General features: G+C 57.7%; 60 protein-coding genes, 1 tRNA gene and 1 pseudogene (1 of these 62 running past the window's edge). 20 read left to right on the top strand and 42 right to left on the bottom strand.

Translation table 11 applies throughout. The features are described from left to right. The 3 genes from PEL8287_RS17430 to PEL8287_RS17420 all read right to left on the bottom strand — a co-directional run. Positions 1–256 carry the 5' portion of a hypothetical protein gene (locus tag PEL8287_RS17430; RefSeq protein ID WP_085893781.1) on the bottom strand. 137 nt of this gene lie to the left of the window's left edge, so only the first 256 of its 393 coding nucleotides appear in the window; it begins with the start codon at positions 254–256; the stop codon falls past the left edge of the window. Between the two features lie 46 nt (positions 257–302). Then, on the bottom strand, positions 303–1,208 hold the full coding sequence (locus PEL8287_RS17425) for a DMT family transporter (RefSeq protein ID WP_085893714.1): 906 nt from the start codon (positions 1,206–1,208) through the stop codon (positions 303–305). Positions 1,209–1,285: 77 nt separating this feature from the next. Continuing rightward, complete coding sequence (locus PEL8287_RS17420; RefSeq protein ID WP_139837851.1) at positions 1,286–1,969, bottom strand: leucine-rich repeat domain-containing protein; 684 nt, start codon at positions 1,967–1,969, stop codon at positions 1,286–1,288. A gap of 233 nt (positions 1,970–2,202) precedes the next feature. Here PEL8287_RS17420 and PEL8287_RS17415 point away from each other — a divergent pair, with 233 nt between their 5' ends. From PEL8287_RS17415 to argF, 3 genes are all read left to right on the top strand, one after another. After that, the gene (locus PEL8287_RS17415) at positions 2,203–3,459 is read left to right on the top strand and encodes an MFS transporter (protein ID WP_085893712.1); all 1,257 of its coding nucleotides are present in this window, start codon (positions 2,203–2,205) and stop codon (positions 3,457–3,459) included. Positions 3,460–3,699: 240 nt separating this feature from the next. After that, a complete protein-coding gene (locus tag PEL8287_RS17410; RefSeq protein WP_085893711.1) occupies positions 3,700–4,893 on the top strand; it encodes an aspartate aminotransferase family protein in 1,194 nt (397 codons plus the stop codon). Positions 4,894–4,928: 35 nt separating this feature from the next. Then, on the top strand, positions 4,929–5,855 hold the full coding sequence (argF, locus tag PEL8287_RS17405) for an ornithine carbamoyltransferase (protein ID WP_085893710.1): 927 nt from the start codon (positions 4,929–4,931) through the stop codon (positions 5,853–5,855). A gap of 67 nt (positions 5,856–5,922) precedes the next feature. On the opposite strand, the gene PEL8287_RS17400 is transcribed toward argF, so the two are convergent. Continuing rightward, on the bottom strand, positions 5,923–7,179 hold the full coding sequence (locus tag PEL8287_RS17400) for an NAD(P)/FAD-dependent oxidoreductase (RefSeq protein ID WP_085893709.1): 1,257 nt from the start codon (positions 7,177–7,179) through the stop codon (positions 5,923–5,925). 20 nt (positions 7,180–7,199) lie between these two features. Next, entirely contained in the window at positions 7,200–9,638 is a 2,439-nt protein-coding gene (locus PEL8287_RS17395; protein ID WP_176228686.1) for a GcvT family protein, read from the bottom strand. 405 nt (positions 9,639–10,043) lie between these two features. On the opposite strand from PEL8287_RS17395, the gene gnd reads away from it, so the two are divergent. Continuing rightward, positions 10,044–11,444: an NADP-dependent phosphogluconate dehydrogenase gene (gene gnd, locus PEL8287_RS17390; RefSeq protein ID WP_085893707.1), complete on the top strand. Its 1,401-nt coding sequence runs from the start codon at positions 10,044–10,046 to the stop codon at positions 11,442–11,444. 25 nt (positions 11,445–11,469) lie between these two features. Here gnd and PEL8287_RS17385 read toward each other — a convergent pair whose 3' ends face one another. From PEL8287_RS17385 to PEL8287_RS17350, 8 genes are all read right to left on the bottom strand, one after another. Next, positions 11,470–12,276 (bottom strand): ABC transporter permease, encoded by an 807-nt coding sequence (locus PEL8287_RS17385; protein ID WP_085893706.1) that lies wholly within the window; start codon positions 12,274–12,276, stop codon positions 11,470–11,472. Then, positions 12,273–13,157 carry an ABC transporter permease gene (locus PEL8287_RS17380; RefSeq protein WP_085893705.1) on the bottom strand — a complete coding sequence of 295 codons (885 nt, stop codon included), beginning with the start codon at positions 13,155–13,157 and terminating at the stop codon, positions 12,273–12,275. The genes PEL8287_RS17385 and PEL8287_RS17380 overlap by 4 nt, the downstream gene beginning before the upstream one ends. Positions 13,158–13,204: 47 nt before the next feature. Next, entirely contained in the window at positions 13,205–13,918 is a 714-nt protein-coding gene (locus PEL8287_RS17375; RefSeq protein WP_085893704.1) for a transporter substrate-binding domain-containing protein, read from the bottom strand. Positions 13,919–13,946: 28 nt separating this feature from the next. Beyond that, positions 13,947–14,723 carry an ABC transporter ATP-binding protein gene (locus tag PEL8287_RS17370; protein ID WP_085893703.1) on the bottom strand — a complete coding sequence of 259 codons (777 nt, stop codon included), beginning with the start codon at positions 14,721–14,723 and terminating at the stop codon, positions 13,947–13,949. Between the two features lie 133 nt (positions 14,724–14,856). After that, positions 14,857–15,597: a phosphate/phosphite/phosphonate ABC transporter substrate-binding protein gene (locus PEL8287_RS17365; RefSeq protein ID WP_085893702.1), complete on the bottom strand. Its 741-nt coding sequence runs from the start codon at positions 15,595–15,597 to the stop codon at positions 14,857–14,859. Continuing rightward, complete coding sequence (locus PEL8287_RS17360; protein ID WP_085893701.1) at positions 15,594–16,034, bottom strand: tellurite resistance TerB family protein; 441 nt, start codon at positions 16,032–16,034, stop codon at positions 15,594–15,596. Before PEL8287_RS17360 ends, PEL8287_RS17365 begins: the two co-directional genes overlap by 4 nt. A 95-nt stretch (positions 16,035–16,129) precedes the next feature. Beyond that, positions 16,130–16,567 (bottom strand): tellurite resistance TerB family protein, encoded by a 438-nt coding sequence (locus PEL8287_RS17355; RefSeq protein WP_085893700.1) that lies wholly within the window; start codon positions 16,565–16,567, stop codon positions 16,130–16,132. A gap of 53 nt (positions 16,568–16,620) precedes the next feature. Beyond that, positions 16,621–16,914, bottom strand: a complete 294-nt coding sequence (locus tag PEL8287_RS17350; protein WP_085893780.1) for a DUF1330 domain-containing protein — start codon at positions 16,912–16,914, stop codon at positions 16,621–16,623. Positions 16,915–17,076: 162 nt separating this feature from the next. Here PEL8287_RS17350 and PEL8287_RS17345 point away from each other — a divergent pair, with 162 nt between their 5' ends. Continuing rightward, on the top strand, positions 17,077–17,679 hold the full coding sequence (locus PEL8287_RS17345; RefSeq protein WP_139837850.1) for a hypothetical protein: 603 nt from the start codon (positions 17,077–17,079) through the stop codon (positions 17,677–17,679). On the opposite strand, the gene pyrG is transcribed toward PEL8287_RS17345, so the two are convergent. The 6 genes from pyrG to PEL8287_RS17315 all read right to left on the bottom strand — a co-directional run bounded on the left by pyrG (position 17,642) and on the right by PEL8287_RS17315 (position 22,995). Further along, complete coding sequence (gene pyrG, locus PEL8287_RS17340; protein ID WP_085893699.1) at positions 17,642–19,285, bottom strand: CTP synthase; 1,644 nt, start codon at positions 19,283–19,285, stop codon at positions 17,642–17,644. The genes PEL8287_RS17345 and pyrG overlap by 38 nt on opposite strands. 161 nt (positions 19,286–19,446) lie before the next feature. Next, positions 19,447–19,812: a preprotein translocase subunit SecG gene (gene secG / locus PEL8287_RS17335; RefSeq protein ID WP_085893698.1), complete on the bottom strand. Its 366-nt coding sequence runs from the start codon at positions 19,810–19,812 to the stop codon at positions 19,447–19,449. A gap of 171 nt (positions 19,813–19,983) precedes the next feature. Beyond that, a complete protein-coding gene (locus PEL8287_RS17330; protein ID WP_085893697.1) occupies positions 19,984–20,715 on the bottom strand; it encodes an amino acid ABC transporter ATP-binding protein in 732 nt (243 codons plus the stop codon). Then, positions 20,712–21,368 carry an amino acid ABC transporter permease gene (locus PEL8287_RS17325; protein ID WP_176228685.1) on the bottom strand — a complete coding sequence of 219 codons (657 nt, stop codon included), beginning with the start codon at positions 21,366–21,368 and terminating at the stop codon, positions 20,712–20,714. The genes PEL8287_RS17330 and PEL8287_RS17325 overlap by 4 nt, the downstream gene beginning before the upstream one ends. Then, positions 21,368–22,090, bottom strand: a complete 723-nt coding sequence (locus PEL8287_RS17320; protein ID WP_085893695.1) for an amino acid ABC transporter permease — start codon at positions 22,088–22,090, stop codon at positions 21,368–21,370. Before PEL8287_RS17320 ends, PEL8287_RS17325 begins: the two co-directional genes overlap by 1 nt. 68 nt (positions 22,091–22,158) lie before the next feature. Continuing rightward, complete coding sequence (locus tag PEL8287_RS17315; protein WP_235862332.1) at positions 22,159–22,995, bottom strand: amino acid ABC transporter substrate-binding protein; 837 nt, start codon at positions 22,993–22,995, stop codon at positions 22,159–22,161. Between PEL8287_RS17315 and PEL8287_RS20105 the strand changes: the two genes are divergently transcribed. Next, the gene (locus PEL8287_RS20105; RefSeq protein WP_176228682.1) at positions 22,994–23,317 is read left to right on the top strand and encodes a hypothetical protein; all 324 of its coding nucleotides are present in this window, start codon (positions 22,994–22,996) and stop codon (positions 23,315–23,317) included. The two genes, PEL8287_RS17315 and PEL8287_RS20105, sit on opposite strands and share 2 nt — an antisense overlap. A 144-nt stretch (positions 23,318–23,461) precedes the next feature. Here PEL8287_RS20105 and PEL8287_RS17310 read toward each other — a convergent pair whose 3' ends face one another. The 4 genes from PEL8287_RS17310 to pth all read right to left on the bottom strand — a co-directional run bounded on the left by PEL8287_RS17310 (position 23,462) and on the right by pth (position 26,221). Next, positions 23,462–23,857: a carboxymuconolactone decarboxylase family protein gene (locus PEL8287_RS17310; protein WP_085893693.1), complete on the bottom strand. Its 396-nt coding sequence runs from the start codon at positions 23,855–23,857 to the stop codon at positions 23,462–23,464. Positions 23,858–23,870: 13 nt separating this feature from the next. Next, positions 23,871–24,242: a DUF2237 family protein gene (locus PEL8287_RS17305; protein WP_085893692.1), complete on the bottom strand. Its 372-nt coding sequence runs from the start codon at positions 24,240–24,242 to the stop codon at positions 23,871–23,873. A 46-nt stretch (positions 24,243–24,288) separates the two neighbouring features. Then, the gene (locus tag PEL8287_RS17300; protein ID WP_085893691.1) at positions 24,289–25,452 is read right to left on the bottom strand and encodes a serine hydrolase domain-containing protein; all 1,164 of its coding nucleotides are present in this window, start codon (positions 25,450–25,452) and stop codon (positions 24,289–24,291) included. A gap of 82 nt (positions 25,453–25,534) precedes the next feature. Continuing rightward, a complete protein-coding gene (gene pth, locus PEL8287_RS17295; protein WP_085893690.1) occupies positions 25,535–26,221 on the bottom strand; it encodes an aminoacyl-tRNA hydrolase in 687 nt (228 codons plus the stop codon). Between the two features lie 76 nt (positions 26,222–26,297). On the opposite strand from pth, the gene PEL8287_RS17290 reads away from it, so the two are divergent. Next, complete coding sequence (locus PEL8287_RS17290; RefSeq protein WP_085893689.1) at positions 26,298–26,978, top strand: FkbM family methyltransferase; 681 nt, start codon at positions 26,298–26,300, stop codon at positions 26,976–26,978. A 52-nt stretch (positions 26,979–27,030) separates the two neighbouring features. Here PEL8287_RS17290 and PEL8287_RS17285 read toward each other — a convergent pair whose 3' ends face one another. From PEL8287_RS17285 to PEL8287_RS17275, 3 genes are all read right to left on the bottom strand, one after another. Next, on the bottom strand, positions 27,031–27,702 hold the full coding sequence (locus tag PEL8287_RS17285; protein WP_085893688.1) for a 50S ribosomal protein L25/general stress protein Ctc: 672 nt from the start codon (positions 27,700–27,702) through the stop codon (positions 27,031–27,033). Between the two features lie 130 nt (positions 27,703–27,832). Beyond that, complete coding sequence (locus PEL8287_RS17280; RefSeq protein ID WP_085893687.1) at positions 27,833–28,453, bottom strand: hypothetical protein; 621 nt, start codon at positions 28,451–28,453, stop codon at positions 27,833–27,835. Positions 28,454–28,558: 105 nt separating this feature from the next. Next, complete coding sequence (locus tag PEL8287_RS17275; protein WP_085893686.1) at positions 28,559–29,725, bottom strand: alpha-hydroxy acid oxidase; 1,167 nt, start codon at positions 29,723–29,725, stop codon at positions 28,559–28,561. Positions 29,726–29,898: 173 nt separating this feature from the next. Between PEL8287_RS17275 and PEL8287_RS20100 the strand changes: the two genes are divergently transcribed. The 3 genes and pseudogenes from PEL8287_RS20100 (at position 29,899) to PEL8287_RS17265 (ending at position 31,207) form a co-directional block, all read left to right on the top strand. Beyond that, positions 29,899–30,069: a hypothetical protein gene (locus PEL8287_RS20100; protein ID WP_176228684.1), complete on the top strand. Its 171-nt coding sequence runs from the start codon at positions 29,899–29,901 to the stop codon at positions 30,067–30,069. Continuing rightward, a pseudogene (locus tag PEL8287_RS17270) lies at positions 30,057–30,194 on the top strand (ZIP family metal transporter); the annotation flags it as partial. The gene PEL8287_RS20100 and the pseudogene PEL8287_RS17270, both read left to right, overlap by 13 nt. Positions 30,195–30,244: 50 nt before the next feature. Beyond that, the gene (locus PEL8287_RS17265) at positions 30,245–31,207 is read left to right on the top strand and encodes a hypothetical protein (RefSeq protein ID WP_139837849.1); all 963 of its coding nucleotides are present in this window, start codon (positions 30,245–30,247) and stop codon (positions 31,205–31,207) included. A gap of 16 nt (positions 31,208–31,223) precedes the next feature. Here PEL8287_RS17265 and trpA read toward each other — a convergent pair whose 3' ends face one another. Further along, complete coding sequence (trpA, locus tag PEL8287_RS17260) at positions 31,224–32,015, bottom strand: tryptophan synthase subunit alpha (protein ID WP_085893684.1); 792 nt, start codon at positions 32,013–32,015, stop codon at positions 31,224–31,226. A 123-nt stretch (positions 32,016–32,138) separates the two neighbouring features. Here trpA and ychF point away from each other — a divergent pair, with 123 nt between their 5' ends. Continuing rightward, complete coding sequence (gene ychF / locus PEL8287_RS17255; RefSeq protein WP_085893683.1) at positions 32,139–33,236, top strand: redox-regulated ATPase YchF; 1,098 nt, start codon at positions 32,139–32,141, stop codon at positions 33,234–33,236. Positions 33,237–33,980: 744 nt separating this feature from the next. Here ychF and ureG read toward each other — a convergent pair. From ureG to PEL8287_RS17215, 7 genes are read right to left on the bottom strand one after another with little or no spacing between them, the layout of a single operon-like run. Then, positions 33,981–34,613: an urease accessory protein UreG gene (gene ureG / locus PEL8287_RS17245; protein WP_085893682.1), complete on the bottom strand. Its 633-nt coding sequence runs from the start codon at positions 34,611–34,613 to the stop codon at positions 33,981–33,983. Next, positions 34,610–35,257, bottom strand: coding sequence for an urease accessory protein UreF (locus PEL8287_RS17240; RefSeq protein ID WP_235862331.1), 648 nt, complete (start codon positions 35,255–35,257; stop codon positions 34,610–34,612). The genes ureG and PEL8287_RS17240 overlap by 4 nt, the downstream gene beginning before the upstream one ends. After that, entirely contained in the window at positions 35,235–35,726 is a 492-nt protein-coding gene (gene ureE, locus PEL8287_RS17235; RefSeq protein ID WP_085893681.1) for an urease accessory protein UreE, read from the bottom strand. The genes PEL8287_RS17240 and ureE overlap by 23 nt, the downstream gene beginning before the upstream one ends. A gap of 9 nt (positions 35,727–35,735) precedes the next feature. Then, positions 35,736–37,496, bottom strand: a complete 1,761-nt coding sequence (gene ureC / locus PEL8287_RS17230) for an urease subunit alpha (protein ID WP_085893680.1) — start codon at positions 37,494–37,496, stop codon at positions 35,736–35,738. After that, positions 37,496–37,801: an urease subunit beta gene (locus PEL8287_RS17225; RefSeq protein ID WP_085893679.1), complete on the bottom strand. Its 306-nt coding sequence runs from the start codon at positions 37,799–37,801 to the stop codon at positions 37,496–37,498. Before PEL8287_RS17225 ends, ureC begins: the two co-directional genes overlap by 1 nt. Before the next feature lie 9 nt (positions 37,802–37,810). Further along, on the bottom strand, positions 37,811–38,113 hold the full coding sequence (locus PEL8287_RS17220; protein WP_085893678.1) for an urease subunit gamma: 303 nt from the start codon (positions 38,111–38,113) through the stop codon (positions 37,811–37,813). 1 nt (position 38,114) lies between these two features. Further along, positions 38,115–38,882 carry an urease accessory protein UreD gene (locus PEL8287_RS17215; protein ID WP_503167650.1) on the bottom strand — a complete coding sequence of 256 codons (768 nt, stop codon included), beginning with the start codon at positions 38,880–38,882 and terminating at the stop codon, positions 38,115–38,117. A 452-nt stretch (positions 38,883–39,334) separates the two neighbouring features. Between PEL8287_RS17215 and urtA the strand changes: the two genes are divergently transcribed. The 5 genes from urtA (at position 39,335) to urtE (ending at position 45,305) form a co-directional block, all read left to right on the top strand. Then, a complete protein-coding gene (urtA, locus tag PEL8287_RS17210) occupies positions 39,335–40,615 on the top strand; it encodes an urea ABC transporter substrate-binding protein (RefSeq protein ID WP_085893777.1) in 1,281 nt (426 codons plus the stop codon). A 64-nt stretch (positions 40,616–40,679) separates the two neighbouring features. Continuing rightward, positions 40,680–42,632, top strand: coding sequence for an urea ABC transporter permease subunit UrtB (gene urtB, locus PEL8287_RS17205; protein ID WP_085893677.1), 1,953 nt, complete (start codon positions 40,680–40,682; stop codon positions 42,630–42,632). 4 nt (positions 42,633–42,636) lie between these two features. Then, positions 42,637–43,869 (top strand): urea ABC transporter permease subunit UrtC, encoded by a 1,233-nt coding sequence (urtC, locus tag PEL8287_RS17200; protein WP_085893676.1) that lies wholly within the window; start codon positions 42,637–42,639, stop codon positions 43,867–43,869. After that, entirely contained in the window at positions 43,866–44,606 is a 741-nt protein-coding gene (gene urtD, locus PEL8287_RS17195; protein WP_085893675.1) for an urea ABC transporter ATP-binding protein UrtD, read from the top strand. The genes urtC and urtD overlap by 4 nt, the downstream gene beginning before the upstream one ends. A 3-nt stretch (positions 44,607–44,609) precedes the next feature. After that, a complete protein-coding gene (gene urtE, locus PEL8287_RS17190; protein ID WP_085893674.1) occupies positions 44,610–45,305 on the top strand; it encodes an urea ABC transporter ATP-binding subunit UrtE in 696 nt (231 codons plus the stop codon). On the opposite strand, the gene PEL8287_RS17185 is transcribed toward urtE, so the two are convergent. After that, a complete protein-coding gene (locus PEL8287_RS17185; RefSeq protein WP_085893673.1) occupies positions 45,276–45,617 on the bottom strand; it encodes a LysR substrate-binding domain-containing protein in 342 nt (113 codons plus the stop codon). The two genes, urtE and PEL8287_RS17185, sit on opposite strands and share 30 nt — an antisense overlap. A gap of 102 nt (positions 45,618–45,719) precedes the next feature. Further along, a complete protein-coding gene (locus tag PEL8287_RS17180) occupies positions 45,720–46,148 on the bottom strand; it encodes a hypothetical protein (protein ID WP_139837847.1) in 429 nt (142 codons plus the stop codon). Between the two features lie 868 nt (positions 46,149–47,016). On the opposite strand from PEL8287_RS17180, the gene PEL8287_RS20485 reads away from it, so the two are divergent. From PEL8287_RS20485 to PEL8287_RS17160, 3 genes are all read left to right on the top strand, one after another. Further along, positions 47,017–47,358: an acyltransferase family protein gene (locus PEL8287_RS20485; RefSeq protein WP_085893671.1), complete on the top strand. Its 342-nt coding sequence runs from the start codon at positions 47,017–47,019 to the stop codon at positions 47,356–47,358. Beyond that, the gene (locus PEL8287_RS17170; RefSeq protein ID WP_176228683.1) at positions 47,301–48,149 is read left to right on the top strand and encodes an acyltransferase family protein; all 849 of its coding nucleotides are present in this window, start codon (positions 47,301–47,303) and stop codon (positions 48,147–48,149) included. Before PEL8287_RS20485 ends, PEL8287_RS17170 begins: the two co-directional genes overlap by 58 nt. A 460-nt stretch (positions 48,150–48,609) precedes the next feature. Next, a tRNA-Ser gene (locus PEL8287_RS17160) sits at positions 48,610–48,699 on the top strand. A 351-nt stretch (positions 48,700–49,050) separates the two neighbouring features. Here the strand turns inward: PEL8287_RS17160 and PEL8287_RS17155 are convergent. From PEL8287_RS17155 to PEL8287_RS17130, 6 genes are all read right to left on the bottom strand, one after another. Then, complete coding sequence (locus PEL8287_RS17155) at positions 49,051–50,751, bottom strand: recombinase family protein (RefSeq protein ID WP_235862329.1); 1,701 nt, start codon at positions 50,749–50,751, stop codon at positions 49,051–49,053. Further along, positions 50,748–51,152, bottom strand: coding sequence for a DUF2924 domain-containing protein (locus tag PEL8287_RS17150; RefSeq protein ID WP_085893668.1), 405 nt, complete (start codon positions 51,150–51,152; stop codon positions 50,748–50,750). The genes PEL8287_RS17155 and PEL8287_RS17150 overlap by 4 nt, the downstream gene beginning before the upstream one ends. Beyond that, the gene (locus PEL8287_RS17145; RefSeq protein WP_085893667.1) at positions 51,149–51,394 is read right to left on the bottom strand and encodes a DUF3489 domain-containing protein; all 246 of its coding nucleotides are present in this window, start codon (positions 51,392–51,394) and stop codon (positions 51,149–51,151) included. The genes PEL8287_RS17150 and PEL8287_RS17145 overlap by 4 nt, the downstream gene beginning before the upstream one ends. A 124-nt stretch (positions 51,395–51,518) precedes the next feature. Beyond that, positions 51,519–51,908 carry a DUF5681 domain-containing protein gene (locus PEL8287_RS17140; RefSeq protein ID WP_085893666.1) on the bottom strand — a complete coding sequence of 130 codons (390 nt, stop codon included), beginning with the start codon at positions 51,906–51,908 and terminating at the stop codon, positions 51,519–51,521. Further along, positions 51,905–52,285: a DUF5681 domain-containing protein gene (locus tag PEL8287_RS17135; protein WP_085893665.1), complete on the bottom strand. Its 381-nt coding sequence runs from the start codon at positions 52,283–52,285 to the stop codon at positions 51,905–51,907. The genes PEL8287_RS17140 and PEL8287_RS17135 overlap by 4 nt, the downstream gene beginning before the upstream one ends. Beyond that, the gene (locus tag PEL8287_RS17130) at positions 52,282–53,661 is read right to left on the bottom strand and encodes a site-specific DNA-methyltransferase (RefSeq protein ID WP_139837846.1); all 1,380 of its coding nucleotides are present in this window, start codon (positions 53,659–53,661) and stop codon (positions 52,282–52,284) included. Before PEL8287_RS17130 ends, PEL8287_RS17135 begins: the two co-directional genes overlap by 4 nt. 25 nt (positions 53,662–53,686) lie before the next feature. Here PEL8287_RS17130 and PEL8287_RS17125 point away from each other — a divergent pair, with 25 nt between their 5' ends. Next, positions 53,687–53,866, top strand: coding sequence for a hypothetical protein (locus PEL8287_RS17125; RefSeq protein WP_085893664.1), 180 nt, complete (start codon positions 53,687–53,689; stop codon positions 53,864–53,866). Positions 53,867–54,002: the final 136 nt, after the last annotated feature.

The following is a 54,002-nucleotide window of genomic DNA, read 5'->3' as shown; positions in this document are numbered from 1 at the left end:
GATACCGCGCGGTGGTATCGGCACCCATGTGCCAGACGATTCCGGTGCCGCGCGCGGTTTCGATGAGTGCGGCGTGGTGATCATGGCTGAGGATGACGCGGGTGGCGGTATCGTCAGGAAACTCACGGGCCCAGGCAGCGCGGGCGTCAGCGTCACCGGTCAGCGTAGCGGGGTGCGACAGACCCAGAAGGTGCAAAAGCAGCACAAGCCCGGCGATGCCGATCACGACCATGGGTAACAGGATGCTGAGTGGCACGATTTCCCCTTTCACGCGCAATTAAGCGCAATCGGCGGGGGGATTGTCAAAGGGGGCGTTGCGTCACAACCGGGGTTTTAAGCCGCGCCTCGCGCCAAGCCAAAAGGCCCGCGCCTGCCAGAATGATGCTGGCCCCAAGCACCGAGGTGGCATCGGGACGCACGTCAAAAATCAGTGCGTCGTAAAGCGCGGCAAAAACCAGAGCGGCGTAAAAGAAGGGCGCGACAAAGCTGGCATCGGCGCGGGCCATGGCGTTGACAAAGCAGGTCTGCGCCAGCGCCATCAGAACGCCAATTCCGATCAGCGCCGCCCATTGTGCCAGCGTGGGCGCGATCCAGACCGGGATCATTGCCAAAGAGGCGATGACCACACCGATGGCGTTGTTGACCAGCAGGATCTGAAAAGGCCCTTCGCGTCCTGAAAGCCGTTTGATGAAAATCAACTCGGTTCCCAACAACAGGGCCGAGCCAAGCGCCAGCATTGCCCCGAAGGCGATGGTGCCCCCGCCCGGGCGGGTAAGGATGGCCGCGCCGACAAGGGCAATGATGGCCGCAGACCAGCGCACGGGCCCTACTTTTTCACCCAGCAGGGGAATGGCCAGCATCATGCCGAAAACCGGATTGAGAAAACTGATGGCGGTGGCATCCGACAGCGGAATGAAGCTGGCGGCGGCAAACATGCAGGTGACCCCGCCCCAGCCCAGGGCCGAACGTGCGGTGTGTAGTTTCAGATCGGGTCGGCTGAAGCCCGGGCGCATGATCAGCGCGGCCATGCCAATGGCGAGAAAAGCAAAGATGAACCTGCCCTGACTGATCTGCAGGGGATGCAGCGCGGGGCCAAGAGCGCCTGTGCCAATCGCCTTGGCCAGCAGTGTGGTGCCCGCAGCAAAAGCCGAGGCCGCCAGCGTCAGCAGGGCGGCAAGGCCGGGGTTATGGGCGCGGGGCGTGAACATGCGCCAAGGCTTGATATGCCCAGACGCCGCTTGCAAGCCAGAAACGGTGCTAACCTCATTTTCTTGGGTTGCCAGTTTCAGGGTCGCGGAAACGGTCGCGGCAGGTAGAGCCTGTCGGCCAGCCGGTTCAATTGTGTTTTGAGCAGATATAGCGGGGCAGGGACGTAGTTTTGTTTGAAGGCACTGCCGTTAAAGACCTCGGGCACAGTTTCAAACAGCCGGTCATAGTGCTTGCGTGATCCGTCATGGGCATAGCTGCGATGCAGGTTGATCCAAATCAGCCTGCGAATACGGGTGGCCGGTTCCAGTGTCAGGATTTCGGTGCTGCCGATATCGACCCGTTCAAGCGAGCGGATCTGTGTCAAAGGCTCCAGGTCCTGTACAAGGGTCTTGCCGATATCCAGAAACTCGAGGTTATCGTTCCCGACGAGCGGCGCAAGATCGTGAACTCGGGTATTTCTTAGGCTAAGATATTTAAGTTGGGGCAGTTGCGAGATTTTGCCCAAAGATGAAATTTCAGTTTCTGCCAGGTTCAGGTGCCACAGGTCGGGAAGTTGCCCGATCTCATCTGGCAATTGGCGCAGGCGGGGCAAGTCGCTGAAATCAAGCACGGTTTTTCCAGCCGCAATGGTGGCCTTTATGCGTTGGCTTGCCTCTTCAAAGTCCTTTTGCGCCTGCTGACGCGCCTGAAAATTCCTGGGCAGAATGGCTACGGCAGCGAGCAAAGCCAGAACCACAACGAAAAGAAACAGTTTGCGCATGTAATCCTCTATGCGGTTGAAACCTGCTGCATTGCTGGTTTCGCTACCCTCTGCTGGCCAGATTGATGGCAAAAAATGATGAAGTCCATTCCCCGCACCAAATGATCCGGGCACCGGCGGCAGGATTTAACATTTACGTGTCCGAAATGCCAAAAGCGACAGCGTGTCGTTTGGAGCCATGAAACGCTGCAAATCCTGTGTCAAGGCAGAGCTTTAGAGTGCGATAGGTTTGCATGCATCAGCGCCGAATTCCAGAATGGCTTCGCCATGCGCCTGCGCCCAGTGTGCGGGGGTTTGCCGTGCTTGCCGGAACCGAGGCAATCGCACGCGGCATCCTGATTTCGGTCTTTCCGCTGGAGATGTATAACGTCCTGCAGGATGCCAGCCTGGTGTCCGAGGCGTATTTTGCAGTGGGCTTGCTGTCGCTGATCGCGGGGCTGATGGTGCCCTTTCTGGGCCGGTTTGTGCCCCGGCGCTGGATCTATTCGGCAGGCGCCCTGATGTTTGCTTTTGGCGCGTTGCTGGCGCTTGAGGGCAGTGCGGCGGCGACTGTCACGGCGTTGATCATGATCACGGTGGCGACGGTTACCACCTTCGTCTGTTTTAACGCCTATGTGCTGGATTACATCGCCAAAACCCAGTTGGGCCAATGCGAAACCTCGCGCATGTTCTATAGCGCGCTGGGCTGGACGGTGGGCCCGGCACTGGGGGTTTTTCTGCTGGGCGTCTGGCGGCCGCTGCCGTTTCTGATTGCCGCCGTGGCAGCGGGAATCATGCTGGCCGTGTTTTTATATATGCGGCTGGGCAACGGCCGATTGATTACCAAAGCCCACCTTGCCCCGACAAACCCCTTGTCCTACATGCCCCGGTTTTTTGCTCAACCCCGGCTGGTCGCCGGATGGCTTTTTGCGGTGATCCGGTCATGTGGTTGGTGGATATACATCGTTTATCTGCCGATTTTCGCGGTCGAGCAGGGGTTGGGGGATCAGTTGGGCGGGACGGCCCTGTCGATCAGCAACGGCATGCTTTTCCTGACACCATTCATGCTGCGCTGGATGCAGCGAACATCGATCCGCTATGCGGTGCGTGTCGGGTTTTTGGTGTCTGGCGCGTTGTTTCTGGGGGGGAGTCTTATGGTGGACCTGCCCTGGATTACGGTGCTGTGTCTGGTGATGGCGTCGTTTTTCCTGATCCTGCTGGATGTTTCGGCGGGCCTGCCGTTTCTGCTGGCGGTCAAACCGTCCGAGCGCACCGAGATGTCGGCGATTTATGCCAGCTACCGCGATGTATCGGGAATTGTCACGCCGGGGGCGGCGTGGATGGTATTGCTTGTGGCGCCGCTGGCCGGTGTATTTGCGCTTGGCGGTGCGGGGCTGTGGGCCGCATATACGCTGGCCCGGGTGCTGCACCCGAGGTTGGGGAAAGACCGTGGTCAGCTTGCCCCGGTATCGCACGAATTTGACAATGCCGCGCCGCTTGAGACAGCGTAAGACGGGCGCGGATGCATTTTTGGGCTTCACGTAGGCCTTACAAGCGGCTATGCCGACGCCATGATCAAAAGCGCTACATATACTGCTGACCGACGCCGACGCCTTCGCGCCTGACGTCCCGCCCGTTTGATCCCGGCGTTTGAAACGCCAAAACTCTCTTCACATGATTGATCCCGCCCTTGTTGACTTGATCGGAGCATTCCGGCACTCAAAGGGCTTCTTGAACAAAGGATACCACTGATGATCCCGTCCGTCTTGCCGACCTATAACCGCGCGCCGATGACATTTGTCAAAGGCGAGGGCAGCTGGCTGATCGAGGCTGACGGTCGCCGATTTCTGGATCTGGGTGCGGGGATTGCGGTGAACGCTTTGGGCCATGCCAACCCGGCCCTGGTAGCAGCGCTGACGGATCAGGCAGGCAAGCTGTGGCATACCTCGAACCTGTACCAAATCCCGCAGCAGCAGGCGCTGGCCGACAAGCTGGTCGCGGCCACCTTTGCAGACACTGTCTTTTTCACCAACTCGGGCACCGAGGCCTGCGAGCTGGCGGTCAAGATGGTCCGCAAGCATTTCCATGACGCAGGTCAGACGGACCGGACCGATATCATTGCTTTTGAGGGGTCTTTTCATGGCCGGTCGGCGGCAGGGATTGCCGCTGCCGGATCCGAAAAAATGACCAAGGGATTTGGGCCTTTGCTGCCCGGTTTCAAACATGTGGCCTGGGCCGATCACGAAGGGCTGAGGGCGGCGATTGACGAAAATACCGCTGCCATCCTGATTGAACCGGTGCAGGGCGAGGGCGGTATTCGCCCGCTGCCTGATCAATGCCTGAAAGGCCTGCGCGATCTGTGTGACGAACATGGCATGCTGCTGATCCTGGACGAGGTCCAATGCGGCGTGGGCCGGACCGGTAAATTGTTTGCGCATGAATGGGCCGGGATTGAGCCCGATATCATGATGGTGGCCAAGGGCATCGGCGGTGGCTTTCCTCTGGGGGCGGTTCTGGCGACGGAAAATGCGGCATCGGCCATGGTGGCTGGTACCCATGGCAGCACCTATGGTGGCAATCCGCTGGCCTGTGCCGTGGGCTGTGCGGTGATGGATATTGTGGCCGAGCCTGCGTTCCTGGCGGACGTAAACCGCAAGGCAGGGCTTTTTCGGCAAAAGCTTGAGGGGCTGGTGGCCAGCCATCCTTCGGTCTTTGAAGGGGTGCGCGGCGCGGGCCTGATGCTGGGGCTGCAATGCAAGGCGCTGAATGCGGATGTGGTGAGTGCCGGTTATGACGCGCTGGTGGCCACGGTGCCAGCGGCCGACAATGTGGTGCGCCTGCTGCCGCCGCTGAACATCACCGACGACGAAATTGCCGAGGCTGTCACCCGTCTGGAGGCTGCCGCGACGCAACTTGAGCGCGCTGCAGAGTCGGCCCGGACCTGAACCTTATTACCTGACAAATTACAAAGCGATATGACATGACCCATTTTCTGGACATCCACAAAACCGACCCTGCCGATCTGCGCGGGATCATCGACAATGCGCTGACGATGAAAACCGCCCGTATGGGCCGTCCACGCGGGACACCGGATGACGATCAGCCCCTGGCGGGGCACATGGTGGCGCTGATATTTGAAAAACCGTCGACCCGGACGCGCGTGTCATTTGATGTGGGCGTGCGCCAGATGGGCGGGCAGACGATGGTGCTGTCTGGCGCCGATATGCAACTGGGCCATGGTGAGAGCATCGCCGACACCGCCCGGGTGCTAAGCCGCTACGTCGATCTGATCATGATCCGGACGTTTGACGAAGGTGTGCTGCTGGATATGGCAGAATATGCCGATGTACCGGTGATCAACGGGCTGACCGACCGTACCCATCCCTGTCAGATCATGGCCGATGTGATGACCTATGAAGAACATCGCGGCCCGATCAAAGGCAAAAAGGTGGTCTGGTCCGGGGATGGCAACAATGTCTGCGCCTCTTTTCTGCATGCGGCGGCACAATTCGGGTTTGACCTGACATTTACCGGCCCGATGCAACTGGACCCGGAACCCGAATTCATCGGCTTGGCGCGCAAGGCCGGCAGCACGGTCACGATCGAGCGCGACCCGATGAAAGCCGTTGAAGGCGCCGATCTGGTTGTCACCGACACATGGGTGTCGATGCATGACAGCCAGTCCACCAAGGAACGTCGCCATAATATGCTGCGCGGCTATCAGGTGAACGAACGGCTGATGGCAGGGGCCAAGCCTGACGCGCTGTTCATGCACTGCCTGCCTGCCCACCGCGAGGAAGAGGCGACATCGGCGGTCATGGATGGCCCCAATTCTGTGATCTTTGACGAGGCAGAAAATCGGTTGCATGCGCAAAAGGCAGTCATGCGCTGGTGCCTGGGGGTATAGAGCCGACAAGACCATACTCTGAATTGAGCGCCGATTTCATTGAACTCAGCGCCCTGACGCAGACAGTCTAATCCCGTCGGCCAAACCGCTGAGGGGCAAAATTGGTGATGTCGCATAGGGATGGCTGACCCCTGGCCAGATCCGTCACGATTCTGCCGGTCACGCCCCCCAGTGTCAGCCCGATATGCTGATGCCCAAAGGCAAGGATAATGCGGTCTGAGGCGGGTGAGTACCCGATCACCGGAAGCGCATCCGGCATCGTTGGGCGATGCCCCAGCCATGTGTCTTCGGGCGGGCCAAGCGGGCCGAACATTTCGTGCGATTTACGTTGCAGGTAGTTGGTGCACCTGGTGTTGAACGCGGCGTCGATGGCGTTGATTTCCACCGTGCCCGCGATGCGCAGCCCATGCGCCATGGGCGTTGCGTAAAAGCCCGCCTCGGCCCATCCAACGGGGCGCGATACCAGCCCGCCGTGATTGCGATAGAGGATATGATAGCCCCGCTCGGTTCCCAGAGGCAGGCGTTCTGCGCCGCTTCCGCTGATCTGGCAGGACCGGGCGCCAGCACACAACGCCAGTCGGCCCGCGCGGATCTGGGTGCCGTCGCTCATGTAGGCCGTCACGCCTGTGTCATCAGGCCGGCACCGGATAACACTGTGGGGCAGGTAGGTTCCGCCAAGCGCCTGAAAGCGTTTTTGCATCCGTGTAACCAGTTCCTGGGGGTTGGTTACATGCCGCGCGCCCTTGAAATGCAGGCCACGGTGTACAGGCAGTTGCAGGTCTGGTTCCAGCTGACGGACCTCATCGGGTGACAGCTCGTTGAAGTCAACGCCTTGTGCGCGTCTCATGGCGTTGCTTTCCAGCGCACCCTCGTAGCCAGACCGACTGGACCAGACATAAAGACAGTCATTGCTGACCATCAGATCTTCGGCGCGGGCTTCGGTAATCAGTGGGTTCAGCCCGGCATCCGCCTGGGCCAGGATCTGCCCAAGCGTCTGGCTGATGTGGCGCACATTGGCCGTGCGGCAATTCTTCAGGAATGACACCATCCAGCGCGGGTTTTTCAACCCGTGCCAGAGGTTGAAACTCAGCGGGCTTTCCCGGCTGGTCAGGAGATGCGGCAGCGACGTAAAAACTGACGGGCTGTTGACCGGGATGCAGGCATAGGTGGCGATGGTACAGGCCGAGCCATAGGTCGTGCCCGATCCCGGGGGGTTGGGGTCGCATATCAGGGTCTTCAACCCTTCCTTTTGCGCCCAAAGCGCGGCGGACATGCCGACAATGCCGGCCCCCACAACGATCAATTCAAAGTCATTTTGTGCCATTATCTTACCGTATAGGGATATCACCCACGCGGGCGCAGGTTTTGCGGGTCATGGGGGCTGTCTGCAATGACGATGGCATTGTACCGCGTATCAAGGATTTCAACACTCAGCTTTGTCCCTTCGGCGGCAAATTCCCGCGGAACGATGGCCATCGCCAGATGCTTGCCCAGATAGTGACCATAGGCCCCCGAAGTGGTCAGGGCGATCACCTTGTCGCCGGCGCGCACCGCCTGATTCATCGCAGGTTCGACATCGGCGTCACCCACCAGCACCTCCAGCGTGATCAGTTGCACCTGCTCTTTGCCGGCATGCGCGGCAACGCCCCTTGCCCCGATGTAATCGGTTTTATCCGTGCCGATGAAACGCTCAAGACCAACTTCGGCCAGCGTGTTTTGCGTGGTCAGTTCCTGTGTGACAGCGCGATAGGATTTCTCAATCCGCAAACTGTCCAGCGCGCGAAAGCCGACATGGCGCAGGCCCAGATCGGCCCCGGCCTTTTCCAGCTGATCCAGGATGTGATGCTGAAAAGCGATCGGGTGATGAAGTTCCCACCCCAGTTCGCCACAGTAATTTACCCGCATCACGCGCACACCGGTGGCCCAGCCCACCTCGTGTTCCTGCACGTCGAACCATTTGAAGCTGTCATTTTCCAGCGACCCGTCAACGATTTGCGATAACAGTTCGCGCGATTTGGGTCCGGCCACGGTGAAACAACCCCAACCCATGCTGACATTGGTGATGGTGGCGTTGTCATCCGGTGTCAGGCGGCTGCGCAACACATGCTCGTCGTGCACTTCGGAAAAGGCCGGGCCGCAGAGATAGAAACGATCCTCGGCCAGCCGCGCCACGGTGTATTCTGCACAAAACCGGCCGTTTTGATCAAGCGCATGCGCCAGCGTCACGCGGCCATCGCGTTTGGGCATGGTATTGGCCAGGGCGTGTTCCAGAAACGCCAGCGCGCCGGGGCCGGTGACCTCCCATTTGGCAAAGCTGGTAAAGTCGATCAGGCCCACGCCCTGCCGGATGGCGCGGCATTCTTCGCCGATCACCTCGAACGCATTCGAGCGGCGGAAGGTCGGCGTTTCAGGTGTGCGCGACCCGTCGGCGTCAAACCACCGGGCGCGTTCCCACCCACCGGCCACGCCCCAGACCGCACCTGCACGGGTCAGCCGGTCATGGCAGGGGCTGGTTTTGCCGGGCCGCGCGGCAGGCATTTCCAGATTTGGATAGTGGATGTCGAAAATATGGCCGTAGGTCTCTTCATTTTTTACCTTGGTGTGGATTTTTCCGGCGTGGGTATTGAACCGGCGCGGGTCAACCGACCACATGTCAATCGTTGGCGCCCCTTCGGTGATCCATTCAGCCAGATACCGGCCGTTGCCGCCCGCAAACATGATGCCCGAGACAAACCCTTCGGCCAGCCAGAAATTCTGCAGCCCCGGTGCCGGGCCGACAAGCGGATTGGCGTCAGGGGTGTGGGCGATGGGGCCATTCACAACGGTCTTGATGCCCGCATCACCAAACGACGCGACCCGTTCCATCGTGCCTTCAAGAAAGGGCTCAAGTATATCGTAATCAGGCGTTAGAAGTTCGGCGCCAAATCCGGGTGGCACGCCATTGACCGCCCAGCTTGCGGGGTTCGGCTCATAGGGTCCAAGGATCAGCCCGTCATTTTCCTGACGCAGGTAGAACCGGGTGCGGTCATCGCGCAGTACCGGCATTTCTGGAAGGCCGGCTTTGTTGTGGGCCTCGAATTCGGCAATGGTCTCGGTCACGACATATTGGTGCAGGACCGGGATTGATGGCACGTTCAATCCGACCATCGCGCCGGTCTGACGGGCATAGTTCCCGGTGGCGCAAACAACGTGCTCGGCCAGAATTTCGCCCGTGTTGGTTGCAAGCAGCCATTCGCCTGAGGCGGTCTGGTGTATTGCTGAAACTTCGGTGTTCAGGTGAATTTTTGCACCCATCTTTCGCGCGGCCAGGGCCATGGCCTGCGTCAGGTCGGCGGGCGCGATGTGGCCGTCGTCTGGATGGTAGAGCGCGGCAATGATGTCGTCCAGATTTGCAAGCGGCCAGAGTTTACGGGCCTCGTCGCGTGAAATGATATCGCATTCGATGCCAAAAGCACGGGCATAGCTCAGATAAGCGCGATACTCATCCAGCCGATCCTTGGATGACGCCAGCCGCAACTGGCCACATTGGTGAAAGCCCACAGGTTGACCGGTTTCGGCCTCAAGCTGGCTGTATAGCGCAATCGAGTGACGATTGATCTGGCTCATCGTCTGATTGGGGAAATAAAGCGCCAGCAGACCAGCCGCATGCCAGGTGGAACCAGCGGTCAGTTGCGTACGCTCCAGCAGGCAGCAATCTGTCCAGCCAAGCCTGGACAGATGGTAGAGCACGCTGACCCCGGCGACGCCCCCGCCGATGACCGCAACGCGAACCTGTTTTGTCATGGGCCTGTTTCCTACTGCCAGAGGCAACCACGCAGCTTCCTGCCTTGTTGCAGAAGACATGCTAGGGCGTTCTATACCGCGCGGCAAAGCCTTGTGACCTGCGAAAACCGCCACTTGCCGGAAAAATTTTGCCATAGCGCGTTTACCCTGACATGCGCCCCACAGATTTTTAACCTGTTGGTTCTGTCGTGCTTGCGCCGCGCAGTGCAAGACGCGCCCAATTTCAGCAGTTTGCCGGGTCCGAGGCGAAATCAGCCAGTATGCGAGGTCATGGAAACAGACTGCTTACAGGCATCTGAACATCTGCCGGTGGGGACACAACCGGGTGACACAGGGCGGCGTCCTCTTGCAAATCCCGGCCCAAACCGTAGCCTGACCCAAAATAACAAGTGTCAGGGACATAGGATGTCAAAATCACAGATCGGTGTTTACGGGTTGGGTACCATGGGCAGCGCACTGGCGCTGAACATGGCTGACCACGGCTTTGACGTCGCCGTCACCAACCGAGAGACCGACTGGATCGCCGGTTTCATGGCGGAAGCGGGTGATTTGGCTGGCAAGTTGCACCCCTATGACAAGCTGAAAGACTTTGTGGCCGGGTTGGCCACGCCGCGGATCATTTTGTTCATGATCCCGTCGGGCAAGCCAATGGATATGATGATCGAGTCCATCGCGCCGCTGCTGGAGGCCGGGGATACGATCATTGACGGCGGCAACGCCGATTTTCATGCCACGCGGCGCCGGGCGCAGACCTTGCAGGCGCAGGATCTGCATTTTGTCGGCATGGGCGTTTCGGGGGGCGAAAAGGGCGCGCGCTTTGGCCCGTCGATGATGGTGGGGGGCACGGCGCATAGCTGGCAACAGTTGCGACCCATTCTGCGCAGGATAGCCGCCAGATTTGAGGGCGATCCCTGCGTCGACCACCTGGGCCCGGATGGGGCGGGGCATTTCGTCAAGACCGTTCATAACGGGATCGAATATGCCGATATGCAGGTAATTGCCGAGGTTTACGGGCTGTTGCGCAATGGTGCGGCCTGGACGCCTGCGCAGATCGGCGAGATGTTCGAGCGTTGGGATAGAGGCCCGCTGAAATCCTATCTGGTCGAGATCACCGGCAAGGCACTGCAATATGACGATCCGGTTACCGGTCACCCGATGGTGGACGTGATCAAGGATGCCGCCGGCCAAAAAGGCACCGGCCGCTGGACTGTCGTCGAGGCAGTGCGCATGGGTCAATCGGCCAATATGATCGAGGCCGCAGTTGGTGCGCGCAGCTGGTCTTCGGAAAAGGACACGCGTCAGCAGGCACAGGCCATTCTGGGCGGCGCTCGCAGCGCGATTGACGCCGATGCCGATACCCTGGCCGAGGCGTTTCTGGCCTCGCGTGTCTTATGTTATGCGCAGGGGTTCCGCATCCTGGCAGCCGCGTCGGTTGAATATGACTGGACGCTGGATTTTGCCCGCATTGCCGAGATCTGGCGCGCGGGCTGCATCATCCGTTCGGCCCTTCTGGATGATATATCCGAGGCGTTCCGGGGTGATCTGCCCGCCGGGCAACTGATCCTGGCCCCAAAATTTGCCGAGATGCTGGCGCGCACAGTTCCGGCGTTGCGACAAGTGGTGGCCAGTGCGGTGCACGGGGGCCATGCGGTACCTGCGATGTCGGCGGCACTGGCGTGGTACGACACCATGCGGCAGGGTTTTGGCACGGCCAACATCATTCAGGCGCAGCGTGATTTCTTTGGCCATCACGGCTTTGAACGGCTGGGGGAAGAGGGCAAGCATCACGGGCCGTGGTGGGACTAAGGTCAGCCCGAGCAGCACGCTTAAATCAACGGATCACGTTCATCTTGAGTTTGATCTTGCGCCGGGCTTCTTGTGGCAGGTGCCGGTTGAGAAAGCGGTTGGCCAGCCCGAAGATGCTGAGGACGACAAGCGTCAGCAGGATGAAGTACATCGCCAGTATCGGATAGGGCACAAACGGGTTGAACGTCTTGTCGGCAAAGTAATTGGCATAATACAGCGCGTCCCCCTTTTGCTGCCAGGCCGGAAAGCCCGAGAAGAACACCAGTGCTGTAGCGTGAAACAGAAAGATCGCCTCGTTCGTGTAGGCGGGCCAGGCCAGACGCAGCATTGTGGGCCAGATGATTTTCTTGAAGCGCGGCCAGCCGGAAAAGCCGTAAGCGTCGGCAGATTCCACATCCCCCTTGGGGATCGAGCGCAGCGCGCCAAAGAAAATCTCGGCGGAATAGGCCGAGGTGTTCAGGAACAGCACCACAAGTGCCCCCAGCCAGGCGGCGGTGAAGGGGGTGAAAATCGGGAAGACCTGTTTCAGGCTGAGAAACAGGAAGTAGCCAAAAAAGAACTGCACGAACAGAGGCGAGCCGCGGAAGATGAAGATGAACCATTCCGCCGGTTTGCGCAGCCACGGGCTGCGCGCGCTCTTGGCCATGGCCAGGGCGTTGGCAAAAAAGAACCCGCTGATAAGGGCGAAGGCGCCGAAATAGATATTCCAGATCATACCCGAGCCGATCAGGGTAAACTGCTGGCAGAGGGTGAAATCCTCACGCGGGAGCAGGCGTTCGCCGATGCCGACAGCCCGCAGGCCGTAATCCTGAATGGTCATCCAACAGCTCATGCCGGGGCCTTTCGTTGGGCTTCGCCACCGGTGGTGGCCTGACCTTTGGTGAGGCGTTTCATCACCCGTTCAAGAAAGATTTCCGAGATCCGGGTGAAGCACAGGTAAAAAACCAGCAGGGCAAAGAAATACCACATGCGCCAGTCGCCATGGGGGTATTCTGTGAATTTCGAGGTTTTCGAGCCACCCATTTCACGGGCCCAATAGACAATATCCTCGACCCCAAGCAGGAACAGCAGCGGCGTGGCCTTGATCAGCACCATCCACAGGTTGCCAAGGCCGGGCAGGGCATAGACCCACATCTGCGGCACCAGAATACGGCGGAAGGCCTGGCGGCGGGTCATGCCATAGGCCTCGGCGGTTTCCATCTGGGCGCGGGGCACGGCACGCATGGCGCCGAACATGACGTTGGCGGCAAAGGCACCAAACACGATGGCGAAGGTAAACACCGCAAGGGTAAAGCCATAGGTTTCGTGAACCCATTGCGGGGCGCTGCCTAGCGGCATTTTGGCGGCCTGACAGACCACGAAATCATTGCCCTGACGCACTGGTTCGGTCCATTCCGGACACAGAATCTTGTGGCGGGTCCATTCGATCATCTGATCCAGAGCAATGACGAAGAACAGGAAAAACGCAATGTCAGGCACGCCGCGCACCAGCGCGATGTAGGTCTTGCCGAACCATCGCAGTGGCAGAATATGCGAACGCGCCGCAGAGGCGCCAAAGAAACCGAAAAGCAGTGCCACAGGCGCGGTGATCGCCAGCAGCAAAAGCACCGTGCCGAAGGAAAAATAGAACGCCATGTGCTTGCCTGTGGTCAGGTAGCAGCTAAGCCAGGTCAGGCCGGATAGCGCATTGGGATCGGTGCAATATGAAAACATGTTTGAAATTGGCGGGGCCCAGAATGGCCCCGCCGATCCTTTTCAGATCAGAATTTGACGCCGATTTCCCACTTTTCGATCATCGCGTTTAGCGAACCGTCGTCTTTCATTGACTGGATAGCGGCATCAAGTGTCGCCTTCAGCTCGCCATCGCTTTCGCGGATACCAAGACCTACACCGCCGCCGATCAGCTCTTCTTGCTCCAGCAGAACCAGGCCGTCGTCTTCGTCGGCGACCGGGCCAAGATAGGCCTTGTCGGCCAGAACCGCGTCAGCTTCGCCGTTGCGGACCGCTGCAATGGTTTCCTCGGGCGTGGCAAACTCAACCAGCGTGGCGCCTGTTGAGGCGACAAAGCTGGCCTGAATGGTGCCGGTCTGGGCTGCGATCACGCCATTTTTAATGTCGACATCAGCCGAGGCTGCCAGATAGCCTGACGGATCAGGTTGGGTGTAATTTTGTGTAAAATCAATGACTTCATCGCGTTCGTCGGTGATCGACATGCCCGCAATGATGACATCATAGTTGCCCGACACCAGGTTCGGAATGATGCTGTCCCAGTCGTTGGTGACCCATTCGCAGGTCAATTTGGCACGTTTGCACAGCTCGTCGCCCAGCTCGCGCTCGAACCCGTCCACTTCGCCGCTGTCGTTGATGAAGTTATACGGAGGGTAGGCGCCTTCGGTGCCCAGACGTGTGGTTTCGGCCATGGCAAAGCTGGCGCTGAGCGCAAGGGCGGCCGTTGTGAGTAGCAGTTTGTTCATGAGTGTTCTCCCGTAGTTTGGTTTTTTATCAAGCGGCCATGGTTGAGCTGAGGAATTGCTGCAACCGCTCGGATTTGGGCGCGCCAAAGAGATCTTTGGGCGCGCCTTGTTCCTCGATCAGCCCCTGATGCAGGAACACAACGTGGTCCGAGACATCAGCAGCCATTTTCATGTCATGGGTGACGATCATCATGGTCCGGCCTTCAGAGGCCAGATCCTTGATCACCCTGACAACTTCCTGTTCCAGTTCGGGGTCAAGGGCGCTGGTGGGTTCGTCAAACAACAGCGCCTCGGGCTCCATTGCCAGGGCGCGGGCAATCGCGGCGCGCTGTTGCTGGCCGCCCGAAAGCTGCGCGGGATAGACATCGCATTTGTCGCCGATGCCGACCTTATCAAGGTATTTGCGCGCAGCGGCCTCGGCCTCGTCCCGGTCACGACCCAGCACGGTAACGGGGGCTTCCATTACGTTTTGCAGGATCGACATATGGGCCCAGAGGTTGAACTGCTGGAAAACCATGGAAAGGTTTGTGCGGATGCGCAGCACCTGTTTGGGGTCGCCCGGATGACGATTGAGACCGCTACCTTTCCAGATCACCGGCTCGCCCTTGAACAGGATATCGCCCTTCTGACTGTCTTCCAGAAGGTTGGCGCAGCGTAGAATGGTGGATTTGCCCGAACCCGATGAGCCGATCAGCGAAACCACATCGCCGCGATGAGCCGTAATGTCGACGCCCTTGATGACTTCGAGTGCGCCATAGGCTTTGTGAAGATTGCGGATTTCGATGACAGGTGTTTCGTCGGGCAAAGCAGCGTCCGTTATGTTGACAAAGGGGTTCCGTCAGACAATAGGGCCGAAAAAATGGCGCAATGCAACTTGCAATACGGCGGATTGGAAGAGTTTTCGGCCGAATTGACGCCGGGTAAGTCCGTTCCGGAGGTCAGGCGCCGGGTGGTGGGGTCGGATTCGGGATGGCCAGATACTCTTGGGGGTCAATGCGAATAAGCCCCTTCAACCCAAGGGTTTTGCGATCTTGCGTAGACAGTTTGGCGATGGCCGGTTCGATTGCGCTGTAAAGCGCCCCGGCATCTTGCCCCTTGGCGGTAATATAGGGCAAAACCGGTGTGGGATCGGTTTGCGTCAGGACCCTGAGCGTTCTGGCAAAGCTGTCGTGGCGGCAAATAAGTTTCCATGTCAGCGCATCAATGCCGGCGATGTCCGCGCGGCCCTCGGCCACAGCCATCGCAGATAAGCGGTGTCCGCCGGTCTGAAGCGGGTTGCTGAAGGCAAAGCCATGGTGCGCGGCAAAATTCTGCGGCGCGGCCCAGCCGCTTTGCGACAGTGCTTCGTTATAGGCAAACCGGGCGTCCGCAAAATCGCGTGGATCACTGCGCGGATCGTCGGCGCGGGCCACAAGCACGCTGAAGTAATGCCCCGGCGGACAGTCGAGGTCATAAACCGGCGTGCCCACCAGCGTGGCCTTGCCGTGCAGACGCGCACGGTAGGGATAGCCGCAGGTCTGCGACAACAGCAGATCGGGGCTAAGCCAGTGATCCCAGACATCGCCTTTGCGGGTCAGCGTCTGGGGGCCGTATCCCAGGTTCGTGCGGATGCCCTGCCAGAGCCGGTCGTTGGCTGCTGCCGTTTCGGTGCGATCATACATGGGCAGGCTGGCGATCATCCGGTAGGTATTACCCTTTGACGGGCGCGGGCGCTGTCCATGTCGCTGACCCCCAAAAGGCTGCTGACCAGACGCAAAAGCGCGTCTTCTTCGGCCTGGCGCACGCCATCGGCCAGGGCCACTTGCCACAGGGCCTCTACCACACCGACGCGGTCCTCATAGGCGACCGCGTCTTTTATCGCGCGGGTGAAACGGACGGTGTCAGGGGCTTCGGATTCAAGCTGCTCGGCGCGGGTGCGCAAGTTTTCGGCATCGGCATGAGACAGGCCAAAGCGCGTTTCGGCAATGGAATTGATGCGCATGATCTCGTCCGCGGCGTAATAGCCGTCCGTGCGGGCGACACGGACCAGCAGGGCCGTCAACGCCAGTTGGGCATCGATTTCGGTTAATCGGGCGGGGGTGGGCTGAACCAGCTTTTTCAGGAACTCTGCAAACATGTCCAAGATATAGGCCGCGCAGGCCGACCCGCCAATGCCAAAAGCGTTTCGGCTTATACCTTAGACACTCGCTCACGTCGAAATGCTTTAAAGTGTCAATTGCCCTCGGCGATGGCGCGGGCGGTGGCGCTGTCGGCTTCGGAAAGGCCCATCGCCTCGCGGGCGGTATCCATCACCTGCAACTCTTCTAGCTGGGAATCGCCGTCGGAAAGCACGACCTCCCACAACGCTTCAAGCGCCTCGATACGGGCCTCGAAACTGACGGTTTCGCGGATCAGATGGGCAAAGCGATCGGTGTTCGGGGCCTGTTTTTCAAGCTTTTCGCAGGTGGCGCGCATTTTGGCGGCCTCAATCGGTTTAAGTCCGTAAAGCCGCGCCAGAAGGCGGTCGATCCGGCTGATTTCGGATTGTCGATAATTGTGATCAGATTGCGCGACGCGCACCATCAGGGCCCCAAGCGCCAGCTTTTCATCCGGCTCGGGCAGGGGGATGGGTTTTGGGGCGGAAAACGCGTGAAGAATTCGAGAGAGCATTGCAGTAGCCTAGATTATCCTGGCGCGAGGTTTCAAAGGAAAATATGCGTGCATCAGCTGTCATACCCCCGGATGATCGCCAGATCCCCGGCCGAGACAGGATCGCGAAGCGCTTTGGCAGCTTGGTATTCGGCTGATTCGTAACAGGCCACCGCGTCTTCATAGCTGGGAAATTCGATCACGACGGTACGGGTACGCAGGGCGCCTTCGCGAACCTGCTGTTCGCCACCGCGTATCAGAAACCGGGCGCCATAGCGTGCAAAGGGGGCGGCATTGGCGGCCTTGTATTTTTCGTAGACCTGGGGGTCTTCTACATCCACATGGGCAACCCAGTATCCTTTGGTCACGGGGAATCCTTTCAGTTTCGCAGATAATTTTCGACTTTTATTGTAGGTCAGTCGGCGGATTATTGCCATGGTCATAAACCGGTCACAATTGCTCCGCAATAAACACGCTTTAGGCGAGCAAACAGACCCCAGGGCAAGAACAGGCAAGAGTGGAATCAGGCTATGCAGGACTTTGACAGTTTCGATTGGTCCACAGCGACGGGCGATGCGCAGCTGACAAAAGCGCTTAGCGCAACGGATGTGCAGCTGCGCAAACTTGCGCGAAACTATGACTGGAACCTTGAGCCCGAGAAGGTGCTGGGATGGGTCATGGCAAAGAAGTGCATTGATCTGAGCACAGCGCTGACGGCGTTTCTGAACGGCGGGCCCGAACGGTTCAACTACATGCCCAAGCGTGATGTGCCCGAGGCCTATCGCGGCGCGGCGCGGGTTCTGGATAACATCTGTCTGCGGCTCAACAGCGGCTTTTACCTGGCCTATCCCGAGCGAGAGTCACATGATCACAAGCGCATCGCGAAATGGCTGGCCTACCAGCAAGCCGACCGTGAAGAGAGACGGCGCGGGCGATGGATTCTGGATGAAAATATTCTGGCGACGTTGCTGAACGACACCCTGCGGATTGACCGCGAAGCGGAGCAGGTAACATACAGCCGTAACCCCAGCCTGTTACGCGATATCCTTAGCCCGGCCATCGATCTGGCCACGAAACGCGTGATCGACGATGAGCCTAAACCAGTCGCGACGTCTCAATCGCGGCACGGATGAAATCCGAGAACAGCGGATGCGGCTTGAACGGCTTTGATTTCAGCTCGGGGTGGAATTGTACGCCGATGAACCACGGGTGATCCACCCATTCCACGATCTCGGGCAGGCGGCCGTCCGGGGACATGCCGGAAAATTTCAGGCCGCAACCCTCAAGCGCCTTGCGGTATTTCGTATCCACCTCATAGCGGTGACGATGGCGTTCGTCGATCGCAGTGGTGCCATAGACGCCCGCCACCTTTGACCCTTCGGCCAGCGTGGCGTTGTAGGCCCCCAGCCTCATGGTGCCGCCCTTGTCGTCGGAAACCTTGCGCTTGACCTTTTCATTGCCCTGCACCCATTCCTTGAGGTGATAGACCACCGGTTCAAACCGCTTTTTACCCAACTCGTGATCAAATTCTTCCGATCCTGCATCGGGCAGACCAGCGACGTTGCGCGCGGCCTCGATCACGGCCAGTTGCATGCCCAGACAGATACCAAGGTAGGGAATTTTACGGGTGCGGGCAAACTCGGCTGCCTTGATCTTGCCTTCGGTGCCACGTTCGCCAAAGCCGCCGGGCACCAGAATGGCATGGAAGCCTTCCAGACAAGGGGCCGGGTCTTCGGTGTCGAACACCTCGGCATCGACCCATTCGACATTGACCTTGACGCGGTTGGCCATGCCGCCGTGGCTCAGCGCCTCTTTGATTGATTTATAGGCATCTTCCAGCTGTACGTATTTACCGACAATGGCCACGTTCACCTCACCATCGGTATTGTGGATGCGGTCAGCCACGTCCTGCCAGACGGTGAGGTCAGGCTTGGGCGCCGGCGAGATATCAAACGCATCCAGCACGGCCTGATCCAGCCCCTCGTGGTGGTAGGCCAGCGGCGCCTCGTAGATCGATTTGAGGTCATAGGCGGCGACAACCGCCTCTTTGCGCACGTTGCAGAACAGTGCGATCTTTGCGCGTTCCTTTTCCGGTATCGGATGTTCCGAGCGGCATACAAGAATATCGGGGGCGATTCCGATGGATTGCAGTTCTTTCACCGAGTGTTGGGTCGGTTTGGTTTTCAACTCGCCACTGGCGGCCAGGTAAGGCAGCAGGGTAAGATGCATGAAAATGCACTGCCCGCGTGGTTTGTCGTGGGCAAACTGGCGGATCGCCTCGAAAAACGGCAGGCCTTCGATGTCGCCCACAGTGCCGCCGATTTCGCAGAGCATGAAATCGACCTCGTCATCGCCGATGTCGATGAATTCCTTGATCTCGTTGGTGACATGCGGAACCACCTGAATGGTTTTACCCAGATAATCGCCACGGCGTTCCTTTTCCAGAACGTTGGAATAGATCCGCCCCGAACTGACGGAATCAGTCATGCGGGCGGGAACACCGGTGAATCGTTCGTAATGACCAAGGTCCAGATCGGTTTCGGCGCCATCGTCGGTGACAAACACTTCGCCGTGTTCAAAGGGCGACATCGTGCCGGGATCAACGTTGAGATAAGGATCAAGTTTGCGCAGCCGTACTGAAAAGCCGCGCGCCTGCAAAAGCGCACCCAAAGCCGCCGAGGCCAATCCTTTGCCAAGGGATGAAACGACGCCGCCCGTAATGAAAATATACCGTGCCATACCTGTGGCATCTCCCGTGATTTCTAGCCTGTTTTGCGCCCTGAACAGCCCCAAAAAGACCGCAGTACCACGGGACTCAAGACATAGAGGATTCGCGCCAATAGCGCAAGATGACCGCAACATGCTGTTGCGATCTTTTATTTCGCCGCAATTACTTGTGTTTAGTCGGCGGTCGGCGTCAGGGGGGCCGTATCGTCACCCGAAGGCGGCAACAACTCTTCGCCCAGTGCGGGCAGCTCTTGCGTGGCTTCGGCCGGGGGCGGGGCATCGGTGATGCGGTCCAGAACCGAACTGCCTGCAGCGTTCTTGGCGGCGATGATCGTCAGCGCCATCGAGGTGCTGATAAAGGCAATTGCCAGGATCCAGGTGACCTTGCCCAGGGCCGTCGCGGCCGAGCGTCCCGACATGGCGCCACCGCCCCCGCCGCTGCCCATGCCCAGCCCGCCCCCTTCCGAGCGCTGGATCAGAACAACGCCAATCAGCGCGAGTGCCAGAAGGAGATGGATGGTGAGGACGACGTTTTCCATGTAGCGGCCTGTATAAGAAAGGGTCAGGCGCTATCTAGGCAATTCCGTCCCCGCCCGCAACCCGGCAATGTGGTGTACAGGGGATGTAAGGCGCGCTGCGGGCGATTTGGGATGTCCAACGGGAAGCCGCAGCTTGCATCTGCATGTTCATTATCGGCTTGAGACAGAAATTCAGTGACTGAGGATTTTCGAGAGAAACTCTTGCGCTCGCTCGCTTCGCGGAGACCCGAAAAAATCCTTCGAGGGTGCATCTTCCACGATTTCACCGTGGTCCATGAACACAACCCTGTCTGCGACCTTCCTTGCGAACCCCATCTCATGGGTGACGACCATCATGGTCATGCCTTCCTGGGCCAGTTCGACCATCACATCCAGCACTTCGTTGATCATCTCGGGGTCCAGCGCCGATGTAGGTTCGTCAAAAAGCATTGCCATCGGTTCCATCGCCAGCCCGCGGGCGATCGCCACGCGCTGTTGCTGGCCACCGGATAACTGTGACGGGTATTTGTGGGCATGCTCGGCAAGCCCTACACGGTCCAGTAGCGCCAGCGCTTTGACTTCGGCCTCTTTATTGTTGCGCCCCAAAACCTTGATCTGCCCAAGCTTGATGTTTTCAGTGACATTCATGTGCGGAAACAGCTCGAAGTTCTGAAATACCATGCCGATTTTTGACCGCACCTTGTCCAGATTCGTCTCTCGGGCCGTGATGCTGGTCCCGGCCACGGTGATTTCGCCACTGTTTATAGGTTCAAGGCCGTTTACGGTTTTTATCAGCGTTGATTTGCCCGATCCGGACGGTCCGCAGACCACGATCACTTCGCCTTTGGCGACGCTCAGCGTGCAGTCTTTGAGCACATGAAAACTTTTGCCGTACCATTTATTGACGGATTTCATTTCTATCATGTGGCGATCTTTCTTTGCAGATATCTGACGCCCATAGAGGCAAGAAAACAGAAGGTGAAATAGACAACCGCCACGAAAAGAAACATCTCGACCAGTTTCTGGTCACGGTTGGCGACAATCTCGGCGCTGACAAGGAAGTCGCGAAGGCCCACGACATAAACCAGAGATGTATCCTGAAAAAGGATGATCGCCTGGGTCAGCAGAATAGGGGTCATGGCGCGAAAGGCCTGGGGCAGCACGACACTGCGCATCGCCTGGCCATAGGTCAGCCCAATGGCGCGCGCCGCAGCCAGTTGGCCGGGGCGGACCGAATTGATGCCCGCCCGAATGATTTCAGAATAATAGGCGGCCTCAAACAGGATGAAGGCCACCAGCACCGATGAAAAGGCGCCCACCGGACGACCGACGATCAGGGGCACCAGAAAGAACAACCAGAAGATCACAAGGATCAGTGGCAAGGAGCGGAAGAAGTTGACGTATGCCGACGCCACGTGCTGTAGAACAGGAACTTTGGCGATCCTTAAAAGGGCCAGAAACGTGCCCAGAATAATGCCGCCACCAATCGCCAGGCCAGTCAGCAGGAAGGTCATTTTCATGCCCTCCCAAAGCAATTCCTTGTTGGCAGGTATGATTGAAAAATCAAGATCGAACATCATGCGGCCCCTTTCGAAAAGGTGCCTGGCAAGGCGGTGCGTTTGTCGACCTGGCGCATAACGGCCATGACCGTGAAGGTCACAAGTGAATAAACGACCGTCGCGGCGGTGAAGGCCTCAAAGCCCTGAAACGTATATTCTTCGATCTGGCGTGTCATCGCCGTGAGTTCGACCACACCGATGGTAAGAGCAAGCGAAGATTGCTTGAAGATGGTCAGGAATTCGCTGGTCAGCGGCGGAATGATGATGCGGTAGGCATTGGGCAAAAGGATGTAGCGATAGACCTGGACCTCGGTCAGGCCGATGGCGCGTCCGGCCTGTCGCTGGTCAAAGCCCACGGCATCAATGCCCGAACGCACCTGTTCACATACCCGCGACGCGGTATAAAGGCCGATTGCCACGATGGCGGTTGTCATCGCAGGCGCAGGCATGTCGCGCTTGACCCAGCGGGACCAGTCGTCGGGCAGCAGTTCAGGGAACACGAAATACCAAAGGAAGAGCTGAACAAGCAGGGGGATATTGCGGAAAATCTCGACATATATCGTGCCAATGGCACGCAAAACCGGGCTGGATGAAGAGCGAAAAATTCCCAGCACCGACCCCAGGCTAAAGGCAATGACCCAGGCCAGAAGCGATATCACCAGTGTCCAGCCCAGCCCGGATATGATCCAGCCCAGATAGGGGTCGCGGAACAGAACGCCCCAGTCCCAGTTATAGTTCATCTAATCCCCCGACACTTTTTTGTTTTGGGGCGGAAAAAACTTCCGCCCCAATCTTGGTCGCAAATTCTTTATTCAGGCAGTGCCTGCACTTCGAAGGCTGTACGCAATGTGTCGGACAAAGGCATATTGATCTTGGTTGGGCCCGGTTCAAACCATTTGGCGTATATTTTGGCCATTTCGCCAGAACGCATCAGACCAGCCATCGTGGCACGTCCCAGACGTTCAAAGGTTGAATCGTTTCGCTGTACCATAAGTGCGTAGGGATCAAACGAAAGGTACCGGCCGGTGACGTGATAGGCGGCCGGTTCCGACGACTTCGAAATCAGGCCGTAAAGCAGCACGTCATCCGAACCATAAGCGTCAATCCGATCCGTTTCGAGCGCAAGCCAGCCCTGGCTGTGATCTTTGACGGGGACGATTTTCACATCCAGATTCTCGGCTTCGATAGCGGCCTTGATCGCTTTTTCGTTCGTTGTTCCCGAAGCAAGCCCGATGATCTTTCCTTGCATGTCCTCAAGCTCGGTGATGCCAGAGCTGACCTTTGATGCAAGTTTGGTTCCCGTGATAAAGGTCGTCGGCAGATATTCGACCTGCAACTGGCGGGTCAGGTTGTTGGTGGTCGATCCGCATTCCATGTCAATGGTGCCGTTTGCAATCAAAGGAATGCGGGTCTGGCCTGTGACAGGCACATAATGGACATCAAGGCTATCGACACCCAGCTCCGCGGCAATCGCATCAACGATTTTCAGGCACAGGTCGATAGAATAGCCAATCGGCTCGTTTTCGGCGCCGATATACGAAAACGGGATCGAGGTTTCGCGGTGGCCGATGCTGACGACACCCCGTTCCTGAATGCGCTGTAATGTCGGGCTATCACCCGCATCGGCAAAAGCCGGCGCTGCCATGCTGACCGCCGTGACCGCTGCTGCTGCAATTGTTCGAAAGCTGAATTTCATACTTGTTTTCTCCCTTTATGTTTTTGGCATCCGTCTAATCGAAATGCTATCGTACGGGTCAACAAAGACCCCTGAATTCCTTTTTTGCAAGAAAAGAATGTTGCCGAAGCGCGCAAGCGGCCTTTCCCGGATCATCATCGCCGACCCGATTTTGGCCAATTCAAAGCGGGCTTTTGGTTTGGGCCTGTCATGTCAGAAAGAAACGGGTGTGAACCGGGGAATGGCCGGTGCTGCAGGTCAAATCAAAGCCGGTAATTTCATTTTATATTGATCAGGGTTGCTGAAACAGGCGCCAGCCCGGCCTTCATACCCTGGAAAACCAGCCCAATTGAAAATGCCATACGTCCAAACGCCAATGGTTCGGGCAGGGTGTGAAGCCTGGAGCGTTGGATTGTCCCGCAGACCGGACATCACCTTATGCCTTAAAGACCTCGTCTACGGGCACCTGCAGGGCGTTGACCAATGTGTTTGTCTGGCTGGCCATGCCGATCACCGACAGCAATTCGCCATACATCTCGGGCGTCAGTCCCTTGGCCCGGGCAGCGGCTGTGTGGGAATGAGCGCAGTATTCGCAGGCATTGGCAGCCGAAACGGCGATATAGATCATTTCCTTGGTCAACGGGTCCAGCGCGCCGGGGGCCATGACCACTTTCAGTCTTTCCCAGGTGGCACGCAGCAGGTCCGGGTCATGCGCCAGCGCGCGCCAGAAGTTGTTGATGAAATCGGTACCGCGCACGGCCCTGATGTCATCAAATACCGCGCGCGCCTCGGCGCTGATGTCGTCATCAGAGATCAGGGGAACGGTGGCCATGGGCGGCTTTCCTTCATGCTGGGGCGTATTGTTGCAGAATGCGCAGCGGTACGATTTCAAGTGCGCGTTCGTGCGTCGCGGTCAGGCGCACCTGTGGTGCACACCCCTCGTCATGGGCCTGCAAAAACCGCGCGGCACACAGGCACCACTGATCGCCGGGTTTCAGCCCGGGAAAGCCAAATTCGGGGTGCGGGGTGCTCAGATCATTGCCGACATATTTCGAATAGGCCAGAAATTCGGCTGTCATCAGGACACAGACGGTATGGCTGCCGCGATCCTCGGTGCAGGTATTGCAATGCCCATCGCGGAAAAACCCGGTGAGTGGATCGCTGGAGCAGGGGTCCAACGGGCCCCCCAGCACATTTACCGCCTCATCTTTGATCATCTTCACTTACCTCCACAAGACACCCATAGCCCAAGGCGCTGCCCCGTTAAAGCGCCGCCGCTATCTGGCGGAACATGGCGATATTGGCGTCCCGTACGCCCGGTTCGCGGAATTTCCGGTCGGCGGCGGTTGAGACGATTACCACGTCACGGGTCTGATCAATATAGATGAACTGTCCGTAAATGCCGTGACCAAAGAACTCGCCGTCATGGCCGTCTTTCGGAATCCACCATTGATAGCCGTATCTGATCTCACCCGGGGCGGTTGGTGCGCTGGCCCGGGTCGAGGCGGCAACCCAGTCAACGGGCACAACCTGTTGTCCGTTGTAACGCCCCATGCGCGCGATCATCAGGCCAAAGCGGGCATAGTCGCGCGTGCTCTGGTTCAGCCCTCCCAGGACAAAGGCCACGCCTTGGCCATCGGTCAGGTAATACGGTTCGGCCTCTTGCCCCAAAGGGGCGATGATCTTTTCCGACAGAAGATCGGGTATGTCCCGCCCGGTGGCGCCGCGCACCACCATTCCCACTATATGCGTGTCGATCGACACATAATGCCATTTCCGGCCCGGTTCGGCATCGCGGGCGGTCAGGCCCGCAGCAAATCCATCCATCGTGCCCCCAAGCGCCAGCACCCGGCCCATGCGGTTGATATCGGAATGATAATCCAGATAATCCTCGTCAAAGGTGACGCCGCTGGTCATCTGCAGTAGGTTTCGGATCGTGGCCCCGTCATAGGCACTGCCGGTCAGTACGGGTGCATATTGCGTCACCTCATCGTCCAGCGATGTAATCTGGCCTTCGGCCACCAATATCCCGAAAAGCGCCGACAGATAGCTTTTCGCAACCGACCAGCTGATCCTGCGATCATCGGCGCCGGTACCCTGGTAATAGCTTTCGTGCACAATCTGCCCCTTTTGCAGCACCAGCAGCGAGGTGACAGTGCGTTCGGTGATCCAGTCAGCCGTGGTTGGGGGCAGGGTGGCGTCCGGCCCTTTTGGCAACTCTGAAACAGGGCCATCCCCGCGCGACACCGGGCGGCTAAGGAAGGCTGCGTTCATGTTCGAGAAGTTACTGACGATCTTGCTTTCCGAGAAAAGCGACTGTACCGCCCACAGTCTCTGCAGTTGCTCGCGCTTCCACAGGCCGACCACAAGCGCGGCAAGGGTCAGCATCAGGGCAATCCGGCCCAGCCATCTGAAGATCACGCGCATGAAATTCCTCTCGGGTTTCGGCAGAGAAAAGCAGTCTTTGCCGATCGGGGCAAGGCCAGGGCGGTGACCTGCGCCGCAGGGGTTAGCGAAACTTGTCCATCAGCTTTTGCAGGGGGTTTCTGGTGTCGTCCGCGACGGGCGGCTCTTGCGGCTTTACAGCCGGCTTCGCCTTGGGCTGCCCGGCGGATTTGGATGATCTTGGCGGCGCAACGCGTTGCGCGATCGCATTCAGAAACTTGTCTTTTTTCCCACCAGCCAGTTCCGGGGCACCCTCACCGATCCCGCGCAGCAGATCTTCCAGCCAGCCCGCGTCGGCCTTGGCAAAATCCTGAAGGACATATTGCGCCACGCGGTCCTTGTGTCCGGGGTGCCCAATGCCCAGCCTGACCCGCTGATAGTGTTCCCCAATATGCTGATGGATTGACCGCAACCCGTTGTGCCCGGCGTGCCCGCCGCCCATCTTGACCCGTACCTTGCCCGGTGCAAGGTCCAGCTCGTCATGGAAAACCGTTATGTCCTCAGGGGTTAGCTTGTAAAATCGCATGGCTTCGCCAACCGACTGCCCGCTTAGGTTCATAAAGGTTTCAGGTTTCAGCAGGATTACCTTTTCCGATCCCAACCGGCCTTCGGCCACTTGCCCCTGAAATTTTGATTTCCACGGCCCGAATTGATGATCCGCGGCAATCTGATCCGCGGCCATAAAGCCGATATTGTGCCGGTTGTTGGCGTATTTTGCGCCCGGATTTCCCAGACCCACAAATAGGTGCATTGCTGTCGCCCTGTTCTTTGGTGATGTTGGTCTACGCTGCAGCGCGTGCAGAATCAATGTTCCAGGACCGTGGCACATGGCTGAATATGAACTGAACGGGGTGCTGCTGTCGGTCCCCGACGAAATGATAAATCCCCGTATCGCGGCGAAACTGGCCAATGCCGGCTATGAGGCGCACGAGGCGCAGGCCGCACAGATGCGCCTGCGCCCCGGGCAGCGCGTGCTGGAGCTGGGTTCGGGCCTTGGGTACATCGCGTCGATCTGTGCAGCGGTCACCGGACCTGAGAATGTTGTCACGGTTGAAGCCAACCCCGAGTTGCTGGCGGTGATCCGTGCCAATCTGGACCAAAATGGGTTTGGGCAGGTCACTTTGTTGCACGGTGCCGTTGCTGAAATGAAGGACGCAACACAAGAAATTGAATTTGAAAAGAAAAAGACGTTCTGGGCGTCAAGTATTGCCGATGTCAGTGCAAACCCGGATTTGGTTGTGTCTGTGCCATTTCTGCGGCTGTCAGATTTGCTTGCTGAATACAGGCCACACATGGTGATCATGGATATTGAAGGCGCGGAGCAGTATCTTTTCGATGCCCGCTGGCCCCGTTTTGTGCGCTCGGTAATGATGGAACTGCACCCGGGCCGATACCCGGACACCACGATCAAGCGGATCGTCGATTGCATGTCGGCGTCAGGTCTTACCTATGATCCTGGCCCGTCACGCGGTCGCATTCTGGCTTTCAGAAGGGTCCGGAATGAATGAAAACGCGGCCCAATTGGACCGCGTTTTCCTTGTTCTGGCCGGCTGGCGGGACTTATCCCTCGCTGCCTTCGGCCTCGTCTTCTTCACCGATGGTCGGTACTTCGGCTGTCTCTTCCTCGGCTTCATCTTCGTCATCCGCCGATTTCAGTGCCGATGGCGCTGAAACGTTACAGATCACGAAGTCGCGGTCGGTGATGGTCAGTTTCGCACCGCTTGGAATTTCGACGTCCGAAATGGTAACCGTATCGCCGATGTTCTCAACCTTCGACAGGTCAACCGTCAGCGATTCAGGGATGTCACCTGCAGTCACGATCAGTTCAACCTCGTTGCGAACAACGGTCAGCGTGCCGCCTTTGCGCAGGGCCGGGCAATCTTCTTCGTTGATGAAATCAACGTGGATGAACAGGTTGATTTTGGTGGTCCGGCGCAGGCGCATCAGATCAAGGTGCGTCGGCAGGTCTTTGACCACATCGCGCTGTACATCGCGGCAGATCACCCGAACGTCGTCATGGCCGTCAACCTTGAGGTTGAACAGCGTCGACTTGAAGCGGCCTTTTTTCAGGCGCTTCAGCAGGACGTTGAAAGGGACATTGATCGGAAGCGGATCAGCGTCGCCACCAAAAACGATACCAGGAACCATGCCATTGCGACGTGCGGTACGAGCGGCGCCCTTGCCTGTCCCCGTGCGTTCCTGGGCGTGAAGATCAGGAATTTCTCCAGCCATGTTATTCTCCAAATGTTAGGGCAGGGATCCTCCAAGGCTGTATCCCCGCGTGAAGGCCCGCAGGTATCTTAGCAATTGGGTTTTGGCAAGGGGGCTTTGTGCAAAAAAACATACGGTATGACAGTGCGGATCAGACGCTTTCCTGGAACAAATACCCCCCTTTGTCCATCAGCTGGTTATAAAGCCTGAATTCATCCGGGCGCGCCTTGCGCAGGCGGGATTCAACTTCTGGTGATAGCTGTGCATCAACCGGGGGGGATGCGTTTCTGGTGTTAACTGTCAGCGGCTTTTCAAACCTGTCTTCCAGAAACTTTCGCAACAAGGGCTGCTTTTCATAGGCAAACAGATGATGCACTGCCAGGCTGCCATCGCGCTGGATCAGAAATCTGTACTGACTGCCAATTTTGGCAAACTCGGGCGGGCTATCGCTGATGACGGCCAGCACGAAGTCATCAAAACTGCATCCAGCGGTGCTTGCAGGGCGCCCCTCCAGTCGTAACTGACTGCGGTAGCGATACCAGCTGCGGATCTGGTCAATCGGTTCGCGCATGACTGCCAGACGTTCGGGTTTCAACCTGTACAGACGTTCCAGAAAGGGGGCGGTTTTGTTGTGAAACTGCCCGGCCGTCATGTGTTTGCGCCGCTTGGTGAAAATGATGTCCGCCTCTGATCGCAAGGCCATAGCATAAGCGGTGGTGCCCGTCTTGGGCACCGCCAGAATCGCCAGGTTCTGTTTAAAGAAAATCTGCACGGGGGACTGCTCGTTTGGTTTTGAGCAACTATCGCGCGGCAGGCAGGCCGTGTCAAAGTGCTACTTGAGGCCGCGCAGATCTGCCCGGCGCGCCTCATTCAGCGGTCATTTGGCCCATCGTCCTTCGAAGTCTTCGGGAACCATCAGAATATCGCGGTCCAGCGTGGTGACATCCCGACGCCCGCAGAAGGCCATCGAGATATCCAGCTCTTTTTGGATAACCTCAAGCGCCTTGGTCACGCCAGCCTCACCCATGGCGCCCAGCCCATAGATATAGGCCCGGCCGACATAGGTGCCCTTGGCCCCCATCGCTAGCGCCTTCAGCACATCCTGACCTGAACGGATGCCACTATCCAGATGCACCTCAATCTTGTCGCCCACCGCGTCCATGATCGCAGGCAACGCACGGATGGCGCTTAGTGCTCCGTCCAGTTGTCGCCCGCCATGGTTGGATACGATGATCGCATCGGCGCCGACGTTCAGCGCCTGTACGGCGTCTCGTACGTCGATGATGCCTTTCAGGATCAGCGGGCCATCCCACATCTTGCGGAACTGGCGTATGCGATCCCAGTCCAGCGCCTCGTCAAAGGCTTCGGCCGTCCAGGATGAAAGTGATGTCGGGTCACTGACGCCCTTGGCATGGCCGACGATATTGCCAAAGAAGCGTCGTTTGGTGCCCAGCATGCCTAGGCCCCACTGGACCTTGGTCATCATGTTGGCCACCGATTTCACGGTCAGTTTGGGCGGGGCGGACAGGCCGTTTTTCAGATCCTTGTGGCGCTGACCCAGCACTTGAAGGTCGACCGTGATCACCGCAGCCGAACATTTCGCCGCCTTGGCGCGATCAAACAGCCGCTGCATGAAATCGTCGTCCTTCAGGGTGTAAACCTGCATCCAGAACGGTTTGGTGGTGTTTTCAGCCACATCCTCGATACTGCAGATCGACATGGTCGACAGGGTGAAGGGCACGCCAAACTTTTCGGCAGCACGGGCGGCTTTGATCTCGCCATCGGCGTGTTGCATGCCGGTCAGGCCAACCGGGGCCAGCGCCACGGGCATGGATACATCCTGACCGATCATCTGGCTGGCGGTGCTGCGGTTCGACATGTCCACGGCTATGCGCTGGCGCAGCAGTATCTTGTTGAAGTCGCTGGTGTTGTCGCGAAAGGTCTGCTCGGTCCAGCTGCCGCTTTCGCAGTAGTCATAGAACATCCGCGGCGTGCGACGCGCGTAGATACGCTTGAGGTCGTCAATACAGGTGATGACAGGCATAAGGCGATTTCCGATATTGGTTATATTTTATTACCGAAATGATGTGGCGCCCGCAATTCTTTATTCCCTGAATTGCTGTGACAAATTCGTCCGGACTGCCCCCTTGATAGCATTCTCGAGTACCAGGGAATGACTTAATATGCCACATCGACCGAAACAAACGGGTGCCTGCGATGAATGATTTTGCCGCTTGGGTACCAGGTTCCGGAAACATCATCCTCATCGGGGGGCTGGCAAGCCTGGTTGCGGGGCTGATGACGGGCGGTGGGGCTATCCCGGTCTTGTTTGCCAAGACGATCCGGAGTGACGTGCGCGACGCGATGCTTGCCTTGCCGCCGGTGTGATGCTGAATATCATCAGCCACGAGATCATTCCCGAAACCCACCGCCGCGGGTATCAGACCGCCGCCACCACGGGCCTGATGATCGGTGTTATTCTGATGATGATGCTGGATGTAACGTTGGGCTGAGTTGATCCTGCGCAATGCGCCGATCATGTTTTATGCTGCATGCTTCCTGTATGACTGAACACATCAAAAGACAGCCTTACCTGTCAGTTGCCTTTGTTCTGGCCGTTCTTCCAACGGCCTTACTGGCGAATGTCCCAATCTTTTTTGTATTCGCCGGGGTGCGCGTCCTGTTGTGGTGGACCATCATTCTGGCCATTTTGATTGAAGCGATTGTTCTGTGGTGGATTTTTGATACCAGCTTGCGCCGGGCGCTTTGGGCGGCCTTCCTGATCAACATCGGAACAACGGTTCTGGGCTTTTTCATCTACCCGATGGTTGGCACGCTGTCTTATCCTGTTCTTGCACCTATCATCACGGATGTTTTTGGAACCGGCCAACTGGTCGAACTGTCAGCCTACTGTATCGCTGCAGCGGTGGTGGACACGCCCGTAGAATTGCTGCTTCTGGCAATACTTTCGGCAATGGCGGGCTATGGTTTTAAAATCACCTGGAAGACCGGGCTGATCTTTTTCCTTGCCAATCTGGTCAGCGCTGGAATCCTTATTGCGGCACTGCAGTTCGAGGAACGCAAGCGCCCGATTGATCCCGAAACCCTGCAGGCCATCGAGCAGGAATTTGCGCCGGAACTGGAATTTGCCAAAATGGTTTTCCGTGAACTGCCAAACCACACCCAACCAGAAAACGGCGAACTTGATCCCGGGTGGCGGGCTGAAATTTCTGCGCATGCCAAGCAATTGAATTTCGTGGAACTGACGGTCGCGACTGGCAAGAAGTCATACATCATCGTGCCGCTGCCGAATATGAAGCTGGGCGAAAGTTATACTTACACCTACGGCCAGGACTCGTACCAGGGAACGACCCGGTTTATTCCCGGAACGCTGGAGAGGTGGCACCTGAGCGAAAACAAATCGATCGAAAAGATCGATGTCCTGCATGTCCAGCTTTCAACTGGTCCGGGCAGCTCGGAATATCATAATGTCAGGTCTATTCTGGCGCTGCCCGCTGACTGGTAAGCGTTGGAACGGTGGCTCAGACGCTGTGTGCGCCATCGGCCAGCGATTTCACGAACGCCAGAATTTCCGGTGCGGAGTTGCCAGCGGCAATCCGGCTGACAATGGCAGACCCGACAACTGCACCGTCGGCCACACTGGCGATCGCGCGCGATTTTTCCGGTGTGTTGATGCCAAATCCAACGATGACAGGCAGATCGGTTTTGGATTTGATCCGGGCAACTTCGGGGCCGACATCTGTGGCTTCGGCCTCGGCTGCACCGGTGATACCGGTGATCGAGACGTAATAGACAAAGCCGCTGGTGTTCGTGAGAACCTTGGGCAGGCGCTTGTCATCTGTCGTGGGGGTGGCGAGCCGGATAAAGTTCAATCCGGCCTTTTGCGCGGGTATGCACAACTCGTCATCTTCTTCCGGGGGCAGGTCAACCACAATCAGCCCATCAATACCTGCCGCTTTGGCATCAACCAGAAACTTGTCGACGCCGCGGTTGTAGATCGGGTTGTAATAGCCCATCAAAACGATCGGCGTGGTGTCATCACCCTTCCGGAACTCGGCCGCCATATCCAGCGTCCGCTGCAATGTCATGCCGCCCTGAAGGGCACGTTGGCCTGCCAGTTGAATGGTGGGACCATCGGCCATCGGATCAGTAAAGGGCAGACCCAGTTCGATAATGTCCACACCGGCGGCAGGCAGGCCTTTGACGATCTCAAGCGAGGTGTCAAAATCGGGGTCACCGGCCATGATGTAAGACACGAAGGCCTTTTTGCCTGCGGCCCTGAGTTCAGCGAATTTGGCGTCGATACGTGTCATCTTGTCTATCCTCGGGTCAGTCGGCATTGGTTTGGCTCAAACACACGGGGAAATCAATGCCCCGCTTGACCTTGGAACGTCCAACACCGTAGATGCGCGCAATTCAAGCAAGGAGAGCGGATTATGGGCTTTAAAATGGGGATCGTGGGTTTGCCCAATGTGGGTAAGTCGACATTGTTCAACGCATTGACCAAAACCGCAGCGGCTCAGGCCGCCAACTTCCCCTTCTGCACGATCGAGCCCAACGTGGGCGAGGTGGCCGTGCCCGATTCCCGGTTGGACAAACTGGCCGAAATTGCGGGCTCAAAACAGATCATTCCCACCCGGATGACATTTGTCGACATTGCCGGTCTGGTCAAAGGCGCCAGCAAGGGCGAGGGGCTGGGCAACCAGTTTCTGGCCAACATCCGCGAGGTCGACGCAATTGCCCATGTGCTGCGCTGCTTTGAAGATGGCGATGTAACCCATGTCGAAGGCCGGGTGGACCCGGTGGCCGACGCCGAAACCATCGAAACCGAATTGATGCTGGCCGATATCGAATCGATCGAGAAACGGCTGCAGGGTCTGGTGCGCAAGGTGCGTGGCGGCGATAAGGAAGCTGTACAGCAAGAAGCCCTGCTGCGCGCCGCTCTGGCTGTGCTGGAAGAGGGTAAACCAGCCCGCACCGTTCAGGTCGATGCCGAGGATGCCAAGGCCTGGAAAGGCCTGCAGCTGCTTACCACCAAACCCATCCTTTACGTTTGTAACGTCGATGAGGGCAGTGCCGCCGAGGGCAATGATTTCTCGGCTCAGGTGGCAAAGATGGCGGCCGAGCAGGGGGCGGCCTCGGTCGTGATCAGCGCGCAGATCGAAGAAGAGATCAGCCAGCTTGAACCGGACGAAGCCGGGATGTTCCTTGAAGAAATGGGCCTGCACGAGGCCGGGCTCGATCGCCTGATCCGCGCCGGGTACGAGTTGCTGCATCTGGAAACCTATTTTACCGTCGGCCCGAAAGAGGCCCGCGCCTGGACCATCCGCTCTGGCACTTCAGCGCCCAAGGCGGCAGGTGTTATTCACGGTGATTTTGAAAAGGGTTTCATCCGCGCCGAAACCATTGCCTACGATGATTTCATCAGCCTGGGCGGCGAACAAAAAGCCAAGGATGCAGGCAAGATGCGCGCCGAGGGCAAAACCTATATCGTCAAGGATGGCGACGTTCTGCACTTCCTGTTCAACACCTGATCGCAATGTGATTTTGGACATGCCGTAATTGGGCCAGTTCAAGGACGGCCCACAGCGGCCTTTGCGCCATTCATACTGATGCTGCGGTGCGGCCCGTCATTCCTGCCGTTCGCTGCGCGCGCAAATTTTGCGCGGTTCGAATTCATACATTGCTGAATACTCAAGTCCGATGCTTACCCGGAGTCACGTGCCATCAGAGCGAAGATTTCCGACACAGACCCAATCCTCGTGGAGGACCTCTGGACACTTTATTTTTGTTATGTTTCGGGTCGATTAGCTGATCGCATTTGATCGAAGTGCTCCAATAATCCGACGGAACTCGCTGTCATCAGCAGAACCCTTCCAGAAGTTTGCGAAACGACAGACAATTTGAAGATTTCCGCGTTCGCTGTGTCCGTTGCTGTCGATACGATCCAAGGAAGCGAACATCGCTGGATCGCCATTTACCTCATCAAGCTCAAGCGCAGATCCGGGCCGTGAGTGACAAAGGCGACACCTGCGCCACAAGGTGGCGGATTCCGGACCTTGGCTGCGCTAAGCGCCAATGACAGCTATATGCACAGTGCGCCTGAATCTAGAAGTCGCACGGGAGGAAACCGTGCTTCGCTGCGATGACGAAATATGCTGCGCGTTTGTCAATAATGGGCATGCTCGGGCTTGGGCAATTGGCCCCGCAATCTGGCCCCCAAGTTTCGAGAGGCCGCGTATTCAACGTTTAGATTCAGGCCAATTCAGTGAGCATTCTCAGCCGGGCGTCGTCAACCCGGTGAGGCCGCTAATGTCGCCAAGGTGTCCTAAGACCTGCTCCAGTCCACGATCCGTCTTGAGCGTGCAGAACACAGTTGGCCGTGTGGGCCGCATTCTTGCGCTATCGCGTTTCATCACATCAAGCGAGGCACCGACATACGGGGCAAGATCGGTTTTGTTAACGATCAGAATATCGGATCTCGTTATCGCCGGCCCGCCCTTGCGGGGAATTTCCTCGCCTGCGGCAACGTCGATAACGTAGAGTGTTATATCGGCAAGTTCCGGACTGAAGGTCGCGGACAGGTTATCGCCGCCGCTTTCGATCAGCACTATTTCGACCTCGGGGTGGCGCGCTACCATCTCGGCCACTGCGGCAAGGTTGATCGACGCATCCTCGCGGATCGCTGTATGAGGGCACCCCCCGGTCTCAACGCCGATGATGCGATCACTTGGCAAGACCTGCATGCGCATCAGCGCTTCGGCGTCTTCCTGGGTGTAGATGTCGTTGGTAATGACCCCAACTGAATATTTTTCACGCAGCGCCCGACAGAGCGCCGCCGTCAACGTCGTTTTACCGGCGCCAACCGGGCCGCCGATGCCCACGCGCAAAGGGCCATTCGGGCTTTTCATGTGCGAAATATCCTTGAATACTGTTGCTCGTGTTTCATTGAGGCGATGTCCGAAAGAAACGCGGTTGATGACAGGTTATCCAGCGTGCCCTCAATCGCCTCCGCGGCAATTGCCGCGCAAAGCGGCGTGTAACGTTTTATCAGTGTCTGGCCGTTTGTTTGCCCCAATGGGATCAGACGCATGCCTGCGGCCACGAGATTGGCCATGAAGGCCTGAAGATACATTTGCAGGGTCAGCTCAAGCGGCAGATCATGACGCCGCGCGCTATGGCCAAGAGCCACGGGATAGGTCAGAGCAGGCAGGGCACTGCCCCAGACCTGACCTGTTGTTTCTGCAAAGGCTGCGCCCTGCAGGGTGGTTTCCTTCAACCGCTCGGCCGAGGGCGCGAAAGCGCGCGCCATCCGATCAACCTCTTTCGGGTCATCGGCACGATAGGCGGCGGCAAGAAACAGCGCATCACACCACCCCGCCCCGTGGCGCAACACGCCTTCTAACCACGCCGAAAGGGTTGCACTGTCGTGCACATCCTGTGCCTCGACCGCCCATTCCAGCCCGTGGCTATAGGCGAAGGCGCCCACCGGATAGGCCGGCGACAGCCATTGTACCAGTGTCAGAATGGCCTCATTTTGCATGGGCGCGCTCATGGATGTGTTCATGGGTGTGACCATGATCGTGTCCGTGGGTGCGCCCGTGACCATAGGCCCCCCCTTCGGGACGGAACGGTTCGACGATCTCGCTCACCTCGGCCCCGATCCTTTCAAGCATATCGCGAATGACACGATCACGCTGAATCAACAGACGATCCGGATCCATCTGACAGGGGGTATGGCGATTGCCGATATGCCAGGCGATGCGGTGAAGGTTGGGGCCGGTCACCGCCAATAATTCTTCCTTGGCGGCAACGACCGCGATAAGGCACCCGTCATTCAATTCAAACGCATCCCCATCGTTCAGCGAGGACGTATGCGCCAGATCGACCAGAAACCGCAGGCCCCCAGCGGTGGTCAGGGCCTTGCGGCGCAGAAAACGGGCGTCATAGGTCAGCTGCACGCTATCATCAGCACCCGACCATTGGCCCTGACGGTGAAACTGTTGGCTAAAGGGAAGCTCCATGATCACCTCTCAGAACAGGAAATAGCGCTGCGCCATGGGCAACACCTCGGCGGGTTCGCACGTCAACAGCTCGCCATCCGCCCGGACCTCGTAGGTTTCCGGATTCACGTCGATCTTGGGTGTTGCGCTGTTCAGGATCAGATCCTTTTTGCCAATGTTGCGGGTGTTGGCGACCGCAACCGTCTGCTTTGTCAGTCCCAGCGTCTTGCCAATGCCTTCGGCCTGCGCGGCGGCACTGACAAAAACCACGGCAGAGTTTTCAACAGACCGGCCAAAGGCGCCGAACATCGGGCGGGAATAGACCGGCTGAGGCGTCGGAATGGATGCATTCGGGTCACCCATCTGCGCCATTACAATGGTGCCCCCAAGCAAGACCATTTCGGGCTTAACGCCAAAAAAGGCCGGATTCCACAGCACCAGATCGGCGCGCTTGCCTTCCTGGATGCTGCCAATCTCGGTTGACATTCCATGCGCAATCGCCGGGTTGATCGTGTATTTAGCGATATAACGGCGCACGCGGAAATTGTCGTTCTCTCCGGTTTCCTCGGGCAGCCGCCCGCGCTGCTTTTTCATCTTGTCAGCGGTTTGCCAGGTGCGGATCAACACCTCGCCGACGCGCCCCATCGCCTGACTGTCTGACGCGATGATGCTGAACGCCCCCATGTCGTGCAGGATATCCTCGGCCGCGATGGTTTCGCGGCGGATGCGGCTTTCGGCAAAGGCCACATCCTCGGAGATGGACTTATCAAGGTGATGGCAGACCATCAGCATATCAAGATGCTCTTCCAGCGTGTTTACCGTGAAGGGCCGGGTTGGGTTGGTCGAAGAGGGCAAGACGTGATCTTCGCCGCATATCTTGATGATATCCGGCGCATGCCCGCCCCCTGCGCCTTCGGTATGAAAGGCATGGATGGTGCGCCCTTTCATGGCGCCCACGGTGTGCTCGACAAAGCCGGATTCGTTGAGCGTATCGGTGTGGATCATAACCTGCACGTCCATCGCGTCGGCGACAGACAAACAGCAATCAATTGCGGCCGGCGTGGTGCCCCAATCTTCGTGCAGTTTCAGGGCACAGGCCCCGGCATTGACCTGCTCTTCCAATGCGGCGGGCAGCGAGGCGTTGCCTTTGCCCGCAAATGCAAGGTTCATCGGAAAGGCGTCGGCGGCCTGCAGCATGCGCCCGATATGCCATCCGCCCGGAGTGCAGGTCGTGGCCAAAGTGCCATGGGCTGGCCCGGTGCCGCCGCCCAGCATGGTGGTCAGGCCGCTGTGCAATGCATCCTCGATCTGTTGCGGGCAGATAAAGTGGATGTGGCTGTCAAAACCCCCGGCTGTCAGGATCTTTCCCTCGCCGGCAATGGCTTCGGTTCCGGGACCAATGATAATGTTCACACCGGGTTGCGTATCGGGGTTCCCGGCCTTTCCGATCTTGGCAATACGCCCGTCCCTGAGGCCGACATCGGCCTTGTAGATCCCCGAATGATCGACGATCAGCGCATTGGTGATGACAGTATCCACCGCCCCCTCGGCGCGGGTGACCTGAGACTGACCCATGCCATCACGGATCACCTTGCCGCCGCCAAATTTAACCTCTTCACCGTAGGACACCGCATTACCGCCCGTACCGTCAAAGAGCGCAGAGCCGGCCAGCTCAGCAGTCAGGTCGCGTTCGACTTGGATGATAAGGTCTGTGTCGGCAAGGCGAAGCCGGTCGCCGGTGGTGGGGCCGAACATCGCGGCATAATCGGCGCGGTTGATTGTTGTGGCCATCAGAGATCCCCCATCACGGCCTGATTGAACCCATAAACCCGGCGCGCGCCCGACAAAGCGATCAGGTTTACCTCGCGCCGTTGGCCGGGTTCAAACCGAACAGCAGTGCCCGCCGCGATATTCAACCGAAACCCGCGTGCCTTTTCGCGATCAAAGTCCAACGCCGGGTTGGTTTCAGCGAAATGATAGTGGCTGCCAACCTGCACGGGGCGATCGCCGGTATTGGCAACCATCAAGGTTACACTATCGCGACCACTGTTCAGCGTCAGGCTGCCTTCGGCGGGAAGAAGCTCTCCGGGAATCATGATATCACCTCAGCGAATAGGATTGTGGACGGTGACAAGCTTGGTCCCGTCAGGGAAGGTCGCTTCGACCTGCACGTCGTGAATCATCTCAGGCACCCCTTCCATGCATTGATCACGGGTGATGACCTCGGCACCGGCCTCCATCATATCCGCAACGCTACGGCCATCGCGCGCGCCCTCGACAACCGCGTCTGTGATCAGGGCAATTGCCTCGGGGTGGTTGAGCTTTACGCCGCGCGCAAGGCGCTTGCGGGCGACCTCGGCGGCCATAAATATCAATAACTTGTCTTTTTCGCGTGGGGTTAGCTGCATGTCAGGTCATCCATGATCTGGGAAGGGCTTGGTTGGTGAGGTGTCGCAGGATGGGAACAAGTGACTGGCGTAACGCATAGCCGTCAGATGCCAGGATGCGCAGCGTCAGAAGATCGGCATGGATCAAACTGGCCCCGGCGGTTTCAGGCAGCATCTTACGAACAGGATCCAACTGCGCAACGGCATCGGGAGACACGTAAACCAACAAAGCCATCGCGTCGGCACCGGCGGCAATATGAGGCGACGCCATATGTGCCGTGATATCGCCCTGCAGTGTCATTGCGTCAAGAAACAGGGGCGTTCCCCGCCTGCGCACCTCAATTTTGTCCATGAAGTAGGAGTTTCGCAGAACCTCACCCATGGCAGAACGCCCGAAAATCAGGGGCTCGACCAGTAGAAGACGGGCCTGTTCAGCCATCTCAACACGCAAAGACCGGTTCAGCGCACAGCCATCGTATAGAATGGTTTCCTGTGGCAACCAGTCAAGACGCGCACCGCGGTCAACACACAAACGGTTGCGGATCTTGGCGGTTTGCCCCGGCTGTGCCCGATAGGCGCGTTCGGCGGCCTGTGTTGTCAGGCTCAGGCTTGAGTTTTCACCCGCCCGCGCAGTCAGCGAAAAGGCGTCACCGCCGGTGACACCGCCGGCCGTGTTTACCACGACCGCTTGCAACGTCGGCGAATTTGGGCGGGGAAACAACGCTCTCATCGCACCCGACTGGCGCAGCCCGGCTAAGGCCGCCCCTCGCGGGGTGCATTTGGACGCCAAGCTCAAAGCACCGATCGCCCGAGGCTGCAGGGCAGGGCTGCCCGCATCCGATATCGTTGTCGCCAGAGTGATTGTCCCTCTCCCGTTGCTCAATGTGCTGCTTGTGTTTTCATCACATGGGGACGGCGAGTCATTCCCAAGCGATGCCGGGGGCGGCAAATGTCTAGCCTTGCCCAAATACTGTGCGCCGCCCGGTTCAAAAGATGAATAATTGGGCGAAAGGCTGGGGGTCGCAAAAGATTCTGGCTGAGCGATTGCATTGAATTCTGCAGTGCAGAAACGCTGAAGTGCCCGAGTCGGATATGCTGTCTGTTTTGGGGGTGTGTGACGATCAGTCGAATTGGACCTCGCGCCGATCGCCACACGGATTGCAACACAAGTTGCAGGGAAGAGGTATGAAACCTGGCCCGTTTGCGCAAGGTGGTCTGCCCGGTCCCTGCGAGGAGAAAACAATGAAACTTCTGAATTCTACTCTGGCAGGGACACTTGCACTGGCCGGTCTCACTGCCCCGGCTTTCGCCGCCGATTGCCCGATCAAGGTCGGTGTCCTTCATTCGCTTTCAGGCACCATGGCGATTTCTGAAACCACGCTCAAAGACACCATGCTGATGCTGATTGATCAGCAAAACGCAAAAGGCGGTGTGCTTGGGTGTGAGCTTGAGGCCGTCGTCGTCGATCCCGCATCCGATTGGCCGCTGTTTGCCGAGAAAGCCCGTGAACTTCTGACCGTGCATGATGTTGACGTCATCTTTGGCAACTGGACCAGCGTCAGCCGCAAATCGGTCCTGCCTGTCATCGAAGAGCTGAACGGCCTGCTGTTCTATCCCGTTCAATACGAGGGCGAGGAAAGTTCGAAAAACGTATTCTACACCGGTGCTGCCCCGAACCAGCAGGCCATCCCGGCGACTGATTACTTTATTGAAGAGTTGGGTGTTGAGAAATTCGCCTTGCTGGGAACGGACTATGTCTATCCCCGGACGACCAACAATATCCTTGCAAGCTATCTGAAATCTAAAGGTGTTTCGAATGACGATATCTTTGTAAACTACACACCGTTCGGTCATTCGGACTGGTCCAAAATTGTGGCTGACGTGGTGGCGTTGGGCGCTGACGGCAAGAAGGTTGGTGTGATTTCAACCATCAATGGTGACGCAAATATCGGGTTCTATAAAGAATTGGCGGCTGCCGGAATTTCTGCTGATGACATCCCCGTTGTTGCCTTCTCGGTAGGCGAAGAAGAGCTGTCGGGGCTGGACACCTCGAACCTGGTTGGCCATCTCGCGGCCTGGAACTATTTCCAGTCAGCCGAGGCCGAAGCAAATACGGCATTCATCGACGCCTGGAAAACCAGGATGGGAGCCGAGCGTGTGACCAATGACCCGATGGAAGCGCATTATATCGGCTTTAACATGTGGGTGAATGCAGCGGCGGCGGCAGGCTCGACTGATGTCGATGCCGTGCGTGCGGCAATGTACGGGCAGGAGTTTCCCAACCTGACCGGCGGCACTGCCGTGATGCTTCCCAACCACCATCTGGCGAAACCGGTCCTGATCGGGGAAATTCAGGCTGATGGACAGTTCGATATCATCAGTCAGACAAGCGAAGTGCCCGGCGACGCCTGGACGGATTACCTGCCCGAAAGCGCGGTCCTGATGTCGGATTGGAAAGATCTGGGCTGCGGGATGTACAACACCAAGACCAAGACCTGCGTCCAGACACTTTCGAACTACTGATCGCACGAAACCATGACCGGAGGGGGCGGCTTGCCCCTTCCGGATCTTTAGGGGCGCAGATTCCATGAAACGACTGATATTGGCTGGTCTGGCCTTGCTGATGACCTGCACGCTCGCCCTGTCACAAGAGGCGCCTATGCAGGACATCTTGCAAGACCACAGCGCGCTGATCACGAAAAGCTCGCGCATGACAATCGCCCCTGCGATTGCAGCCATATCAGATAGCGGGCTGACACAGGCTCAGGATGTTTTGCAGGCATGGCAGAGCAAGGACATCTGGCAGCGCAAGTCTGACGGGCTGTTCTTTCGCGCCAAAGAAACCGCTGAAGGGTCTTATATTCTTTTTGATTTCGATAGCGGCGAAACCCTTGGCGAAGCCGACAAAGCCGATCTGAAGCAAATCAAACCAAACAGTGGTGTTCGTGCGCTGATCGGCTCGGCCTTGGTGACGTTTCAGCTTCAGGACAGCGACCCGGCGCGCAGGCTTGCCGCACTGACTTCGATAGAACGCAACCCGAGTTCTGAATTGCTGGCGCCATTGCGCGCCTCGATCGACACCGAGACGGACGCGGATCTGAAGGCCAAGAAACGCCGCGCAGAGCGGCTGTTGACGATCGCCTATGATAGCGATGAAAGCGCAAGAGTGGCCGCGATTTCAGACATGTCGGGGGATTTGGGTGTTGATCTGCGGGCCACGTTGAACCCGCTTCTGGAAACCAGAACAGAGGTTTTTGCAGGAGAGGCCCCCGAGGGGTTGAACCTTGCCCGCAGGCTTGCGCCCGGTGAAGATATCTCAACCGAAGCCGCCTATGACCTCTTGGTCACCGCCGGTCTGGCCCCGGCCCGGATAGATCAGGCCGAGATCCGCGCAACGCTTGGCACGCATATTTCTGAGCAAGAGGTCGGCGGCGTCGCGCTAGAGGATCTGAACCAACCCGAGGCGCGCGCACGCGCATACGCGGCATTGGTTGCGCAAGGCCTGGCCGAGCCAGACCCAACCAGCGCAGAGATTAAGGCGCACCTTGACGCACATCAGTTTGTCGAGATCTATAACGAGCCCTCCCGCCCGGTCACCCTGGCGGCCTCCGAGGCGTTGGAGGACATCCTGTTGAACGTCGGCATGAATCAGTCACTGGATCTCATCCTTGACGGGCTGTCACTGGCGTCGATCTATTTTCTCGCGGCCATCGGCCTTGCCATTACCTTTGGCGTGATGGGGGTCATCAACATGGCCCACGGTGAATTCATCATGATGGGCGCCTATACCGGTTATGTGATTCAGCAGCTGATCCCGAACCACACCGCCAGCATCCTTGTTGCAATCCCGATGGCCTTTGTTGTGACCTTCGCCGCGGGTGTTGCGATGGAGCGGCTGGTGATCCGGTGGCTCTATAATCGACCGCTCGAAACCCTGCTTGCCACGTTCGGCATTTCCATCGCGTTGCAACAGTTGGCCAAGAACATCTTTGGCACGCAGGCCCTCCCTTTGACATCCCCTGAATGGCTGGATGGCGCATGGGTTTTGAACGATGTTGTTTCGATCAGCTATATCCGAATTGCGATTTTCATCCTCGCGATAAGCTTTCTTGCAATATTCCTGTTCATCATGCGGCGCACCCGATTGGGGCTGGAAACCCGCGCTGTCACGCAAAACCCACGCATGGCAGCCAGTATGGGCATTAACCCCAACCGGGTGAATATGCTGACCTTTGGATTAGGGTCGGGCATCGCCGGGGTTGCCGGGGTTGCCATCGGTCTGTTTGCCAAAGTGACCTCGGAATTGGGGAACGATTATATCGTGCAAAGCTTCATGACCGTGGTTGTCGGGGGTGTCGGAAATATCTGGGGCACCTTGGCCGGGGCGGCGATGATTGGCTTCCTGCAAAAAGGCATCGAATGGTTCAACCCCTCAAATACACTTGCCGCGCAGACGTTCATGATCATCTTCATCATCATTTTCATCCAGTTCCGGCCAAGGGGCATTATCGCCCTCAAAGGTCGCGCGGCAGGGGATTAAACCCATGAAAAACAGCTTTCTCATGCGCAACCCCTCGACCCTGATCTTTCTGGCGGCTTTGGCAATTTTCACCATCATGGTCACCGTCCTTTCCGAGGCATTTGGCCTTGGCCTGATCTCGACCAGTTTTGTGAAAACTCTGGGCAAAACCCTGTGCCTTGGTCTGGTCGCGATCGCGATGGATCTTGTCTGGGGCTATGCCGGCATTCTATCGCTGGGGCATTTCGCGTTCTTCGGGCTTGGCGGGTATATGATTGGCATGTGGCTTATGTATGAGCGCACGCGCGACATCGTCATCAGCTCAATGTCCGACGCACCAATCCCGCCCACAGCAGAAGAGATAACCGATGCCATCGGCCACCAGATCTTTGGTGTTGTCGGCAGTTCGGAATTTCCACTGATCTGGGCCTTTGCCGATAGTCTGGTGCTGCAACTTGTTCTGGTGGTTCTGGTGCCGGGCGTTTTGGCTTTTGTCTTCGGCTGGCTTGCCTTTCGCAGCCGGGTGGCCGGGGTGTACCTGTCGATCCTGACACAGGCAATGACCCTGGCCCTGTCGCTTTACCTGTTCCAGAACGACAGCGGATTGCGTGGCAACAACGGCCTCTCGGGCCTGCAAAACCTACCCGGTCTCGACGCTGTTGCACAGGATGTGGTCTCAATCTGGTTTCTCTGGGCCTCGGCGCTTGCCCTTGGGTTGGGTTATCTGCTGGCCGCATGGGTCGTTTCAGGCAAATTCGGCTCGGTCATTCGCGGTATTCGTGATGACGAGGCGCGCGTGCGGTTTCTTGGGTATTCGGTTGAAAGCTATAAACTGGCGCTGTTCACAGTCACCGCCTGTATCGCAGGCATTGCCGGGGCGCTTTATTATCCACAAGCGGGCATTATCAACCCCGCCGAGATTGCCCCCATAGCCTCAATTTATCTGGCCGTTTGGGTCGCTATTGGCGGGCGTGGCCGACTTTATGGCGCGGTGATTGGGGCTGGCTTCGTCAGCCTTGTTTCCTCTTGGTTCACAGGCGGTCAGGCGCCGGATATTTCGCTGGGGTTTTACACCATCAAATGGGTGGATTGGTGGCTGATCGTTCTGGGCCTCTCGTTTGTGCTTGTCACGCTCTTCGCCCCCAAGGGCATTGCCGGGCTGTTCGACCTTGCCGGCAGCCGCAAGTGGCCCAACCGGCATGGCGCAGATCTTGGACCTGACGCAGGCGCCCTGCGCGAACGGGAGGCCAACGAATGAGCACCTTGTTGGAAGTCTCTGGCGTCTCGGTCACATTTGACGGGTTCCGCGCCATCAACAACCTGTCGTTTCGTATCGGGCCCGCCGAAATGCGCGCCATCATCGGCCCCAATGGCGCCGGCAAGACCACATTCATGGACATTGTCACCGGCAAGACCAAACCCGACCAAGGGCGCATCATCTGGGGCGAAAAAAGCATTTCATTGCGTGGCATGTCCGAGGCGCGCATTGCACGCGAAGGCGTGGGGCGCAAATTTCAGAAACCAACAGTTTTCGAGGATCAGACAGTCCATGAAAACCTGTTGATGGCGCTGCGCAACAAGCGCGGGCCGTTTGCCGTGCTTTTTTATAAACCAACGGCCAAGGATCTGGCACGCGTTGAGGCATTGGCCGAAGAAATAGGCCTTCATGACGCGCTTTGGCGCAAATCAGGCGAACTTAGCCACGGTCAAAAACAATGGCTTGAGATCGGCATGCTGCTGGCACAAGAGCCGCGCCTCTTGCTGGTTGACGAGCCCGCCGCCGGCATGACCCCCGCCGAGCGCGAGCACACCACCAATATTCTGGTCGAAGCGGCTAAGACACGCGCCGTTGTCGTTGTCGAACACGACATGGAGTTCGTCCGCCGCCTCAATTGCAAGGTGACGGTTTTGCACGAAGGCGCGGTACTGGCCGAAGGCAGTCTGGACCATGTGACCACTAATCAGAACGTCATCGACGTCTATTTGGGGCGATAACAGATGCTGAGCATTGAAAACCTGACGCTTCACTACGGCCATTCCCAGATTCTGAACGGCATTTCCATGCAGGCCGGGCAGGGGCAAGTTACCTGTGTCATGGGCACCAATGGGGTCGGCAAGACCAGCCTGATCAAGGCAATCTCGGGCACGCATCCCCGATCAGCTGGGTCAATGACGTTGGATGGTGAGGCACTGGGCGTGCTGCCTGCGCATCTTCTGGCGCGCAAGGGCATCGGCTATGTCCCACAAGGGCGCGAGATTTTTCCGCTCCTCTCAGTGCGGGAAAATCTGGAAACCGGCTTTAGCTGCCTCCCGGCTGCGGATCATAGCGTGCCCGAAGAGATGTTCGAGCTTTTCCCCGTGCTAAAGGAAATGCAAGGTCGGCGCGGCGGGGACCTGTCAGGCGGGCAACAACAACAGTTGGCCATTGCCCGGGCCCTGATCACGCGACCCAAACTGCTGCTACTGGACGAACCGACCGAGGGCATTCAACCCAATATCATTCAACAGATCGGCAATGTGATACGCCATCTGCGCGATCAGGGGGAAATGGCGATTGTGCTGGTCGAACAGTATTTTGAATTCGCCTATGATCTGGCTGATCAATTTATCGTTTTGCGCCGCGGTGAGGTAACCCTGTCAGGGGACAAACAACAGACGTCGAAATCAGAGCTGTTGTCGCGCGTTTCTGTGTAAGGCCTGCGGGAACCTGCATCCGTCCTCAACACCGGCACGCATTTTGTTGAAATGAACTACCAGAAAATCAACGAATGCTCGGGTCCTGGGGGCCAGATTCCGGTTGTCGGCAAATGTAAGGGCGACAGCCGCATGGTCTTGCGTATAGCCCGACAGCACCCGGATCAGTTCACCCGAGGCAATCTTGGCGGCGACCAGATAGGTTGGCAATCTGGCAATGCCCAGACCCGCGAATGTGCCCCGGTAATCCGCGTCGGCAGTGTTGCCCACAAAATTCCCGCTCGCATTGACCTTATATTTAACACCATTCATCTCGGCTTTCAGACCTGACGCAGCATCCGGAAAAATGGGCTCGAAGCCGACTTGCGGCAGTGCGGCGGGTCAAGTTTGAACCTCGTCCCGAAAGCCGCCGGATTAAGGTTTCACGCTAAACTCCAGAATCGTAGGAAGACGCCCTTCACTTTCGTGGCGTAGCAAAAACAATTCATTCTTGCGAATGTAAAGGTCGCAGTCGTTGTTTTTGTTTGTGAATCCAACACAGACGCCCCCGTTTTCGCGTAGTTGGAAAACGCCAAGCTCTTTTTCACTAATTTCCGGAAACTCGTATATGTACGCTTCGTTGAGCGCACTTCTGGGTTGGCCATAGTCTTTGAAAACTAATGAACGATCAGCGAAGGGATTTTGCCAATCGTGAAAGCGTTGGAGAGTTATATCTGACCGAAGTCCCAATTCTTGTGCACTACAGTAGGATGCGATGCCTCCAAATAGCAAAGTAAGCAAGGCACAAGATGCGCCCATACCCGACCGCCACAAGCCTCTTGCGAACTTGGTATCTGCAAACAATCTGTGCTCCTTGAACTCTCCAGCTTGAACTTTCATGCTTCAAACCGTCAGCTTGGCGTGAACAGTGAAAGCGTACCGAAGCTCCAAGCCGAAATACCCGCTGGCCCAATCGTTCGAATAAGCCGGTGTGGGGCGGAGTGTAGTTTCGGTTAAAGCTGCAAGGAATTTATTCATGTCTGCTCTAGCTTTCATATATGGACAGCCAAACGATACTGCGCTTTTGAATCGATCATCGCCATGCCAAGTTTAATCATTCCTTTGGGTGTTTTCGTTGATAAATATCACACAGATCATTGCAAAAAAAAATGACCGCTTCGTCCGCGTTGCAGCCACTAACAGCCTCCAATTTCTGCGTTGAGCACGAATGACCGCTTTTGGGAAGCGGCGCAGTCTTTTTCGCGGTGGAGCGGATGTCGGTAATGCGCCGAGGCGGTGTAAAAACTCTTTTTGAGCCTGGGATTTATTTCATTTTGCCGCCGCATCCTTTCTCACAACTGAAGGGCGTCAATTGGGGTTTGGTTTGGCTCTGCGGGTTGTGTCACCCGCCAATCGCTTCTTCCCATGCTTCCATGAAGTCCTTTGACCAATTGTGATACAGGCTCACGGCAATCCCTTCACGGCGACATAACTCTGAAATTGAACTCTCGCTTGGCAAAACAAGCCTGTCTGTCTCAAGGGCTGTGACGGGTTACAAGCCCAATAGCAGACGCCGGGTAAAAGCTCAGTAAAGCGACAAGATCCGACTGCGGCGCATATTTTGATGAAATGAAGCACCCGTGATTACCGCCCGCGCTCAGGTCGGACTTTTCGGTTAAATTGGGAGCCGATTTGTGCTCATTACATATCCACACTAAGCATAATTGGACAAATGAGTTTCTTCAGATACGTTAAAATTTCGCGACCGAGCACGAGAAGCAAATTCATCCCCGAGATCGATGGTTTGCGTTTCATTGCCATCTTTCACGTCATTCTGCACCATCAGCATTATATTCTGAGGCACCAGATTGAAGCTATTGAAAGCAATCAAATGCTCTGGACGGCGAATGTGCAGCTTGCGAAAGCAGGTGGGCTTGCTGTGCCGTTGTTTTTTGTGATCAGCGGAATTGTTCTTGGGCTTCCGTTTGCACGAGCGCAATTGGTGGGGGGCAAAAGGTGTCTCTTCGACGCTACTTTGTCCGACGGCTCCGCAGGCTTGAGCCGCCATACCTGATCAATCTGGCGGTTCTGCTCGCGCTTGCCGTTGCGTCTGGCGGTCTCACCACGATGTTTGATCGGCTACCCAATCTTGCTGCTTCCGTATTCTATCTTCACAATACGATATATAACGAATGGAGCGCAGTTAACTTCGTTGCGTGGTCGCTTGAGGTCGAAGCGCAATTTTACCTAATTGCCCCAATTTTAGCGATTTTCTACACAGCGCGGGGGCAGAGCACCCGTATATCTTTGATTGCCGGCGTGGCACTGTTCATGTCCGTGATTTATGTCTTCAATCTGGACGGTCCGTTACGCTACACAAAAAGCATTCTGGCACTGGGTCAGTATTTTCTTGCCGGCTTTATGATTGCTGGTCTCATGGCGACAGGCAAGCTTCGCGGCACGCGTCCGTCGGCGGCCTATGATGCTGTCGCCCTTTTCGCTTTCGTCACAGCGATTTGCTTTGATCTCGGGTGGCCAGATCCCAGACTTCACGCCATGGGTGTCCTGCCCCTTACCATCTTCTTTCTCTGCGTTTTTAGGGGGCGGGTCATACTCGCGGCATTACGTTGGCCACCTGTCTTCACGATTGGAGGCATGTGCTACACGATTTACCTCTACCATTTCTGGATCATCAAGGCTCCGGTTCAAGCGTTCGATATAAATGAATGGGCGATGGGCCCGTTTGGCATCCTAATCTTCGACCTTGTTATGATGGCTTTTGTGTTTGCAGCGTCGAGCGTCCTGTTTGCCATGTTTGAGCGACCATTCATGAACCGGCCCAGCACATCCGAGAGCAGGGGCTGACTTCAGGATGTGGGTAAGATCGTGCGCGGGGATTTATCTTGGTGGGACAGCGATATTTTGCAAGCGACTGCTCCGACAGCAAAGCCGGCCTCGGTGTTAAGCGAAGCGAATGTCTGCTTCCCACCCCCTGGGTGCCGAACCGTGTTGAAAAACTGTTGAAATTCTGCGCTGCGGCGACCGGTTGAAATCGCCCCGCCGAGCAACCTTAGCCGGTCTTGCAAATCGACCCTGTTGCTACCGGGCGTTAGCGGGATGATTTTACCGATGGCCAACATCCGGCTGCCCAAAACCCGAAGGTTTCACATCCTCGAACCGGGTTTTCGTACGTTTCGTACGCCGTTGTTTCCAAAAGGCCGATAATACGTACGAAATCCACGTACAAAACGCACGAAACGTACAAATGTAAAAAATCTCAAAATGGCCCTTGTTCCCCCAGTCCAGTCCAATTAAACGGGTCGACGGAGCTGTGGCCGAGTGGTCGAAGGCGCTCCCCTGCTAAGGGAGTAGGCCCGGAAGGGTCTCGTGGGTTCGAATCCCATCGGCTCCGCCACCCACCCCAGTCTCTGTCAACACAGCCGATATTTCCCTGTTTTATCCGGACTTTCCGGGGTGTTGCGCTGTGCCATCTGCGTGGGAGACACCTGTGAGCCAGTCGATCAGGGCCAAATCCCTCGACCGTCTCTGCCGCAAGCATCACGCGCTTCGGTTAGGTCCAATTTCCCTGCTAACAGGGAATTAACAGGGAAATTTTGTTAAAACAGCCCGATCTGGCCCAAACCACCCTCCGATAACTTCCAAATATCAATGTGTTACGAGTGATTTCCCTACGCAAATTAACAGGGAACTTTTTCGCCGTTAACAGGGACCTTTTTCAAGGGAAACAGGGAATGACGTGCGCAGATCAGGGATGGTTCAGATCCTGGCTGAACCCGTAAATCCGCGCCTGCATATCCCAGTCGAGCGGGATCGGTTTGCGGATGATCTTTTCCAGGGTCAGTTCCGGCGGCTGGCTGCCAACGAGGATTGCTTTCTGGATCTTGGGCGCGAGGAAGGCGAGCTGGGCTCGGGTCCGTACATATGATTCAGAGTGGCTGGTTGCGGCGGCGATGTCGCTCAAAGATTTTCCCCGGCGCAGGTCGGCGGTCCAGATATGTGCCCGGGCCAGCGCACGCAGCATCGGTCTGTCCGGATCGGGTACGTGATCGCCAGCGACAATCTTTCCCTCGACGCCCCGTCGACGCAGCGCGAAGGGCGCCTGGATTTGCAGCGCGGACGGATCGATCTCGTCAGTTTTCAGGCCAAGTTCGGTCGCCAGCTCTTTCGCATTCAGCTCCAGAACGATGCGCCCCTTGGCCAGCTGGCCTCCTAAGGTGATGTTTGCGAGAAGTCCGGGCGTACCTTTCCGCAGCCTCTGTGTCAGATCCTGAGCCTTGTTGAGGATCGCGGCACCTGACTGAACGTCTGGTTCGACGCAAATCCGATGACCGCGGGCAAGATCGCTCAGATGCTGCGCGATGATGTTCGCAACGGCCTGCTCCAGTGCCACTGCGGGCAAGCGCCAGCCACTTGGATCGGTACCGCCTGAGATCAGGCGATTGGAGACATAGTAGCGCAGCCTTCGTCCATGACGCTTGGTATGTGTCGGCGTCAATCGGTCTCCGGTCTCGTCCCGGAGTTTACCGGTCAAAGGTGCGGCCCCAATCTTTGAGGGACTGCTCGCGGAGCCAACCTGCGACCTTGGCCGGGCGCTGGCGACCTGCAACCGGGCCTGAACGCGATCCCAGAGCTCAACATCAATGATGGCCTCATGCTGCCCGTCCCAGACATTTGCCTTGTGCCTGATCTTCCCGATGTAGATGGGATTGCGCAGCAGCGCGTAGATCTGGCCCCGTGAGAAGGAATTTCCGCCCTGGGTCCGCCCCGATTTGAAGTGATGCCGCTTTGACCGCAGTCCCATTTCGATCGTCTTGCGCATGACGGCATTCAGGCAGCCAAGCTGGACGTAGAGGAGGAAGATGGCCGCCACGGTTTTCGCCTCGTTCTGACTTACCACAAGCCCGCGGGTTTTCGGATCGGGGTGCGGATCGTAGCCAAGGGGCGGCACCCCACCCATCCAGAGGCCCTTCTTTTTTGAGGCCGCGATCTTGTCGCGGATCCGCTCGGCCGTGACTTCCCGTTCGAACTGGGCGAAGGACAAGAGCACATTGAGCGTCAGCCGCCCCATTGACGAGGCGGTGTTGAAGGCCTGGGTGACAGAGACGAAGGAACAGCCCGCGGCGTCAAATCGCTCCACGAGCTTTGCGAAGTCGGCCAGAGAGCGGGTCAACCGGTCGATCTTGTAGACCACGATCATCTGGATGCGGCCCGCGTCAATGTCAGCAAGCAGGCGCTGCATCGCAGGCCGCTCCAGCGTGCCACCGGAGATGCCACCATCGTCATAGCGGGTTTTATCGGGAACCCAGCCTTCATGCCGCTGGCTGGCGATGTAGGCCGCACAGGCCTCGTGTTGGGCATCGAGCGAGTTAAAATCCTGATCGAGCCCTTCGTCGGAGGATTTACGGGTATATATGGCGCAACGTATCCGCGGTTTGTTCATGGTCATGCCGTCCTCTTGAGACCGAAGAACCGCGGCCCCGACCACCGGGCCCCTGTGATGGCGCTTGCGATGGGGGACAGTGAGGCAAAGCGCTGACCGTTCCACAGGAACCCTCCGTCAACGACATCGACAGCGTGGGTCGTACCGTTCCACTCACGGATGAGCCGTCCGCCCGGTTTGAGCGCCGGGCTTCTGGTCTCAGGCTTCACTGCGTCAGCCCTGCCAAGTCTGTCGATAAAACCCTTTGGCAGCCCGCCGAATTGCCGCGCCTGGAGTTCAAAGGCGAGGAACCGGCGCAGGAACGGGCTGCTCAGCCGCTTTGGGACCGGTGTGCCAAAAACGTCCGACCAGGCTGCAATCAGCGCCGCCCGGTCCATCACCTCAATGTCTGCAATGGATGGCGTCATCGGGCACCCTCCGGGCCGCCGGTGATGCGGTAAGTGGCTGTACCACCGGGCTTGGCGGCATCAGTCCGATCAATGGTATATCCGGCCTTCCTGAGCCCGCTGAGGCCCGCCCGAACCGAATGAGGCTGCCAGCCCGTGGCTGATTGCAGGGTGCCGATATCCGCGCCGTTCTTGCGGCCCAATAGCTTGCGCAGGATTGCGGCTTTGGTTTCGCGCGGGGGTGTTGTTCTGGATGTTGGCATGTCTGATCCTCGGATGTGCCGGGCCAGCGGAATGCTGGCCCTGGTACCGAGGTGCGCCCGGGGTCAGGCCGGGCGTGGCATCAGTGACGCTCGTGTCGGGCGGGAAGTCCAGTGTGGAATAGCGCTAGTGGCGCAATTTGGAGTCTTCAGGGACTTTGACTCCCATTCGCTCAAGTTTTTCCAGGATCTGCTCACGCCTCACTTTTTCATCGTTTGCATTCGCCTGCACGGCAGGGCCAACCTCCAGCATGATGCGGATTGCCTCAAGCAGCGACGGTTTATGACCCTTCAGTCCCTTCTTGCACAACGACAGATAGGCGGCTTCGACGCCGTCCAACCTGACGGTCTTGCCGTCCGGTGCGCGCGCGTCGACCGGCTGGGTCAGAATCCTGGCGGCATCCAAAATCATCTCTGACTTGGATTTGGGTCTGCCCTTGAGGTTGCCGGACTGGCCCTTCTGCCAGCGCGTGGATTTCGGGGGTTTGGCGTACCCCACATTGTGATCGTCGCTCATGTGTCCCCTTTCGACTTAACCACCTTCGCGCCCATGGCTACAAGTGCCCGGATCATCCTCTGCTTCGCTTCTTCCGGCGAATAGGCGTTGGGATCGGCAATCCCGGATTCATCGATGATGCGGCGCTGCAGGGCCAAGGCCTGCTTGTCGCCCTGCAGGGCCAGCTCACGCAGTTTCCAGATCAGCGCATCCCGAAGCGGCATCTTCCGCCCATCGTCCTTGATCCGGATTTTGCGATTAAGGACCCGATTCAGGACGGTGTTCAGGTCTTCGCGCTTCCGCGGACGTCCGCGGGGATTGCCTGACTTGCCTTTTTTGAACCGAGTGTGTTCGGGCGGGTTCATGTAGCCGACATCAGGGTTCTTGCGCTCGGTCATTCGGCAGCCTCCACCACAACGGCCTCGATATCGTTGCCCCGCGCGCGCTCCACATCGGCGAAGGTATGATCTGTGCTGTTGAGCCTGGCAGAATTGCCGGTGAGAGCTTCAAAGCGGCGGCAAATCACATCGCAATACTGCGGGTCGAGTTCAATCAGCCGTGCCACACGGCCCGTCCGCTCGGCCGCGATCAATGTGGTGCCGGAGCCGCCAAAGCCATCCAGAACAATGTCACCGCGCCGGGTAACATCGCGAATGGCGTCGGCCACCAGAGCCACGGGCTTGACGGTCGGATGAAGCGCCAGATCTTCCTGATTGCCGCCAAAACTATTGACGCCAGGGTAGTCCCAGACGTTCGTCCGATAGCGCCCGGTTTCGCCGAGGCCAAAGGTATTGAGGTGCTTTGCCGTGCCAACCTTGTAGACGAAGATCAACTCGTGGCGCGACCGATAAAAGGTGCCCATGCCGCCATTGGTCTTGGCCCAGACAACCAGGTTCTTGAGTTCCGAATAGATGCCTTCGCCGGCGGCGCTGAGTTCGTCCATATGGCGCCAGTCCATGCAGACATAGTGGATGGCGCCATCCACGCTCACATCCGCCATTGCCGCAAGAGCATCGTGGAGGAAATTCGTGAAGCTGGATTTATCCATCTCACCCGCGGCCATGGCAAATTCGCGGTGCTTTACCTTGCCTGAACCGCAGACATGACCGTCGATTTTTACATTGTAGGGCGGATCGGTGAAGGGAGCACGGGCGCGCTCGTCCCCCATCAGCAGGCGGTAGTTCTCTGCATCCAGAGCATCACCGCAGATAAGCTTGTGACGACCGAGGTGCCAGATATTGCCGGGCCGGGTGATCGCGGGACCGGGAGCGGGCTCGGGAACATCATCGGCAGGATCATGTTCGCTGTGGTCTACATCGTCGAGAAGCAGGTCGATCTCTGCGGTCTCGAAGCCTGTGATTTCGAGATCGAAATCGAGGTCCATGTCAGAGAGCGCCTGCAATTCGATCGCGAGGATTTCATGATCCCAGCCAGCAAGTTCAGCCAGCCGATTGTCGGCAATCACGTAAGCGCGACGCTCGGCATCGCTGAGGTGTGCCAGTTCGATCACGGGCACTTCCGTACATCCAAGCTTGCGTGCCGCTGCAACACGGCCGTGTCCGGCAACGATGCCATTGGCATAATCGATCAAGATGGGATTGGTAAAGCCGAACTGCCGGATGGATGCCGCAATCTGGGCTATCTGTTTGTCGGAATGGGTGCGGGCATTGCCCACATAGGGGTTAAGATCGTCCACCTTGCGGTAGGCGATCTTGAGCCGGAGTGTGTCCGGCAAGTGTGGAGCTTGCGCCCCGTTCTTCGTTACGTCAGCCATATCAGGCCCTCGCTGGTAGCGGTGCATGCCGGACAATCCGACACGTCACACGGAATTCCAAGCAGCGTCGCAGGACACTGACTTCTCCGTTGTTTCCGTTGCTACCCTCGGAGAGCAGACCTTGGTACCGGATGCAGCGAACGACGGCTTCGAGCCGATTCTGTGGAAAAACAACGTGTTGCTGTTGCAGAAAGTGTGGTTCTGAACAGAGCGCGAGCGCCTTTTCTATCAGGCTTTGCGCGTTTGCTGCGGTGCAGGAAGGATCTTGGCCAGTTTGCGGAGGTTTTGGGCGGTGGCGGCGAGGAGGAATTCGTCATTTGCACCGCATGGGCCGCGTAATC

The sequence above is a fragment of the Roseovarius litorisediminis genome, assembly GCF_900172295.1.
Lineage (GTDB): Bacteria > Pseudomonadota > Alphaproteobacteria > Rhodobacterales > Rhodobacteraceae > Roseovarius > Roseovarius litorisediminis.
Note: the sequence above shows the minus strand (reverse complement) of the source record. Positions and strands in the feature narration are given on the sequence as shown.

Bases quoted from the DNA above. Each gene is read 5' to 3' on its own strand.
- PEL8287_RS17395 (WP_176228686.1), bottom strand. From the start codon at position 9,638: ATGACAAAACAGGTTCGCGTTGCGGTCATCGGCGGGGGCGTCGCCGGG.
- PEL8287_RS20105 (WP_176228682.1), top strand. From the start codon at position 22,994: ATGCTGACCGCCGTGACCGCTGCTGCTGCAATTGTTCGAAAGCTGAAT.
- PEL8287_RS20485 (WP_085893671.1), top strand. From the start codon at position 47,017: ATGAGTTTCTTCAGATACGTTAAAATTTCGCGACCGAGCACGAGAAGC.
- PEL8287_RS17265 (WP_139837849.1), top strand. From the start codon at position 30,245: ATGACTGAACACATCAAAAGACAGCCTTACCTGTCAGTTGCCTTTGTT.
- PEL8287_RS17330 (WP_085893697.1), bottom strand. From the start codon at position 20,715: ATGATAGAAATGAAATCCGTCAATAAATGGTACGGCAAAAGTTTTCAT.
- PEL8287_RS17300 (WP_085893691.1), bottom strand. From the start codon at position 25,452: ATGCGCGTGATCTTCAGATGGCTGGGCCGGATTGCCCTGATGCTGACC.
- PEL8287_RS17290 (WP_085893689.1), top strand. From the start codon at position 26,298: ATGGCTGAATATGAACTGAACGGGGTGCTGCTGTCGGTCCCCGACGAA.
- secG (WP_085893698.1), bottom strand. From the start codon at position 19,812: ATGGAAAACGTCGTCCTCACCATCCATCTCCTTCTGGCACTCGCGCTG.
- PEL8287_RS17310 (WP_085893693.1), bottom strand. From the start codon at position 23,857: ATGGCCACCGTTCCCCTGATCTCTGATGACGACATCAGCGCCGAGGCG.
- PEL8287_RS17150 (WP_085893668.1), bottom strand. From the start codon at position 51,152: ATGACGCCATCCATTGCAGACATTGAGGTGATGGACCGGGCGGCGCTG.
- urtC (WP_085893676.1), top strand. From the start codon at position 42,637: ATGAAAAACAGCTTTCTCATGCGCAACCCCTCGACCCTGATCTTTCTG.
- PEL8287_RS17355 (WP_085893700.1), bottom strand. From the start codon at position 16,567: ATGCTCTCTCGAATTCTTCACGCGTTTTCCGCCCCAAAACCCATCCCC.
- gnd (WP_085893707.1), top strand. From the start codon at position 10,044: ATGTCAAAATCACAGATCGGTGTTTACGGGTTGGGTACCATGGGCAGC.
- PEL8287_RS17345 (WP_139837850.1), top strand. From the start codon at position 17,077: ATGCAGGACTTTGACAGTTTCGATTGGTCCACAGCGACGGGCGATGCG.
- PEL8287_RS17225 (WP_085893679.1), bottom strand. From the start codon at position 37,801: ATGATTCCCGGAGAGCTTCTTCCCGCCGAAGGCAGCCTGACGCTGAAC.
- PEL8287_RS17240 (WP_235862331.1), bottom strand. From the start codon at position 35,257: ATGAGCGCGCCCATGCAAAATGAGGCCATTCTGACACTGGTACAATGG.
- PEL8287_RS17415 (WP_085893712.1), top strand. From the start codon at position 2,203: ATGCATCAGCGCCGAATTCCAGAATGGCTTCGCCATGCGCCTGCGCCC.
- PEL8287_RS17275 (WP_085893686.1), bottom strand. From the start codon at position 29,725: ATGCCTGTCATCACCTGTATTGACGACCTCAAGCGTATCTACGCGCGT.
- PEL8287_RS17130 (WP_139837846.1), bottom strand. From the start codon at position 53,661: ATGGCTGACGTAACGAAGAACGGGGCGCAAGCTCCACACTTGCCGGAC.
- PEL8287_RS17135 (WP_085893665.1), bottom strand. From the start codon at position 52,285: ATGACCGAGCGCAAGAACCCTGATGTCGGCTACATGAACCCGCCCGAA.
- PEL8287_RS17320 (WP_085893695.1), bottom strand. From the start codon at position 22,090: ATGAACTATAACTGGGACTGGGGCGTTCTGTTCCGCGACCCCTATCTG.
- PEL8287_RS17305 (WP_085893692.1), bottom strand. From the start codon at position 24,242: ATGATCAAAGATGAGGCGGTAAATGTGCTGGGGGGCCCGTTGGACCCC.
- PEL8287_RS17385 (WP_085893706.1), bottom strand. From the start codon at position 12,276: ATGAGCTGTTGGATGACCATTCAGGATTACGGCCTGCGGGCTGTCGGC.
- PEL8287_RS17155 (WP_235862329.1), bottom strand. From the start codon at position 50,751: ATGACCATGAACAAACCGCGGATACGTTGCGCCATATATACCCGTAAA.
- PEL8287_RS17145 (WP_085893667.1), bottom strand. From the start codon at position 51,394: ATGCCAACATCCAGAACAACACCCCCGCGCGAAACCAAAGCCGCAATC.
- PEL8287_RS17425 (WP_085893714.1), bottom strand. From the start codon at position 1,208: ATGTTCACGCCCCGCGCCCATAACCCCGGCCTTGCCGCCCTGCTGACG.
- PEL8287_RS17285 (WP_085893688.1), bottom strand. From the start codon at position 27,702: ATGGCTGGAGAAATTCCTGATCTTCACGCCCAGGAACGCACGGGGACA.
- urtA (WP_085893777.1), top strand. From the start codon at position 39,335: ATGAAACTTCTGAATTCTACTCTGGCAGGGACACTTGCACTGGCCGGT.
- PEL8287_RS17140 (WP_085893666.1), bottom strand. From the start codon at position 51,908: ATGAGCGACGATCACAATGTGGGGTACGCCAAACCCCCGAAATCCACG.
- pth (WP_085893690.1), bottom strand. From the start codon at position 26,221: ATGCACCTATTTGTGGGTCTGGGAAATCCGGGCGCAAAATACGCCAAC.
- PEL8287_RS17125 (WP_085893664.1), top strand. From the start codon at position 53,687: ATGCCGGACAATCCGACACGTCACACGGAATTCCAAGCAGCGTCGCAG.
- PEL8287_RS17220 (WP_085893678.1), bottom strand. From the start codon at position 38,113: ATGCAGCTAACCCCACGCGAAAAAGACAAGTTATTGATATTTATGGCC.
- PEL8287_RS20100 (WP_176228684.1), top strand. From the start codon at position 29,899: ATGAATGATTTTGCCGCTTGGGTACCAGGTTCCGGAAACATCATCCTC.
- PEL8287_RS17365 (WP_085893702.1), bottom strand. From the start codon at position 15,597: ATGATCGCCAGCCTGCCCATGTATGATCGCACCGAAACGGCAGCAGCC.
- ureG (WP_085893682.1), bottom strand. From the start codon at position 34,613: ATGAAAAGCCCGAATGGCCCTTTGCGCGTGGGCATCGGCGGCCCGGTT.
- urtD (WP_085893675.1), top strand. From the start codon at position 43,866: ATGAGCACCTTGTTGGAAGTCTCTGGCGTCTCGGTCACATTTGACGGG.
- PEL8287_RS17375 (WP_085893704.1), bottom strand. From the start codon at position 13,918: ATGAACAAACTGCTACTCACAACGGCCGCCCTTGCGCTCAGCGCCAGC.
- PEL8287_RS17410 (WP_085893711.1), top strand. From the start codon at position 3,700: ATGATCCCGTCCGTCTTGCCGACCTATAACCGCGCGCCGATGACATTT.
- PEL8287_RS17360 (WP_085893701.1), bottom strand. From the start codon at position 16,034: ATGTTTGCAGAGTTCCTGAAAAAGCTGGTTCAGCCCACCCCCGCCCGA.
- PEL8287_RS17380 (WP_085893705.1), bottom strand. From the start codon at position 13,157: ATGTTTTCATATTGCACCGATCCCAATGCGCTATCCGGCCTGACCTGG.
- trpA (WP_085893684.1), bottom strand. From the start codon at position 32,015: ATGACACGTATCGACGCCAAATTCGCTGAACTCAGGGCCGCAGGCAAA.
- argF (WP_085893710.1), top strand. From the start codon at position 4,929: ATGACCCATTTTCTGGACATCCACAAAACCGACCCTGCCGATCTGCGC.
- ureC (WP_085893680.1), bottom strand. From the start codon at position 37,496: ATGGCCACAACAATCAACCGCGCCGATTATGCCGCGATGTTCGGCCCC.
- PEL8287_RS17315 (WP_235862332.1), bottom strand. From the start codon at position 22,995: ATGGCAGCGCCGGCTTTTGCCGATGCGGGTGATAGCCCGACATTACAG.
- urtB (WP_085893677.1), top strand. From the start codon at position 40,680: ATGAAACGACTGATATTGGCTGGTCTGGCCTTGCTGATGACCTGCACG.
- PEL8287_RS17400 (WP_085893709.1), bottom strand. From the start codon at position 7,179: ATGGCACAAAATGACTTTGAATTGATCGTTGTGGGGGCCGGCATTGTC.
- ureE (WP_085893681.1), bottom strand. From the start codon at position 35,726: ATGGAGCTTCCCTTTAGCCAACAGTTTCACCGTCAGGGCCAATGGTCG.
- ychF (WP_085893683.1), top strand. From the start codon at position 32,139: ATGGGCTTTAAAATGGGGATCGTGGGTTTGCCCAATGTGGGTAAGTCG.
- urtE (WP_085893674.1), top strand. From the start codon at position 44,610: ATGCTGAGCATTGAAAACCTGACGCTTCACTACGGCCATTCCCAGATT.
- PEL8287_RS17420 (WP_139837851.1), bottom strand. From the start codon at position 1,969: ATGCGCAAACTGTTTCTTTTCGTTGTGGTTCTGGCTTTGCTCGCTGCC.
- PEL8287_RS17325 (WP_176228685.1), bottom strand. From the start codon at position 21,368: ATGTTCGATCTTGATTTTTCAATCATACCTGCCAACAAGGAATTGCTT.
- PEL8287_RS17185 (WP_085893673.1), bottom strand. From the start codon at position 45,617: ATGAATGGTGTTAAATATAAGGTCAATGCGAGCGGGAATTTTGTGGGC.
- pyrG (WP_085893699.1), bottom strand. From the start codon at position 19,285: ATGGCACGGTATATTTTCATTACGGGCGGCGTCGTTTCATCCCTTGGC.